Genomic DNA, 57,671 nt, shown 5'->3' with positions numbered 1-57,671 from the left:
GGCGCTGGCCGGCAGCTATGCCAGCGGCACCGTCGAGCTGGGGACCGCCCCGGCGCTGACCCTGCCGCAATCGGCGGTCGTGCTGCGCGACGGGCGGTCGCTGGTCTTCACCATCGGCGACGACGACCGGGTGACCCGGCGCATCGTCGCCACCGGCCGGCGCCGGGACGACCGGGTGGAGATCCTGTCCGGCCTGTCCGCCGACGCGCGGGTGGTGGAGACCGGCGGCGCCTTCCTGTCCGACGGCGCGACGGTGACGGTGGCGCCGGTCGCCGGCGTGCTGCGCGGCGCGACGGATGTGGCCAGCCTGCCTCCGGCCAGGACCCCGGCGAAGAGCAGGGAGCGCTGACGATGAACCTGTCCACCTGGTCGATCCGCAACCCGGTCCCCTCGCTGCTGCTGTTCATCCTGCTGACCATGCTGGGGCTGATCGGCTTCGAGCGGCTGGGCATCCAGCAGTTCCCCGACATGGACCTGCCCACCGTCACCGTCAGCGCCTCGCTGGAGGGCGCCGCCCCGGCCCAGTTGGAGACCGAGGTTGCCCGCAAGATCGAGGACAAGCTGGCCTCGCTGGGCCGGGTCGAGCACATCACCACCACCATCACCGACGGCTCCGTCGCCATCACCATCACCTTCGACATCGACAAGGACGGCGAGGAGGCGCTGAACGAGGTGCGCAACGCGGTCGACGGCGCCAAGGCCGACCTGCCGGCCAGCATGACCTCGCCCAGCGTGTCGAAGGTGACGGCGGAGACCCGCGCGCTGCTGACCTACAGCGTCCGCTCCGACCGGCTCGACGAGGCTGACCTGTCCTGGTTCATCGACAACGACGTGACCAAGGCGGTGCTGGCGGCCAAGGGGGTGGCCGGGGTGACGCGGGTCGGCGGCATCGACCGCGAGGTCCATGTAGACCTCGATCCCGCGCTGATGGCCGGGCTGGGGGTGACGCCGTCCGCCGTGTCGACCGCGCTGAAATCGGTGCAGAGCGACAATTCCGGCGGCCAGGGCGAGATCGGCGGCAAGCGCCAGTCGCTGCGCACGCTGGGCGCCGTCGGCACGGTGGAGGAGGTGGCCGCCATCACCCTGCCGCTGGCCGACGGGCGGCACATCCGGCTCGATCAGGTGGCGCGGGTGGGCGACGCCCATGCCGACCGCAGCACCCGCGCCTTCGTCGACGGACAGCCGGTGATCGCCTTCCAGATCACCCGCAGCAAGGGATTTTCCGATGCCGGCGTGGCGGAGGGCGCGCGCAGGACGGTGGCGGCCTTCGCCGCCGCCCATCCGGAGGTGACGATCACCGAGGCCAGCACCACGGTCACGCCGATCCTGGAGAACTACAAGGGGTCGATGCATCTGCTGCTGGAAGGGGCGGCGCTGGCGGTCGTGGTGGTCTGGTGGTTCCTGCGCGACCTGCGGGCGACGCTGATCTCGGCGGTGGCGCTGCCGTTGTCGATCCTGCCGGCCTTCGCCGCCATGTATATGCTGGGCTTCAGCCTGAACACCGTCTCGCTGCTGGCGCTGGCGCTGGTGGTCGGCATCCTGGTCGACGACGCCATCGTCGAGGTGGAGAACATCGCCCGCCACATGCGCCAGGGCAAATCGGCCCGCGTCTCGGCGATGGAGGCGGCGGACGAGATCGGGATGGCGGTGATCGCCACCACCTTCACCCTTGTCGCGGTGTTCCTGCCCACCGCCTTCATGGGCGGGATTCCCGGCCGGATCTTCCGCCAGTTCGGCGTGACGGCGGCGGTGGCGGTGCTGGCCTCGCTGCTGGTAGCGCGGCTGCTGACCCCGATGATGGCGGCGCAGTTCATGACGGCGCAGCCGGCGGAGGAGCGCGACGGACGGCTGATGCTGACCTATCTCGCCGGGGTGCGCGCCTGCCTGCGCCATCCCTGGCGCACGGCGCTGGCCGCCGCCGCCTTCCTTGGCCTGTCGCTGACGATGATCCCGCTGCTGCCCACCGGATTCATGCCGGCGCAGGACGACGCGCAGAGCCAGGTGACGCTGACCCTGCCGCCCGACGCCGCGCTGGAGGACACCACCGCCCTCGCCCTGCAAGCCGATGCGCTGCTGCGCCGGGTGCCGGAGGTGCGGGGGGTGTTCACCGCGGTCGGCACGGCGACGATGGGCGGCGGCATGGATGCCACCACCACGACCAGCCCACGCACCGCCGCGCTGACGGTGGAGCTGGTGCCGCGGTCGGACCGCCACCGCTCCCAGGCGGCGGTCGAGGCCGAGATGCGCACGCTGCTGCGGCGGATTCCCGGCGCGCGGGTCGAGGTCGGGCGCGGCAACAACGGCGAGCAGCTGCAGATCACGCTGGCCGGCGACGACCCGACCGCGCTGCAGCAGGCGGCCGACGCGGTGGAGGCCGACCTGCGCACGCTGGGCGGCATCGGCAACGTCACCTCCGGCGCCGCGCTGCAACGGCCGGAGATCCAGATCCGGCCCGACTTCGCCCGCGCGGCGGCGCTGGGCGTCACCTCGCAGGATCTGGCCGACGCGGTGCGGATGGCGACCTATGGCGACTATTCGTCGGCGATCCCCAAGCTGAACCTGCCGCAGCGCCAGATCGCCGTCCGCGTCCGGCTCGACCCGGCGGTGCGGACCGATCTGGCGGCGCTCGGGCAGTTGCGGGTGACCGGCGGCGGCGGGACGGTCGCGCTGGCGTCGGTGGCGGAGATCGGCTTCGGCAGCGGGCCGTCGCAGATCGACCGCATCGACCGCTCGCGCAACGTCACCCTGTCGGTGGAGCTGGCCGGCCGGGCATTGGGCGAGGTGATGGGCGAGGCAAAGGCACTGCCATCGATGCGCTCGCTGCCGGGCTCGGTCCATCTGGTCGAGCAGGGCGAGCTGGAGCGGATGAGCGAGCTGTTCGGCAGCTTCGGCACCGCCATGGGCATCGGCGTCTTCTGCATCTATGCGGTGCTGGTGCTGCTGTTCCACGAGTTCCTGCAGCCGGCCACCATCCTGGCGGCGCTGCCGCTGTCGGTCGGCGGCGCGCTGTTCGCCATCCTGGCGGCGGGGATGAGCTTCTCGATGCCGACGGTGATCGGGCTGCTGATGCTGATGGGCATCGTCACCAAGAATTCGATCCTGCTGGTCGAATATGCGGTGATGGCGCGGCGGGACCATGGGCTGGGCCGGGTGAACGCGCTGATCGACGCCTGCCACAAGCGCGCCCGCCCGATCCTGATGACCACCATCGCCATGGGCGCCGGCATGATGCCGATCGCGCTGGGGCTGGGCGCCGACCCCAGCTTCCGCCAGCCGATGGCGGTGGTGGTGATCGGCGGGCTGCTGACCTCGACCGTGCTCAGCCTGCTGGTGATCCCGGCGCTGTTCCTGCTGGTCGACGACCTGTCGCGCTGGCTGGCGGGCTGGTTCGCGCCCCGACAGGAGGGGGGCCGGGAGGAGGCGCGGGAGGCGGCCGGAGGGATGGCGGACCTCTGACCTGTCTTAACTTTCGGGGTCCCTACCGTTCCGTGTCATGGGCGTCGACGGCGCGGTCGTGGCGTTTCAGCCGCTCCTGCAAGGTGTCGCCCATGCGCAGGGCCACCGCGATGGAGAGGATGTCGCCCAGCACCAGATGGGCGATGCGGACGGTCATCGGCGAGTGGATGTCGAAATCGGCGGCGACGTCGGCCACCAGGCTGACGGTGGCCATGTCGGCGAGCGGCGAGCCGGAACGGGTCAGCGCCACCACGTCGGCCCCCGCCTTGCGGGCGTTCTGCACGGCGTCGAGGATGTCGCGGGTGCGGCCGGTGCTGGACACCGCGACCACCGCATCCCCCTTCGCCAGCGTCAGGGCGGAGGCGAAATAGACGTGGCTGTCGCAATAGGCCACCGTCGGCATGCCCAGCCGGAAGAACTTGCGCTGGATGTCCTGCGCCACCGTGCCGGAATTGCCCGACCCGTAGAACTCGATCCGGCGCGATGCGGCGAGGATGTCGGCGGCGCGGTCCACCGCCTCGGCCGGCAGGTTGTTGCGCACCTGCATCAGCGTGGCGATGGTGCGGTCGAACAGCTTGCCGGCCAGAACCGCCCCCGGCACCCCGCCCTCGCCGTCGGTCTCGCCGGCCGACGACAGATCCTGGTGCAGGAAGGGCATGCCGCCGGCGATGTCCTGCGCCAGCTTGATCTTGAATTCGCGGAAGCCGCGGCAGCCGAGCGCCGAGCAGAAGCGCGCCACCGTCGGTTCGCTCACCCCCGTCCGCTCCGCCAGCTCGGCCATGGACAGGTTGATGACGTCGCCCGGATGGGCCATCGCATAGTCGGCCAGCTTGCGCTCTGAGGGGCGGATCTGGTCGCGGACGGCGGCGATTCTCGCCAGCATCTTGGGGGCTCTCCCTTCTGATTGTGCGCCAGCCTAGCACATGTAGCAAAGCTACATATACAGCGCTGCGAACGACCGATTCCGTCGCCGGCCGGACACCCTCTTTCCAAGGATTTCCAACCCGCCCAGCGCCCCCCTGCGACAAAATGTCGGGCGGCTTCGCCTTGTCCGGAAGGCCGTCGAGGAGTATGTAGTAAAACTACAGAGCGGGCGCAAACCCCGGCATCGACCGCGCCGCACCCGGCCTGAAAATATGACGTGTGTCAACGAAAACGGCGCCCGTCGCGCCTAGAATTCCAACCGCTCCGCTCGCACGCGGGGCACCACTCAGCGCCGACACGGCCTTCGACCCGCGCCGACGTCTTTATCTCTGAGGAGACATCATGGACACCCTGCTGATGGACGGACTTGCCCTGGCCCCGGAGCAGCAGTCCGCCGCCGACCCCTGGCGCGGTTTCGCCCCGGGCGTCTGGCGCCGCTCGGTCGACGTCCGCGATTTCATCCAGCGCAACCTGTGCCCTTATGAGGGGGATGCGGGCTTCGTCGCCGGTCCCACCGCCCGCACCACCGCGCTGTTCGCCAAGGTCACCGACCTTCTGAAGCAGGAACGCGCCGCCAAGGGCGGGGTTCTCGACGCCGACACGGAAATCTTCGCCTCGATCACCTCGCACGGCGCCGGCTACATCGACCGCGAGCTGGAGGTCATCGTCGGCCTGCAGACCGACAAGCCGCTGAAGCGCGCGATCATGCCGTTCGGCGGCTGGCGCATGGTCAAGACCGGCCTGGAGGCCTACGGCTACACCCCGTCGCCCAAGCTGGAGGAGGTGTTCCCGGGCCTGCGCAAGACGCACAATGACGGCGTGTTCGATGTCTACACGCCCGAGATGCTGCGCTGCCGCAAGTCCGGCGTCATCACCGGCCTGCCCGACGCCTACGGCCGCGGCCGCATCATCGGCGACTATCGCCGGCTGGCGCTGTACGGCGCCGATTTCCTGATCAAGGACAAGAAGGCCCAGCTGGCCTCGCTGGAGGTCAGCCGCATCGACGAGGACGTGCTGCGCCTGCGCGAGGAGATCTCCGAGCAGATCAGGGCGCTGCAGGAGCTGGTCGCGATGGCCGCGACCTACGGCTTCGACGTCAAGCGCCCGGCGGCGACGGCGCGCGAGGCGGTGCAGTGGACCTATCTGGCCTATCTGGCGGCGGTGAAGGAGGCCAACGGCGCGGCGATGTCGCTGGGCCGCGTCTCCACCTTCCTCGACATCTACATCGACCGCGACCTGCGCGACGGCGTCATCACCGAGGCCGAGGCCCAGGAGATGATCGACCATTTCGTCATGAAGCTGCGCCTGGTCCGCTTCCTGCGCACGCCGGAATACGACCAGCTGTTCTCGGGCGACCCGACCTGGGTGACGGAATGCCTGGGCGGTATGGGGCTGGACGGCCGGACGTTGGTCAGCAAGACCAACTTCCGCATGCTGCAGACCCTGCACAACCTGGGCCCGGCGCCGGAACCGAACCTGACGGTCCTGTGGTCGGAGAAGCTGCCGGAAGGCTTCAAGCGCTTCTGCGCCGACACCTCGATCAAGACCTGCTCGGTCCAGTACGAGAGCGACGACCTGATGCGCGGCTATTGGGGCGACGATTACGGCATCGCCTGCTGCGTGTCGGCGATGCGCATCGGCAAGCAGATGCAGTTCTTCGGCGCCCGCGCCAACCTTGCCAAGACGCTGCTCTACGCAATCAACGGCGGCAAGGACGAGGTTTCGGGCGAGCAGGTCGGCCCGGCCTATGCGCCGATCACCGGCGACGTGCTGGACTATGACGAGGTCATGGCCCGCTTCGAGCCGATGATGGAGTGGCTGGCCAAGGTCTACATGAACGCGCTGAACGCCATCCACTACATGCACGACAAGTACATGTACGAGCGGCTGGAGATGGCGCTGCACGACCGCGACATCCTGCGCACCATGGCCTGCGGCATCGCCGGCCTGAGCGTGGTCGCCGACAGCCTGTCGGCCATCAAGTTCGCCAAGGTGAAGGTCGTCCGCGACGAAAGCGGCCTCGCCACCGACTTCGAGATCGAGGGCGACTATCCGGCCTTCGGCAACAACGACGCGCGGGTCGACGACATCGCCATCTGGGCGGTCGAGCGTTTCATGACGGCGCTGCGCAAGCAGAAGCCCTACCGCAACGCGATGGCGACCCAGTCGGTGCTGACGATCACCTCGAACGTGGTCTACGGCAAGAAGACCGGCAACACGCCGGACGGCCGCAAGGCCGGCCAGCCCTTCGCACCGGGCGCCAACCCGATGCACGGGCGCGACAAGAAGGGCGCCATCGCGTCGATGGCCAGCGTGGCCAAGCTGCCCTACGCCCATGCGCAGGACGGCATCAGCTACACCTTCACCATCGTCCCCGGCGCGCTCGGCCGGACCGAAGGCGAGCGGGTGGACAATCTGGTCGGCATGCTCGACGGCTATGCCGCCCAGGGCGGGCACCACATCAACGTCAACGTCTTCGACCGTGAGACGCTGCTGCATGCGATGGACCATCCGGAGCTGTATCCGCAGCTGACCATCCGGGTGTCGGGATATGCGGTGAACTTCATCAAGCTGACGCGCGAGCAGCAGCTCGACGTCATCAGCCGCACGTTCCACGACAAGCACTGAAGACCTTGAGGAAGGCGGCCCGCCGGGTCGGTTTTCCCGGCGGTGCCTGCCGGTTCGGGTCCTATGCCCCCTCCCTAACCCTCCCCCGCTGACGCGGGAGAGGGGACTGCCGCCGCTTTGGCGGAAGGCACCCTCTCCCTCGATCGGACGGACCCGGGGTCCGCCGAGAGAGGGGGAGGGTCGGGGTGGGGGCCGAGGACCTCCGGCAAAGCCGCTTTTCAACAAGAGCAAGCATTCCATGACACAGCCTCCCCCCGTCCCCCGCACCGGCTCCGTCTCCGGCTGGATCCATTCGGTCGAGACCGGCGGCACCGTCGACGGGCCGGGGATCCGCTATGTGCTGTTCATGTCGGGCTGCCCGCTGCGCTGCCTCTACTGCCACAATCCCGACACCCAGCACATGCATGACGGGACGCGGACAACCTCGACCGAAATCCTTGAAGACATCGCGCTCTATGCCGAATTCCTGAAACGGGCCCATGGCGGCCTGACGCTCAGCGGCGGCGAGCCGCTGGTGCAGCCGGAATTCACCGCCGCCATCCTGCGCGGGGCGAAATCGCTGGGCATGCACACCGCGCTCGACACCTCGGGCTTCCTCGGCAACCACGCCGACGACCATCTGCTGGAGGACGTCGACCTCGTCCTGCTCGACATCAAGGCCTTTTCCGAGAAGACCTACCGCCATCTGACCGGCGTGCCGCTGCGCCCCACCCTGGAATTCGCCGAGCGGCTGGCCGGGATGAACAAGCGCATCTGGCTGCGCTATGTGCTGGTCCCCGGCCTGACCGACGACGCCGCCGAGATCGACGGGCTGGCCGACTTCGTCGCCGGGCTGGGCGTGGTCGACCGGGTCGACGTGCTGCCCTTCCACAAGATGGGCGAGCACAAATGGAAGGCGCTGGGCCGCCGCTATATGCTGTCGGCCACCGAACCGCCGTCGCACGAGCTGGTCGAGCGGGTGCGCGGCCAGTTCCAGGCGCGGGGATTGCGGGCGGACTGAGCCCGGTCCCCGCTGTAGCCCCCGGTTCGGGCGGCTCATACGTCCATATGAAAACGCCCCTATAAAAACGTCATCGACACGTCACCGATGCGACACGACGCGGTCACGCACCCGCGCCTAATACCCCTCTTGAATTCGCTTGGGATTCGCTTGGGGGGTTCTTTTCAATGCACCAGACACACCGCGCCGGGCGGCTGCGGACGGCCCTGCTGTCCGCGACCGGTCTCGCCTCTCTCGTCCTGTCCACCTGCGGGGCCGCGATGGGGGTCGCCTCCGCCCAGACCGTGGACAGCGTGACGATCGGCGGCTCCAGCTTCGCCAACCAGGGTCTGGTCGGCGTCGGCCGGATCGCCTCCTCCACCCGCGACAAGTATGGCGAGACGCTGGGCTCGATGTCGGGGCTGACCTTCGACGCCGGCTCCTGGCGGCGCAACGGCGACAGCTACAGCGGCATCATGTTCGCCCTGCCCGACCGCGGCTACAACGTGGTCGGCACCACCGACTACCGGCCGCGGCTGAACACGCTGGCCCTGTCGCTGACCCCCTATTACGGCAGCGCCGCGCTGGCCGCCGGAAGCGGGCAGCAGTCGCAGATCGGGCTGAGCGTGCTCGACACCACCCTGCTGACGGAGACGAACGGCACCGTCACCACCGGCCTCGATCCGCAGCCGCGCACCGGCGTCCGCGCCGCGGCGAACGGCCTGCCGGCGCTGCCCCAGGCCTACAACGGCAAGATCAGCCTCGACACCGAGGGCATCGCCCGGCTGGCCGACGGCAGCTTCTACATCAGCGACGAATACGGCCCGTACATCTACCACTTCTCGGCCAGCGGCCGGATGATCTCGGCCGTGCAGCCGCCGGCGGCTCTGCTGCCGGTGCGCAACGGCGGGCTCGATTTCTCCTCCAACAACCCGGCCACCGGCCAGCCCGCCCCGTCCCCGGCCGACCCGACCCGCGGCCGACAGAACAACCAGGGGCTGGAAGGGCTGTCGCTGACTCCGGACAAGACCAAGCTGGCGGCGCTGCTGCAAAGCGCCACCCGCCAGGACGGCGGCACCGGCGGCAACAGCGCCACCCGGCGCAACACCCGCCTGGTGATCTACGACGTCTCCAGCAACCCGGACAGCCCGGCGCTGGTCGGCCACTATGTCGTGCCGCTGCCCACCTTCCGCTCGGGAAGCCGCACGCTGGTCGCGGCGCAGAGCGAGATGCTGGCGCTGAACGACAAGCAGTTCCTCGTCCTGTCGCGCGACAGCGGCAACGGCCAGGGGCTGAGCGGCACCGACTCGCTCTACCGCAGCATCGACATCGTCGACGTGTCGAACGCCACCAATCTGGTCGGCACCGCCTATGACGGCACCACCCCGGTCGCCCCCGGCGGCAATCTGGTGGCGGCGGTGACGCCGGTGTCCTACACGCAGTTCCTCAGCATCAACAACAACGGCCAGCTGGCGAAGTTCGGGCTGCACAATGGCGGCGCGCAGGATGCCAACCTGCTGTCGGAGAAGTGGGAGGCGATGGGGCTGCTGCCGGTGCTCGACGCCGCCAAGCCGGACGATTTCTTCCTGTTCGTCGGCAACGACAACGACTTCCTGACGCGCAACGGCTATCAGGTCGGCGCCGCCTATGACGCCGGGGCGAATGTCGACACGATGCTGCTGGTCTACCGGCTGACCCTGCCGACCTACGTCGATCCGCTGGCGATCGAATCGCTGCGCCAGACCGCGCTTCCGCTGGCGCGCGGCCTGGGCAACGCCTCGGTGGCGATGGCCGATTCGGCGTCGCGCTCGGTCCGCAGCCATCTGGCCGGCCTGCGCTTCCTGGGCGGCTCCAGCGAGGGCGGCGGCGGTCCGGCCACCAGTGGCCCGGTCATCAGCGGCTGGGTCGGCGGGCGGCTCGGCTTCGACCGTGCCGACGACACCGGCATGGCCGCCGGTGCCGACACCGACTCGCGCAACGGGCAGGTCGGCGCCGACATCCGGATCACCGACACGCTGGTCGCCGGCTTCGCGGTGGGCGGTGCCCGCAACAGCCTGTCCTTCGGCGAGACCGGCAGCGCCAAGGTGCGCTCCGCCGCGATCAGCCCCTATGTGGCCGGGAGCTACGGCAAGTTCTTCGGCAGCCTGTCGGGCACCTACTCGTTCGACACCTACGACAAGATCGCCCGCAACACCGGCGCCTACGGCCTGACCGCCCGCGGCGAGACCAAGGGGCGCAGCTGGTCGGTCGGCGTCGACGGCGGCTATGAGCTGGGCGAAGGGGCGTGGTCGTTCGGCCCGGTCGCGGCGGCGCGCTACACCCGCGCCACCATCGACGGCTATACGGAAACCGACGCGATCCACCTGAACGGCACCCTGCCGAGCCAGACCCAGCGCGGCTGGAGCTGGGAGTTCGGCGGGCAGGCGGCCCACCGCTTCGAGATGGACAGCGCGTCGGTCATCCCGCAGGCCCGCCTGAGCTATGAGTGGAACCGCGTGCGCGGGGGCGAGACGCTGGCCGCCACGCTCGCCAACCGCAGCACCAGCAGCCTGGGCACGGTGACGCGGACCTTCGGCACGCCCGAACGGGACGGGCTGCGCGCCGGGGCCGGCGTGACGGTGTTGAGCGGCGCCGTGGCGTGGCAGGTCGGCTATGACGGCAAGTTCGGCCGCGACAACCGCGACCACAGCGTCTTCACCTCGGTCGGTTACCGGTTCTGAGGACGGGCGTAACGGCGGGTGGGGTTCGCCCCGCCCGCCCTTCTCCCGGACCTCAGGCCGGGCGGATCGCCTGGGCGAAGGTGAAGAGCATCGCCGGGTCGACCGCCGCCTTGACCTGGGCCAGCCGGGCGAGATTCTCGCCGTAATAGGCACGCTGCCAGTCGGCCAGCGACGGGTCGGGGAAGTTCTGGAAGGCGCCGGCCGCCCCGGTGCGGCGGTTGACGTCGTCGTAGAAGCGCTGCTGCCACTCCAGCGCCCGCTCGATCAGCAGCACGGAATCGGTGGGGCGCCACCAGTTGGCCTCGATGGTGAACAGCCAGTCGTAGCCGCGATGGACATAGGCGGTCGCGGTGGGCTCCATGCGGTCGATGGCGCCGCCGACCTGGAAGAACTTGAAGGACACCGGCATCGAGGTGGCGGGCATCCGCGCCGCCCAGTCGAACATCGCGGCGATCGCCTCGTCGGTGATCCGCGCCGCCGTCATATAGCTCGACTTCTCCTGGTAATAATAGGGGAAGGTCGTCTCGGTCAGGAAATCCTGGCCCTGCCAATAGGGCACGTTCTCCTTCACCACCCTCTGGTCCGCCAGCTCCCAGGTGGAAGCGAAGATGTCCTTCAGCGTCGCCTTCGACGTGTGGAGCTGGCCGAGCACGGAGAGGGACAGCGGAACCTTGTCGCAGCGCTCCTGCCAGCTCGGGATGGTGACGCTGATCTTGCTGCCGAACTCGTCGGGCGCCGCCGCCAGCTCGGTCAGCAGCAGCTTCAGAACGCGGGGCAGATCCGTGGTCCAGGTCAGGTTGAAGACGGTCACCGGCTCCGCCGGGCGGGTCTCCAGCGTGAAGGAGGTGTTGATGCCGAAATTGCCGCCGCCGCCGCCGCGGCAGGCCCAGTAGAGCGCGCTGTCCCGGTCGGCGTCGGCATCGACAAGGCTGCCGTCGGCGGTCACCAGCTCGGTCGCGCGCAGCAGGTCGGAGGCCATGCCGAACTTGCGCATGTTGAAGCCGATGCCGCCGCCGAGCAGGAAGCCGGCCGCCCCCACCGTGTCGCAGCGCCCGTGGGTGATGGTGCGGCCGAGCCGTTCCATCTGCTTGTAGACCAGCGAATTGATCGTGCCGCCCAGCACCCGGACCAACCCGTCCTTGCCGGCGACCGGCTCGGCCCCCGCCATCTTCGACATGTCGATCAGCAGGCCGGGCGTGGTGGAGAAGCCGGCGTAATTGTGGCCGCCCGACCGCACCGCGAAGGGCATCGCCTGATCCTTCACCCAGCGGACGCAGCTCTGCACGTCGCTTGCGGTGACGCAGCGGGCGATGCCGGCCGGCAGGGTCGCGCCATAGCGCAGGTTGTTGGGCCGGCAGACATCGGCGAAGAAGGGATCCTCCGGCCGCAGCACGCCGCCGCTCACCCCCCTGGCCAGATCGGACCAGGCCGACGGCGGCGGACAGAGCGCCCCGCCCGTCCCGGCAGCCTCGGCGGCGATTGCCGAGCCCGGCAACAGCCGGACCACTTCCGCCGCCGCGGCGAACCGGCCCATCCCGACGAGAAAATTGCGGCGGGACGATTGCAATCCGAGCGCCATGAGCCGGCCCACCCTGTCAACGGTTGTGTTTATGAAAATTAATTATCCTAATGATAATAAATTGCCGTCAACCGCGCCGGGAGGGATGGTGCCGGCGCCTAATCAGCTTTCACCCGCCGGGTGCTGGCGCGGACCACCAGTTCGCAATCGAGATTGTGGTGCTGCGGCGCGGTGCGGGCGCCGTCCAGGGTCGCCAGGATCCGGCTGGCGCTGAGGCGGCCGATTTCCCGCTGGGGCGGGCGGACGGTGGTCAGTGGCGGCGGACAGGAACTGCTGAAGGGCAGATCGCCGAATCCCACCACCGCCAGATCCTCCGGCACCCGCAGGTCGCGGCGCGTCACCTCGAACAGCACGCCCAGCGCCAGCGCGTCGTTGGAGCAGACCACCCCGTCGATGTCGGGGTGGCGGGTCAGGATCTCGTCGATCAGCCAGCGGCCGACCTCGGTGGTGGCGGCGTCCGGAACGGTGAAGTCGATGGGATCGTGCAGGCCGCGCCGCATCACCTCCGCCTCATAGCCGTCGGTGCGGCTGCGCACCCGCAGATCCTGGTGGGCGGCGGCGCCGATATAGGCGACCTTGCGGCTGCCCTGGTCGTAGAGGTGGCTGGTCTGCATGCGGCCGACCTCGAAATGCGAGAAGCCGACGCTGATGCCGACCGCCTCGCCGGGATGGGACGGCATGTCCCACATCTCCACCACCGGCACGCCGCAGGAGGCCAGCATGGCACGGGTCCGGTCGGTGTGGTGGAATCCGGTCACCACCATCGCCGCCGGCGACCAGGCGAGGAAGGCGCGGATCAGGCTCTCCTCCTCCTCCGGGCTGAATTCGCTGACGCCCAGCAGGGTCTGGTAATGGGCGGCCTGGAACATGCCCTGGAGGGTGTTGTAGGTCTCGGCGAAGAAGGAATTGAGGATCGAGGGCAGGATGACGCCGACGGTGCGGCTGCGCGCCGCGGCGAGGCTGCCGGCCACCAGATTGGGCACATAGCCCATCTCGTCGATGACGCGGGCAATGCGTTCGGTGAGATGGTGCGACACGGATTCCGGACGGCGCAGATAGAGCGACACGGTGCTGGGCGACACGTCGGCGGCGGTGGCGACGTCGGTCATCGTCACCCGCTGGGTGCCGCGGCGCGTCCGCTTCCTCTGATCGATCGTCTGCATCGCGTCGCTTCTCCTTCTGCGGCGTTGGGCGGGAACGGCTACATCCCGGCCCCCTCCCCGTCAATGGCGGGTCGGCGGGTCGGCGAGTGTCAGGGCGGACAGGGAATGGATCGCCTCGTGGACCAGCTGATAGGCGGCCTCGATCCGGCCCAGCGCCCAGTCGCATTCGGCGGCGTCGCATTCGCCATCAGCGCCGGTCTCCTGCCGGACGGCGCGGAACAGGCTGAGCGCCTCGCGGCCGATCGCCTTGTGGCTCTTCCAGAGACCGCAATCCTCCTGCATCGCCAGCGGGATATGGAGAAAGCGGTGGCGCAGCACCGCGGCGTCGAGTTCCAGTTCGGCGATGCGCCTGGACAGGTTGGGGGTCATTTCTGCCATGCCTTGCGGGGCGTGTCCATGCGGGCACGCCCCGCCTCCGGGGTCATGATAAACGCAAAGCCGGATCAGCCGGCCACCAGATCGGCCACCAGATCGGCCATGGCCGCCTTCATGCCCTTGGCCTCGATGGCGGCGAGGCTGTCGGCGACGCGGGCGGCAAGGCCGGGGATGGCGGTCAGATCCTCCTTCCACAGGCGGGTGTCGGACAGCACCGCCGCGACCAGGGCCTTGGCGTCGCCGGCATGCGCCGCCCAGGCGGCGCTCATCGCAGCGATCACCTCGGCATTGTCGCTGATCGGGTAGGAACCGGCCTCGCGCGTCCCGGTATAGGCGCCGTCGGCAAGAGTGCCGCGGTAGAAGCGCAGCAGCGCCGCCAGCGAGAAGGACAGGCCGGCCGGGGCCCGGCCGTTGCGGACGACCGCATCCTTCAGGCTGGGCAGGACGCGCACCTGCCATTTCGACACCGAGTTGAGGGTGATCGAGATCAGCTCGTGCCGGATATAGGGATTGCCGAAGCGCTCCATGATGGTGCGGGCATAATCCTGGCGCTCCGCCTCGGGCAGCGGCACGTAGGGGACGATCTCCTCGAACATCACCTTGTTCAGGTAGGCCGAGACGGCGGGGTCGTCCATCATCGACTTGACGGTGTCGAGCCCGGCGCAATAGGCGGCCAGCGCGCTGGCGGTGTGGGCACCGTTCAGGATGCGCACCTTGCGGGTGCGGTAGGGCTGGAGGTCGTCGGTCCACACCACGTCGAGGCCGGCCTTGTGCAGCGGCAGCTCGTCGGCCAGATGGGCCGGACCCTCGATCACCCAGACATGGAACGGCTCGGCGGCGACCGCCAGCTTGTCCTCGTAGCCCCACTTGGCGGTCAGCGCCGCGGCCTCGTCGCGGGGATAGCCGGGGACGATGCGGTCGACCAGCGTGTTCAGGAAATGATTGTGCGTCTCGATCCAGTCGGCGAAGCCGGCCTCCAGGCCCCAGCGTTTGGCATGGGCCAGAACGATGCGCTTGAGGTTGCTGCCGTTGGCCTCGATCAGCTCGCAGGGCAGGAAGACGAGGCCGCTGTCGGCGGTGCCGCCCAGCGCCGTGTAGCGGGCGTGCAGCAGCGCCGCGACCTTGGCCGGGAAGCTGTCCTGGCAGGTGCCGGGGGTGTAGGGCTCCTCGCGGTCGGCGATGCCGGCCTCGGTGGTGTTGGAGATGAAGAATCGCAGCGCCGGGGACGAGGCCAGCTCGACCATTCGCGCCCAGTCGGCATAGGGGTTCAGCGCGTCGGCGACGCAGGAGACGACGCGGCGGGATTCGACCTCCCGCCCGTTCCCGATGCCACGCAGCAGCACGGTGTAGAGGTTGTCCTGCGCCTTCAGCAGGCCGGAGATGCCCTGGTCGAGCGGCTGGGCGATGGCGACGCCGGCGTTGGTCAGACCCTGGCCGTTGGCGACATCGACCATCCAGTCGACGAAGCCGCGCAGGAAATTGCCGTCGCCGACCTGGAGGATGGTCACGGGCGGAATCGGCGCACCGCCGGTGTGCGCGACGTCGAACGCGCCGCCGGCAAGCTGGTCACGGGTCAGGGAACGCATGACTGGGCATCCTTAACGGGAGCTGGAAATCCGGGGCCGGCGCCGCAGGACAGGGCGCGGGCGATGGGTTCAATATACTAATATATTAATGTGGGGTGCAAGGGGAAACGGGTGCGGCATTCGGGCTTGGGGGATGGAGGGTGGGTGGATTGGGGGGGTGTCGCGGTGCGCCCCCCTCCCTAACCCTCCCCCGCTGGGCGGGGGAGGGGATTGGGTGCTGATGCGGGAAAGCGGCGGCAGTCCCTCCCCCGCCCAGCGGGGGAGGTTAGGTGGGGGGCTGACCCTCTCCTACTCCTTGAAACCCGCCATATGCTCGAACAGGTGGCGCTTGCGGCGGATCTCCGCTTCCGCCTCGCCGAGCAGGGCCTGGTAGCGGCCGGGGTTGCCGCGCTCGACCGCGCTGAAACGCGCCTCGCCGGCCATGAAGGCGGCCAGACCGGCGGACGGGGCGCCGCTGTCCAGCTGCAGCGCGGTCCCGCCATCGGCAAGGCGGCGCGGGTCGCGGCGGTAGAGCGACCAGTGGCCGCTCTCCACCGCCATCTTCTGATGCTCCAGGCCGTGCGACAGCTCGTAGCCGTGGGCGACGCAGTGGCTGTAGCCGAGCACCAGCGACGGGCCGTGGTAGCTCTCCGCCTCCATCAGCGCGTTCAGCGTGTGGCTGTCACGGGCGCCGAAGGCGGTGCGGGCGACATAGACATGGTCGTAGGCCATCGCCATCAGCCCAAGATCCTTCTTGGCCGCCGACCGGCCGGCGGTGGCGAACTTGGCCGAGGCGCCGATCGGCGTCGCCTTGGACTGCTGGCCGCCGGTGTTGGAATAGACCTCGGTGTCCATCACCAGGATGTTGACGTCGCGGCCCGACGCCAGCGCATGGTCGAGACCGCCATAGCCGATGTCGTAGGCCCAGCCGTCGCCGCCGACGATCCAGACGCTCTTGCGGACCAGATAGTCGGACAGCTGCTCCAGCCGGCGGGCCAGGGGATCGGGCAGCGCGGCGAGCTGCCCGATCAGCGCGGCGACGCGGCTGCGCTGGGCGACGATGCCGGCGGAGCCGGACTGGTCGGCCTGGAGAAGCTCCGTCACCAGACCGGGTTCGAGCCGGCCCGACAGCTGGGCCAGGAGGTCGCGCGCCTGCTCCGACATCTGGTCGATGGCGACGCGCAGGCCGAGGCCAAACTCGGCATTGTCCTCGAACAGGGAATTCGCCCAGGCCGGGCCGTGGCCGGTGGCGTCGGTGGTGTAGGGCGTGGTCGGCAGGTTGCCGCCGAAGATCGACGAGCAGCCGGTCGCGTTCGCCATCACCATGCGGTCGCCGAACAGCTGGGTCAGCATCTTGATATAGGGCGTCTCGCCGCAGCCGGCGCAGGCGCCGGAGAACTCGAACAGCGGCTCCAGCAGCTGGGTGTGCCTGACGGTGGTGGGAACCGCCTCGCGCGGGATGGCCGGCAGGGTACGGAAGAAGTCGAACGCTTCCTGCTGGCCGGCCAGCGCATCGATGGGCCGCATCTCCAGCGCCCGGCGGCCGGAACCGCCCTTGTCATGGGCCGGACAGGCGGCGACGCACAGGGTGCAGCCGGTGCAGTCGGCCGGCGAGGCCTGCAGGCGGTAGCGGCCGCCGGGGAACTCGCGGCCCTTGTAGGGGATGGTCTCGAAACCGGCCGGGGCGCCGGCCAGCGCCGATTCCGGCACCACTGTGGCGCGGATGGCGGCATGCGGGCAGACCAGCACGCACTTGTTGCACTCGATGCAGAGGTCGGCGTTCCAGCCCGGCGCCTCCGCCGCGATGCTGCGGCGCTCATATTTGGAGGTGCCGGTCGGCCAGGTGCCGTCGACCGGGAAGGCCGAGACCGGCAGCAGGTCGCCATGGCCGGCGATCATCATGCCGGTGACGCGCTTGACGAAATCGGGCGCGGTCTCCGGCACCGGCGCGGCGCGCATATGGTCGGCGGTGACGCGGTCGGGCACCGGAACCCGGTGCAGATGGGCCAGCGCCTGATCGACGGCGGCGATGTTGCGGCCGATCACCTGCTCGCCGCGGCGGGCGTAGGTCTTGGCGATGGCCGACTTGATGTCGGCGATGGCGTCGGCCACCGGCATCACGTCGGACAGGGCGAAGAAGCAGGTCTGCATGATGGTGTTGACGCGGCGGCCGAGCCCGACCTCGCGCGCGACCGCGCCGGCATCGATGGCGTGCAGCGAAAGCCTGCGTTCGATGCAGATGCGCTGCACCTCGGCCGGCAGGGAATCCCACACCTGCTGCGGCGTGCCGGGGGCGTTCAGCAGCACGGTGGCGCCGGGGGCGGCCATCTCCACCACCTCCACCCGCTCCATCAGCGGCAGATGGTGGCAGGCGACGAACTGGGCCTGCCCGATCAGGTAGGGCGCGCGGATCGGATCCGTGGCGAAGCGCAGGTGGGAGACGGTGGTCGAGCCTGACTTGCGGCTGTCATAGACGAAATAGGCCTGGGCGTGGCCCCCGGTGCGGCCCTGGATGATCTTGATCGAGTTCTTGTTGGCCCCGACCGTGCCGTCGGCCCCCAGCCCGAAGAAGACGGCGCGCGAGACGCCCGGCTCCTCGACGCCCCACGCCGCATCCCAGGGGATCGAACGGTGGGTGACGTCGTCGGTGATGCCGACGGTGAAGCGGCGCTTCGGGCGCTCGCGCTTCAGCTCGTCGAACACCGCCTTGGCCATGGCCGGGGTGAATTCCTTCGACGACAGGCCGTAGCGGCCGCCGATGACCATGGGATCGATGGCTGCCGGGTCGGCGGCGCGGGCTTCGGCCAAGGCCGCCACGACGTCGAGATGGAGCGGGTCGGCGACGGCCCCCGGCTCCTTGGTGCGGTCGAGCACGGCGATGCGCCGGACGCCGGCCGGCAGGGCGGAAACGAAATCGGCGATGGCGAAGGGGCGGAACAGCCGCACCGTCAGGCAGCCGACCCGCTCGCCATCGGCCACCAGCCGCTCGACGGCTCCGGCACAGGTCTCGGCGCCCGAGCCCATCACCACCACCACCCGCTCGGCCTGGGGATGGCCGGTGTAGTCGAACAGGCGGTAGGCGCGGCCGGTGCGGGCGGCGAGCGCGTCCATCATGTCCTGCACGATGGCCGGGCAGGCGTCGTAATAGGGGTTGGCGGCCTCGCGGGCCTGGAAGAAGACGTCGGGATTCTGCGCCGTGCCGCGGATCACCGGATGGTCGGGCGACAGGCCGCGCCGCCGGTGGGCGTCGACGCACGCATCGTCGATCAGGGCGCGCACATCCTCGTCGGCCAGGGTATGGACGCAGTTGAACTCGTGCGAGGTGCGGAAGCCGTCGAAGAAATGCAGGAAGGGCACCCGCGCCTTCAGGGTCGCGGCGTGGGCGACCAGCGCCAGGTCGTGCGCCTCCTGGACATTGGCCGAGGCCAGCATGGCGAAGCCGGTCTGGCGGCAGGCCATCACGTCGGAATGGTCGCCGAAGATCGACAGCGCATGCGTCGCCAGGGTGCGGGCCGCCACATGCATGCAGAAGGGCGTCAGCTCTCCGGCGATCTTGTACATGTTGGGGATCATCAGCAGCAGGCCCTGCGACGCGGTGAAGGTCGTCGCCAGCGCGCCTGCCTGCAACGCGCCATGGACGGCGCCGGCCGCCCCGCCCTCCGACTGCATCTCCACCACGTCGGGGACGCTGCCCCACAGGTTGGGACGGCGCGCCGCCGCCCATTCGTCGGCGAACTCGCCCATCGGCGAGGACGGCGTGATGGGATAGATCGCGATGACGTCGCTGGCGCGGTAGGCCACCGACGCTGCTGCCTCGTTGCCGTCCATGATGCGGGCCGCGTTGCGGGAGGCGGTTGCGGGGACGGCGGTGGTGGCGGTCGGTTCAGGGCTGTTGGTCATGCCGGAAATGTCCTCGATGGTGGCGACAGTCGTCTCCGTGGAGCGTCTTCGATGGAAAGGCCGGAAAGGCCGGATGGCGGCGGCAAGGCGGCGCGGGAAGGAATTGGGAAAAAAGCAACGGAAAACGGCGGCCGACCCCTTGGATGGTCGTTCGACAGGGGCCCGGCGGCAATGACGCGCGTCAGTCCGAAGCCGATTTTTCAGCGGTCGTCGCCCTGCACTGCACCACGGTCTGATATATCAATTTAGCAAGGAAGCCCCCATTTTGTCGCACCGCAACATGGGCGTGGGTGTTGTCGCCGCAACGTCATGGCCCCCGACACGGCAGGCGGCGGCAGCGATCGGCCGGGCGGACTGATCGGTCAGGCAACTGCAGGTCCCAGCAGGCCATTGATCCAGATCATTTATCCGGAATGGTGGCCATGGCCTCCTACCGGCGGATGCGGTGGCCCGAGCGGCATGACCCTCCGACACGTCGCAATAGAACAAACTCTCAACCCGGAATTTTGCTGCATTGCAGCAGTAACGGCGCTTCCGACCAAGGCGTCATTCATGCTGCACTTGCGAAGACATTTGGCGCCGCAACAATGGACTGCGACATTTTCGCTGGTCCGGAAAGCGGCACCGGAAAGCCACTTGATCACCATACTGATATATTAATATAACTCTGCCGGCGATGCTCCCGCCCTCTTGAAACGGCGCGGAAGCGCCCCCGTCGCCCGGCACCGAACCCCCGCCGCGAAGCGTCCTGTTTCACGGACCGCCGCCTTGGGCCCCTACGTGCGCATCGGCGCCTGCCGCAGCAGGCATGTGAGGAAAACATGAAGAAGATCCGTGGTTTGCGGTGGCAAATCCTTGCCCTGATGATGCTCGGCACCGTGGTCAACTACATCGACCGCAACACGCTGGGCATCCTGGCGCCGACGCTCAAGGAACAGCTCCATTTCACGACCGAGCAGTATTCCTTCATCGTCAGCGCCTTCCAGCTCTGCTACAGCCTGATGCAGCCGGTCGCCGGCTACATCACCGACCTGATCGGGCTGAAGTTCGGCTACGCCATGTTCGCCTTCGTCTGGGGCACCGCCGCCGCCCTGCACGCGCTGGCCGGCGGCTGGCAGTCGATGGCCTTCTTCCGCGGCCTGCTGGGCATCAGCGAGGCGGCCGCCATGCCGTCGGGCGTGAAGACCTCCACCCTGTGGTTCCCGGCCAGGGAACGCTCGATCGCCACCGGCTGGTTCAATACCGGCAGCTCGATCGGCGCCATGGTCGCCCCGCCCTTCGTGATCTGGCTGTCGCTGACCTATGGCTGGCAGGAGGCCTTCCTGGTCACCGGCGCCCTCGGCATCGGCATGTCGGTCCTGTGGTTCATGCTGTACCGCAACCCGGAGAACCATCCGCGCCTGACCAGGGAGGAGCATGCCTACATCCTGGATGGCCAGGAGCATGCCGAGCTGCCGAAGCCGTCGATGAAGCGCGTGCTGGTCAAGGGCAAGTTCTGGGGCATCGCCGCCGCCCGTTTCCTGACCGAGCCGGCGTGGCAGACCTTCAGCTTCTGGATCCCGCTGTACATGGTCTCGACCCGCGGCATGGACATCAAGCAGTTCGCCCTGTTCGCCTGGCTGCCCTTCCTGGCCGGTGACATCGGCTGCGTCCTCAGCGGCTACCTGTCTCCCTTCTTCGTCAAGCGCTTCAACATGTCGCTGGTCAACTCCCGCATCGCCGGCGTCGGAATCGGCGCGGTGTGCATGGTCGGCCCGGCCCTGATCAGCTTCACCGTCAGCCCGATCGCCGCCATCTTCCTGTTCTCGCTGGGAGCCTTCGCCCACCAGATGCTGTCGAGCCTGCTCTACGCCCTGGTCACCGACACCTTCGAGAAGCAGGACGTCGCCACGGCGACCGGCTTCGGCGGCATGGCCGGCTACATGGGCGGCATGATCTTCTCGCTGATCATCGGCCAGCTCGCCACCACCATCGGATACGAGCCGCTGTTCGCCTGCCTGACCGTGTTCGATCTGGCCGCCTTCGCGATCATCGCCCTGGTGCTGGGCCAGCGCGGCGGCAAGGCCCCTGCCCCGGCCGCCAACCCGGCCACCGGCACGGCGGATTGATGGCATCGAGGATGGGATCCCGCGATCCAGACGCCCCCCGGCTTCACCGCCGGGGGGCGTTTTCGCATTCCGGCCGGGCAGGTCGGACAAAAAGCCGCCCGGATGGCGGAAGCCGCTTGCCAAGGGCATGAGATATTAGTATATTAGTGGCTGTACCGCTGGATGCGCCGTGGTCGATCACGGCACAACTTGTTGGACGTTCCTCTCGGACTTCAGAGCCGCCGGTGCTTCCGGCGGCTCTTTCTTTGTCCGGAGGGTGCGGCGAAGGGCGCCCCGGCCACCGCCTCCGGCGGCCCCGATTCCGCCGAATGTCAGCGGCGCCCGCCGACCTCGTCGAGATGCCTGAGCATGTCGGCCGGATCCTCGTAGACCCTGAGCGCGCCCGCGCGTTCAAGCTCCTCCTGTCCATAGCCGCCGGACAGCAGGCCGATGCCGAGCGCACGGGCGCGCTGGGCGGCGATCATGTCCCAGATGCTGTCGCCGACGACGAAGGCGTTGCCGATCTCGACCCCGATCCGCGCCGCGGCGGCCAGGAACAGGTCGGGATCGGGCTTGGCGTAGCGCACCTGATCGCGGGTGACCACCGGCGCCCGGTCGGGATCGATCCCCAGCTTCTCCAGGGCCGGCCGCGCCGTCTCCATCCGGCCGCTGGTGCCGATGGCCCAGGGGATGCCCATGTCGGTCAGCGCCTGCAACAGCTCCCGCGCACCGGGGAGCGGGACGACTCCGGCGGCCAGCCGCCCATAGGCCTCGGCATGGCGGCGGCGCAGCCGGTCGAGCAGATCCTGGTCGATGGCCAGCCCGGTCTCGCGCAGCAGCATGTTGGTGAACAGGCCGCCGCTCATGCCGATCTTGCGATGGATGCGCCAGACCGACAGGGCGATCCCCTCGCCGTCGAGCGCCTCCTTCCAGGCCAGCACATGCTGGTAGACCGTGTCGGTGAGCGTGCCGTCCAGATCGAACAGGAAGGCGTTGGTGACATGGGGGAAATCGGTCATGGTCCGCAGTCCCTTCGGTGAGGGGCCGTCGCGCCGCGTCGCGTCGGCGGCCGGTCTTGCGGAACCAGAGGTGGGCGCGGCCGGGGCGTTTCGCCAAAGGATTTGCGAAGTCGGCCTTGCGGCGGCGCCGGAACGGGTTTTTCCTAAGGGTTTTCCTCAGTGATAATCCACGCGAAGTCCGCGGCGGTTCGACCACGCATGCGCGAACACACCCGCTTCCGCTGACGTGTCGACTTCGATACAGTCCGCGGCTCGGGGTGTTTGCCGGGCCGGCCGGCAGGGTTCGGGGGGGAGATGCGCGTGTTGCAGACGCCGGAGGCGGGCGATGGGTGGATGGCGAACGACGATCCGGTCACCCTGCTGGATCAGGTCAGCCGGCTCGTCTACGGGATCGGCTTCGCCGAGGGGCTGTTTCCGGCGCAATGGGTGGCCCTGCGCTATTTCCACGATGCGCCGGAACCGGCACGCACCCTGACCGCGCTGGCCCGGTTCCAGAAGATCCATCTGGCCCCCGTCTCGCGCACCGTCTCCACCCTGGTGGACAAGGGCCTGCTCACCCGCCGGCAGCATCCGGGTTTCAAGCGCGGCTGGCTGTTCGACCTGACGGACGACGCGCGGGCGCTGCTGGGCCGCGATCCGCTGCGCCAGTCGCTGGGGCCCCCCGTCGCCGCCATGGCCGAGGACGAGCGGGCGATTCTGTGCCACCTGATGAAGCGCATCATCGCCCACATGCAGGCCGGCAGCCCGGCGGCAGACGGTACGGACGGCCCGCAGGCCGCCTGAGGCCCGCCCGCCCTACCCCGTCCCGCCCTGCCCCGCTGCTGTCGTCCCATCGCCGCCCCGCTTCCTTTCCATCAGAAGGTCAGCCGCTCGACATTCTGCAGGACCAGTTCGTGGCCGTTCTGGTCGTGCAGCGTGACCGACGTCTCGGTGTGGAAGGTCAGGCCGTGGCCCGACTGGTCGAGCGTGTAGCTGGACTGGTCGAGCTGGTCGATCCAGTTGCCGACGCCACCGGCGAAGCTGCCCATCTGCACCACGTCGGTCCAGCCGGCGCCGCCGTCGATGGTCAGGTTGCCGTCGCGCGGCGCGAAGATGAACAGGTCGTCCCCCGCCCCGCCCGCCATGCTGGTGGTGCCGCTGCCGGCATAGAGGGTGTCGGTCCCCGCCGTGCCGGTCAGCGTCGCATTGCCCGAGACCTCGACCTGCACCGCCAGCGGGTCGCTGGCCGTCCCCTGCTGGTCGGTGACCGTCACCTCCAGCGTCCGGGCGCCGGTGCCGGCCGGGGTCAGGGCCAGATGCCGGAGGATGTCGGTGTAGGTCGCGGTCGACGCCTCGCCGGACAGCGACAGCTGGTGTGAGCCGTCGTCCCAGCTGACCTCGATGCCGGTCCCGGCCACCGTCCTGACGCCGGTGCCGGGGTCGGTGGCGATGGTCAGGCCGTCGAGGTTCAGCGTGTCGCCCGCCTGCGACCCGGTGGCGATGCGGACCGACATGCCGGACATGACGCTGCTGTCGATGTCGGTGATCGTCGCGTCGGCGGCGACCGCCGGATGGCCGGCTGCGTCGGCGGCGATGATGGTGGTGCCATCGGCGGCGGCCAGCACCGGCTTGTCGTTCACCGGATCGACCGTCACCGTCAGGGACTGGGTCGTGGTGGCGCTGTCGGCCCCGTCCCTTGCCGTGACCGCGACCGACAGGGTGACGGTGCCGTTGGCGTCGGCCGGCGGGGTGTAGGTCAGGCCGGTCAGCTGGTTGGCGGTGAGGCTCCAGCTGCCGTCGGCATTGTGGGTGCCGTGGTTCAGGCTGGCGCCGTCGGGAACGCCGGTGATGAGCACCGAAAGCGTCTCCGACCCGTCGGTGTCGGTGGAGGCGGCGGCGATCGACAGGGCGATGGCCGTGTCCTCCGACCCGTGGGCAGCGGCGACGGTCAGGCTCGGCGTGTCGGCGACCGGGGTCACCGTCACCGCCAGCGTCGCGGTCGTGGTGGCCGCCGCCGCGGTGCCGTCCTTGGAGCTGGCAGTGACGGTCAGGGTGAAGTCGGCGTCGCTGTGGGCCGGCGGGGTGATCGACAGGCCGGCGAGCTGGCCGGGGGTCAGGGTGATGGAGCCGCCGCCGACGGTCAACGTGTCGCCGGCCGTATTGGTCAGGCTGGCGCCGGCCGGGATGCCGGACAGGGTGATACTGAGGGTTTCCGAGGCATCGGTCAGCGCCGGGCTGATCGACAGGGCGATGGCGCTGTCCTCCGCCCCGCTGGCGGGCTGGACGGTCAGGGTCGGGGCGTCGGAGACCGGATTGACCGTGACCGCCAGCGTCGCGGTCGTGGTGGCCGCCGCGGCGGTGCCGTCCTTGGAGCTGGCGGTGACGGTCAGGGTGAAGTCGGCGTCACTGTCGTGCGGCGGCGTGATCGACAGCCCGGCCAGCTGGGCCGCCGTCAGGGTGATGGAGCCGCCGGCGATGGTCAGCGTGTCGCCCGCGGTGTTGGTCAGACTGGCGCCTGCCGGGATGCCGGACAGGGTGATGGCAAGGGTTTCCGAGGCGTCGGTCAGCGCGGCGCCGATGGTCAGAGGGATCGCCGCGTCCTCGTCGCCGCTGGCGGGCTGGACGGTCAGGGTCGGGGTGTCGGAGACCGGATTGACCGTCACCGCCAGCGTCTGGACGGTGGTGGCCGCGGCGGCGCTGCCGTCCTGCGAGCTGGCGGTGACGGTCAGGGTGAAGTCGGCGTCGCTGTCGTGCGGCGGCGTGATCGACAGCCCGGCCAGTTGGGCCGCCGTCAGGGTGACGGAGCCGTTGCCGATGGTCAGCGTGTCGCCCGCGGTGTTGGTCAGGCTGGCGCCTGCCGGGATGCCGGACAGGGTGATGGCAAGGGTTTCCGAGGCGTCGGTCAGCGACACGCCGATGGTCAGCGGGATCGCCGCGTCCTCGTTGCCGCTGGCGGGCTGGACGGTCAGGGTCGGGGTATCCGACACCGGGTCGACGGTGACGGCAAGAGTGCCGACCACCGACACCGGGCTGGCGCTGCCGTCCTTGGCGGTGGCGGTGACGGTCAGGGTGAAGTCGGCGTCGCTGTTGGCCGGCGGGGTGATCGCGAGGCCGGCGAGCTGGCCGGGGGCCAGGGTGATGGAGCCGTTGCCGATGGTCAGCGTGTCGCCCGCGGCATTGGTCAGGCTGGATCCTGCCGGGATGCCGGCGATGGTGACGGTCAGCGTCTCCGACCCGTCGGTGTCGCCCAGCAGCGGGGTGATGGTCAGGGCGATCGGGGTGTCCTCGTCGCCGGTGGCGGGCTGGACGGTCAGGGTCGGCGTGTCTGTCACCGGGGCGACCGTCACCGACAGGGTGGCGCCAGTGGTGGCCGCCGCGGCGGTGCCGTCCTTGGCGACGGCGGTGACGGTCAGGGTGAAGTCGGCGTCGCTGTTGGCCGGCGGGGTGATGGTCAGGCCGGCAAGCTGGGCCGGGGTCAGAGTCCAGGTCGTGCTGCCGTCGGGCTGGGTGACGGAGGTGCCGGCGCTGAGGCTGGCACCGGCGGGAACACCGGCGATGGTGACGGTCAGCGTCTCGGAACCGTCGGTGTCGGTCAGCGCCGGGTTGATGGTCAGCGGGATGGCGCTGTCCTCGTTGCCGGTCGCGGCGGAGACGGACAGGGTCGGCGTGTCCGACACCGCGGTCATGGCGATCGGCAGCGTCACCACCGTCGTCGCGGTGGTGCCGTTGGACTCGATGCTGACGGCGGTGATCGTCAGGCTGATGGCGGCGTCGCTGTCGGCCGGCGGGGTCAGGGTCAGGCCGGCGATCTGGTCGGGGGTCAGGGTCCAGCTGCCGTCGGCATTGCGGGTGCCGGCCGACAGCAGCGCGCCGGTGGGCACACCGGTGATGGTCAGCAGGCCGAGCCGCTCTGACCCGTCGGTGTCGGCCAGGGCGACCGACAGGTTGAGCGGGATGACGGTGTCCTCGGTGCCGGTCAGCGGCGTCCAGGTGATGATGGGCTGGTCGGCGACCGGATCGACGCTGACGCGGAAGAGCTGGCTGGTGGTGGCGGTGGCGCCGGTCGACTGCTCGGTCGTCGTCGCCGTCAGGGTCAGGGAGAAGTCGGTGCCGCTGTTGGCCGGCGGCAGCAGCTTCAGCCCGGCGAGCTGGGCGGCGGTCAGCGCGACCGAGCCGGCGGTCGGCGTCAGGATGGTGCCGGACGCATCGACCAGCACGGCGCCGGCCGGCAGGCCGGACAGCACGATGCCCATCGTCTCCGACCCGTCGGTGTCGACCAGGGCAGCCGAGAGGTTGAGCGCGATCAGCGAATCCTCGCTGCCCGAAGCGTTGGCGACGATGACGGTCGGGGCGTCGGTCACCGCGGTGACGGTGACGTGGATGGTGGCGGTGGTGCTGGCGGTGTCCTTGTTCGAGCTTTCCAGGCTGGTGGCGGTCAGCGTCAGGTCCATGCCGCCGGAATAGTTGCGCGGCGGCGTGACGGTCAGCCCGGCCAGCTCCGACGGCTTCAGCGTCCAGGAGCCGTCGCCGTTGTTGGAGCCGTGGTTCAGCACCGCACCCTCCGGCAGGCCGGACAGGATGACCGCCATCGTCTCCGACCCGTCGGTGTCGGCGAGCGCGGCCGAGACGTTGAGCGCGATGGCGGTGTCCTCCGCCCCGGTCGCCGCGGCGACGGTCACGACGGGGGCGTCGGCCGCCGCGGTGTAGGTGACGGTGAAGCTCCTGGACGACCAGGCCGGTGTTGCCGTGCCGTCCTGGGCCGCCGCGTCGACGGTCAGGGTGACGGTGCCGGCATAGTCGGCCGGCGGCGTCAGGGTCAGGGCCGCCTTCTCGGTCGCTGTCAGGGTCGTCAGGTCGTAGACGCCGTTGCCGAGCGCGGTGCCGGCCGACAGGGTGAAGCCGGCCGGCACGGTGACGCGCAGCGCGGTGATCACCTCGGCTGTGCCGACCAGATCGGTGACGGTCGCGGCGATGGACAGGCTGGCCGCCTGGTCCTCCTGCACCGTGGCGCCGCTGGCGGCGATGGCCGGGGCGTCGCTGACCGGCGCGACCGTCACCATCAGCGTCTCCGTCGTCGTCGCGCGGTCGGCGTTGCTGCTCTCGCGCGCAACCGCGGTGACGCTGAGCTGGAAGGTGCCGCTGGCGTCGGCCGGCGGGGTGAATTTCAGCCCGGCGAGCTGGGCGGGGGTCAGCACCCAGCGGCCGGGGTGGGTGGAGTCCTCGAACCCGGCGGACAGCGAGGCGCCGGCCGGCACCCCGTCGATGACGATGCTGGCCAGCGTCTCCGACCCGTCGGTGTCGGTCAGCGCGGCCGAGATGCTCAGCCCGATCGACGTGTCCTCGTCGCCCGAGACCGCCTGGACCGCCAGCGCGGGGGCGTCGGCGACCGCGGTGACCGTCACCGACTGCGACAGCGTGGTCTGGGCGCCGGAAGTGCCGGAGGTCACGACGACGCCGAGCGTGAAGTCGGCGTCGCTGTTGTGCGGCGGCGTGATCGTCAGGCCGGCGAGCTGGGCGGGGGTCAGGGTGATGGAACCGCCGCTGACGGTCAGCGTGTCGCCGGCCGCGTTGGTGAGGCTGGAACCTGCCGGGATGCCGCTGAGGGTGACGGCGGTCACGTTCTGCCAGTCGGCCAGGCCGGTGTCGAGATGCAGGGCGACCGCGCTGTCCTCGGCGGTGGTGACCGCTGCCGGCCGATCGGAGCCGACGCTGGGATCGACGGGAGGCGGCGGCGGCGGCGGGGGAGGAGGCGGGGGAGGAGGCGGAGGGGGCGGGCTGGTCGGGTCGCCGGTGCCGCCACCCGGGTCGCCGCCGGTGCCGCCGCCGTTCGATCCTTGGGCGACGGTCCAGCTCAGCACGAAGCTGTCGGACACGCTGGTGTTGCGGTCACCCTCGCTCTCGATGCTGAAGGGCCGGACGGTCAGGGTCATGCTGCCCTGGTCGTAGGTCTGGCCGTTGCTGGTCACGCTGGTGTGGGTGATGCCGGCGGCGGTGGCGTTCAGCACGGTCAGCTTGAGGCCACCTTCGGCCAGCGCCGCCGCATAGTCGGCCGGGGTCAGCGTCCAGGTGCCGTCACCGTTGTCGAGGCCGCGCGACAGCACCGTGCCCTTCGGCACGCCGTCGATGATCACCGCCAGCGATTCCGAGCCGTCGGTGTCCTGGAGGACAGCGTTCAGGTTCAGCACCATGCCGGTGGGCACACCGGCCGTCGACTGGTCGTCGACATGGTAGGCCTCCAGCGTGCCGTCGGCGGCCCTGGACATCGGCGCGTCGGCCACGGCGGCGATCGCCACGGTCGGGGTGTAGGTCTTGGTCAGGCTGTCGCCGCCGTCGGTCGCCGTCACCTTGACCGTGATCTGGAAATCGTCGGCGTTGTTGGCCGGGACATGCAGGCGCAGGCCGCCGAGCCTGGCCGGATCGACCGTCCAGCTGCCGTCGCCGTTGTCGTTCAGGGCGCCGGCGATGGTGCTGGTCAGCGTCACCCCGGCCGGCAGGCCGGAGATGACGATGGCGGAGATGTGCTCCGACCCGTCGCTGTCGCCGGTCACCGCTGAGATGGTCAGCGGGATGCCGCCGGGATTGTCCTCCGGCGCGCTGGCGCTGATCGAGACCGACGGCTCGTCCGCCTTGGGATCGATGGTGACGGTCAGGTCGCGGGTCTGCTTCAGCGTCCCGCCCGAGGTCACGCCGTTCTCCGTGATGATCGGGGCGCCGTTGCTGTCGGTGGTGATGACATCCACCTTCAGCGTGAGCGTGCCGGCGAAGTCCTTCTTGGTCGTCAGGGTCAGCTCGTTGCGGTACTCGACATCCACCGACCAGCGGCCGTTGCCGAGATAGACCAACCCGCTCTCGTGCCCGGCGGCCAGCGACAGGCTGGAGCCGTCCGGCAGGTTGCTGATGACCAGCGACAGCCGCTCCGACCCGTCGGTGTCGGTCAGCTGCAGGTTGCCGAGCTGGAGGTTGACCGCGCTGTCCTCGCTGCCGGAGGCGCTGAGGGCACCGGTCGGCGTCGCCACGTCGGCCACGCCCTGCACCTCGACATGGACGGTCACCGCCGCAGCGTCGGCGGTGGAGCCGTTGGAGGCTTCCGTCGCCCGCGCGGTGAAGGTCAGGTCGAAGCCGCTGTTGGAGTTGGCCGGCGGGGTGATGGTCAGGCCGCTGAGGTCCGCGACCGTCAGCACCCATTTGCCGAGGCCGGCGTCATAGGTGCCGTGGTTCAGCGTGGCGCCGGCCGGTACGCCGCCGACCAGGATGGTGAGGCTTTCCGAGCCGTCGCGGTCGGTCAGGGCGGCGACCACCGACAGCGGGATGGCGGTATCCTCGCGTCCGACCGCCGGGCTGGCCGACAGGACCGGCGTGTCGGCCACGGCGTTGACCGTGACCGCGAAGGACTGCGCCGCCGAGGTGGCGGTGGTGGCGCCCTCGACCGAGGTGGCGGTGACGGTCAGCGTCACCGTGCCGGCATAGTTGGCCGGCGGGGTGAAGGTGAGGCCGGCGAGCTGGGCCGGAGTCAGGGTCCAGCTGCCGTCGGCATTGTGGATGCCGGCCGACAGGCTCGCCCCCTCCAGCACGCCGGTGATGGTGATGTGGTCCAGCGTCTCGCCGGTGGTGTCGGACAGCCGGGCGTCGATCGACAGCGCGATGGCGGTGTCCTCGTTGCCGGCGGCCGGCGGCAGGGTGACAAGGGGGGCGTCGGCCACGCCGGTCACGGTGACCGACAGGGTCGCCGGGCTGGAGGTGGCGGTCGGGCCGTTCTCCCGCTCCGCCGAGGTCGTGGTGACGGAGAGCGTGATGGTGCCGGAGAAATCGTGCGGCGGGGTCAGCGTCAACCCGGCGAGCTGGGCCGGGGTCAGCGTCCAGACGGTGGTGCCGTCCGGCTGGGTGACGGAGGTGCCGGCGCTGAGGCTGGCACCGGCCGGGACGCCGCTGATGGTGATGGTGGCGATGCTCTCCGACCCGTCGGTGTCGGTCAGGGCCGGGGTGATCGACAGCACGACCGCGGTGTCCTCGGCGGTCGTCGCGGCGGCGGCGGTCACGGTCGGCGTGTCGGCCACCGCATCGACGGTGATGGTGCCGGTCGCGGTCTGTACCCGGTGCGAGGCGCCGGAGCCGCTGCCGTCGATTGTCCCGACCGTCAGGGTATAGCCGAGATCGGCGTCGGAGTTGTGCAGGGTGGTGACGGTCAGGCCCTGCACCGTCCAGGCGCCGGCGGTGCCGCCGACCGCGGCCAGGGCCGAGGTCGGGATCGTCCAGCTGTAGTTGCCCGACGCGTCGGGACCGCTGCGGGTCAGCTCGACGCCATTCAGGAAGAGCTTGGCGCCGCTCGCATCCTGCTGGGCGGCGGAGATCGACAGCGTGACGCTCTCCACCGCTTCCGGGCTGGCGGCGTCGGTGTCGCTGAGGGTGATGGTCGGGGCGAGCGCGATGCCGCCCGCCGCGTCCTCGTTGCCGCGGCCGTCCAGCGTGGTGATCTGGAAGGCGTCGGCGACCGGGGCGACAGTGATGGTCTGCACGGCGGTGGAGGTGCCGCCATAGGCGTCGGTCACCGTGAAGGTGAAGGTCTCGGTGCCGCTGAAGTCGGCGTCGGGGGTATAGGTGAAGCTGCCGTCGGCGTTCACCACCAGCGTGCCATGGCTGAGCCGGACCGGCTGGCCGTTGTCACCCGGTCCCTTGAAGGTCAGGCTGTCGTCGGTGCGCCCGTTGAGCGTGTCCTGGTCGGTGGCGACGAGGCGGCTGGTGACCGCATTGTCCTCGCTGGTGGCGGTGGTGGCCGCGGTCGCGGTGGCGGTCGGGGTGTAGTTCAGCGTCTCGCGCACATCGACCGGCTGGCCGTCGACATAGAGCTCCAGTTTCTCGAAATCGACGATCTTCAGGCCGAGCGCCGCCAGGGTGGTGGCGCCGGAGGTCGAGGTATCGGCGGTCGCGGCGTTCGGCTTGGCCGCCGCCGCCTCGATCAGGTCGCGCAGGGTGCGCAGGTCGGCCAGGATCGCCGGGTTGGACAGCTGGGCCGAAGTCAGCATGACGCGGAAGGTGTCGATGCCGGTGTCGCCGTCCTGCAGTTCGGGACTGGTGGAGGTGCCGCCGTCGGTGCCGACGGTGAAGATCGACAAATCGTCGCCCGCCCCGCCGGAGACGGTGTCGCGGCCACCGCCACCGGTGATGATGTCGTTGCCGGCGCCGCCGATCAGGGTGTTCCCGCCGCCGTTGCCGGTGATGACGTCGTCGAAGGCCGAGCCGGTGACGTTCTCCAGGTTGCGCAGGGTGTCGTTGCCCTCGCCGGTGCCGATGCCGGTCGCGAGGTTGGCGTTCACAGCGGTCGCGGAGTCGGCATAGGTCACCGTGTCGGTGCCGTCGCCGCCGTCGATGGTGTCGTCGCCGAGGCCGCCGGCCAGCAGGTCGGTGCCGGTGCCGCCGTCCAGGCTGTCGTCGCCGGCACCGCCGCGCAGGGTGTCGTTGCCGGCGCCGCCATAGATGGTGTCGTTGCCGTCGCCACCCTCCAGGCTGTCGTTGCCCTGCGGCGTGTTGGTGAAGGTGATGGTCAGCGTCTTGGGCGTGCTGGTGGCGGTGCTGGCGTTCTCCTGCTCGACCGTCGTGGCGGTGACGGAGAGGTTGATCGTGCCGTTGGTGGCGCCTTCCCTGGCGGTCAGCGTCAGGCCGGCCAGCTGGGCAGTGGTGAGGGTCCAGGTGGTGGTGCCGTCGGGCTGGGTGACCGACGTGCCGGCGCTGAGCGTCGCCCCGGCGGGCACACCGGAGATCGTCACCGCGGAAATCGTCTCCGACCCGTCGATGTCGGACAGGGCGGCGGCGATGGTCAGCGCCCGGGTGAAGGTACCGGTTCCGTCGCCATAGATCACGTCGTCGCCGGCACCGCCGAAGATGGTGTCTTTGCCGGCGCCGCCCGACAGCGTGTCGTTGCCGGACGTGCCGGTCAGCGTGTCGTTCTGCCCGACCTTCAGGTCGTAGGTGATCGGCGTAACGGTGACGGCCGGCGCATCTGCCACCGCGACGACGGTGACGGCGAGCGTCTGGCTGACCGGGACCGCGCTGGCGACCCCATCCTTGGCGGTGGCGGTGACGGTCAGGGTGAAGTCGACGTCGCTGTCATGCTTCGGCGTGATGGTCAGGCCGGTCAGTTGGGCCTTGGTCAGCGTCCAGGTGGTGGTGCCGTCGGGCTGGGTGACCGAGGTGCCGGCGCTGAGCGTCGCACCGGCCGGGACGCCGGCGATGGTGATGGTCAGCGTCTCCGAGCCGTCGGTGTCGGTCAGGGCCGGGCTGATCGTCAGCGGGATCGCCGTGTCCTCGTTGCCGGTGACGGCCGAGACGGACAGGGTGGGCGTGTCGGTGACGGGGTTGACCGTCACCAGCAGCGGCGCGCTGGTGGTCGCCTCCACCGCGGTTCCGTCCTTGGCGACGGCGGTGACGGTCAGGGTGAAGTCGACGTCGCTGTTGGCCGGCGGCGTGATCGTCAGGCCGGCAAGCTGCGCCGGGGTCAGGGTGATCGACCCGTTGGTGACGGTCAGCGTGCCGTCGAGGCTGTTGGCGAGGATCGCGCCGGCCGGAATGCCGGAGATGCGGATGGACAGGGCTTCCGAGCCGTCGGTGTCGGTCAGGGCCGGGCTGATCGCCAGCGGAATCGCGGTGTCTTCGTTGCCGGTCGCGGCCTGCACGCTGAGGGTGGGCGCATCCGACACCGGGTTGACGGTGACGGCGAGGGTCTGGCTGACCGGGACCGCGGAAGCGACGCCGTCCTTGGCGGTCGCGGTGACGGTCAGGGTGAAGTCGGCGTCGCTGTCGTGCTTCGGCGTGATGGTCAGGCCGGTCAGCTGCGCCTTGGTCAGCGTCCAGGTGGTGCTGCCGTCGGGCTGGGTGACGGAGGTGCCGGCGCTGAGCGTCGCACCGGCCGGGACGCCGGCAATGGTGATGCTCAGTGTCTCGGAGCCGTCGAGGTCGGTCAGCGCCGAGGAGATGGTCAGCGGGATCGCGCTGTCCTCGTTGCCGGTCGCGGCCGAGACGGACAACGTCGGCGTGTCGGTGACGGGATTGACGGTGACGAGCAGCGGCGCGCTGGTGGTCGCCGCGGTGGCAGTGCCGTCCTTGGCGACGGCGGTGACGGTCAGGGTGAAGTCGACGTCGCTGTTCGACGGCGGGGTGATGGTCAGTCCGGCAAGCTGGGCCGGGGTCAGGGTCCAGGTCGTGCTTCCGTCGGGCTGGGTGACCGAGGTGCCGGCGCTGAGCGTCGCACCGGCCGGAACACCGGCGATGGTGATGCTCAGCGTCTCGGACCCGTCGGTGTCGGTCAGCGCCGGGCTGATCGCCAGCGGGATCGCGCTGTCCTCGTTGCCGGTCGCGGCGGAGACGGACAGCGTCGGCGTGTCCGATACCGGGTTGACGGTAACGGCCAGCGTCTGGCTGACCGACACCGGAGCGGCGACGCCGTCCTTGGCGGTGGCGGTGACGGTCAGGCTGAAATCGACGTCGCTGTTGGCCGGCGGGGTGATCGTCAGGCCGGCAAGCTGCGCCGGAGTCAGCGTCCAGGTCGTGCTGCCGTCGGGCTGGGTGACGGACGTGCCGGCGCTGAGGCTGGCACCGGCGGGAACACCGGCGATGGTGACGGTCAGCGTCTCCGAGCCGTCGAGGTCGGTCAGCGCCGAGGAGATGGTCAGCGGGATCGCGCTGTCCTCGTTGCCGGTCGCGGCGGAGACGGACAGCGTCGGCGTGTCGGCGACCGGGTTGACGGTGACGGTCAGCGTCTGGCTGACCGTCACCGGAGCGGCGACGCCGTCCTTGGCGGTGGCGGTGACGGTCAGGCTGAAATCGGCGTCGCTGTTGGCCGGCGGGGTAATGGTCAGGCCGGCAAGCTGGGCCGGGGCCAGGGTCCAGGTGGTGCTGCCGTCGGGTTGCGTGACCGAGGTACCGGCGCTGAGCGTCGCACCGGCGGGAACACCGGCGATGGTGATGGTCAGAGTCTCCGAGCCGTCGAGGTCGGTCAGCGCCGGGCTGATCGTCAGCGGGATCGCGCTGTCCTCGTTGCCGGTCGCGGCCGAGACGGTCAGGGTGGGCGTGTCGGTCACAGGGTTGACCGTCACCAGCAGCGGCGCGCTGGTGGTCGCCGCGGTGGCAGTTCCGTCCTTGGCGATGGCGGTGACGGTCAGGGTAAAGTCGACGTCGCTGTTGGCCGGCGGGGTGATGGTCAGGCCGGCAAGCTGGGCCGGGGTCAGCGTCCAGGTCGTGCTGCCGTCGGGCTGGGTGACCGAGGTGCCGGCGCTGAGGCTGGCACCGGCGGGAACACCGGCGATGGTGATGGTCAGAGTCTCGGAGCCGTCGGTGTCGGTCAGCGCCGGGCTGATGGTCAGCGGGATCGCCGTGTCCTCGTTGCCGGTCGCGGCGGAGACGGACAGGGTCGGCGTGTCGGTGACCGGGTTGACGGTGACGGCCAGCGTCTGGCTGACCGACACCGGAGCGGCAACACCGTCCTTGGCGGTGGCGGTGACGGTCAGGGTGAAATCGGCGTCGCTGTTGGCCGACGGCGTGATCGTCAGGCCGGCAAGCTGCGCCGGAGTCAGCGTCCAGGTCGTGCTGCCGTCGGGCTGGGTGACCGAGGTGCCGGCGCTGAGTGTCGCACCGGCGGGAACACCGGCGATGGTGATGCTCAGCGTCTCCGAGCCGTCGGTGTCGGTCAGCGCCGGGCTGATCGCCAGCGGGATCGCGCTGTCCTCGTTGCCGGTCGCGGCGGAGACGGACAGCGTCGGCGTGTCGGTCACCGGGTTGACCGTCACCAGCAGCGGCGCGCTGGTGGTCGCCGCGGTGGCAGTTCCGTCCTTGGCGATGGCGGTGACGGTCAGGGTGAAATCGACGTCGCTGTTCGACGGCGGGGTGATGGTCAGGCCGGCAAGCTGGCCCGGGGTCAGCGTCCAGGTCGTGCTGCCGTCGGGTTGCGTGACCGAGGTACCGGCGCTGAGCGTCGCACCGGCGGGAACACCGGCGATGGTGACGGTCAGCGTCTCGGAGCCGTCGGTGTCGGTCAGCGCCGGGCTGATCGTCAGCGGGATCGCGCTGTCCTCGTTGCCGGTCGCGGCCGAGACGGTCAGGGTGGGCGTGTCCGACACCGGGTTGACGGTGACGGCCAGCGTCTGGCTGACCGACACCGGAGCGGCGACGCCGTCCTTGGCGGTGGCGGTGACCGTCAGGGTGAAATCAACGTCGCTGTTGGCCGGCGGGGTGACGGTCAGCCCGGCAAGCTGCGCCGGAGTCAGGGTCCAGGTGGTGCTGCCGTCGGGCTGGGTCACCGAGGTGCCGGCGCTCAACGTCGCACCGGCGGGAACACCGGCGATGATGATGCTCAGCGTCTCCGAGCCGTCGAGGTCGGTCAGCGCCGGGCTGATCGTCAGCGGGATCGCGCTGTCCTCGCTGCCGGTGGCGGCGGAGACGGACAGCGTCGGCGTGTCGGTCACCGGGTTGACCGTCACCAGCAGCGGCGCGCTGGTGGTCGCCGCGGTGGCGCTGCCGTCCTTGGCAATGGCGGTGACGGTCAGGGTGAAGTCGACGTCGCTGTTGGCCGGCGGGGTGATCGTCAGGCCGGCAAGCTGGGCCGGGGTCAGCGTCCAGGTCGTGCTGCCGTCGGGCTGGGTGACCGAGGTGCCGGCGCTCAGGGCCGCCCCGGCGGGGACACCGGCGATGGTGACGGTCAGCGTCTCGGAGCCGTCGAGGTCGGTCAGCGCCGGGTCGATGGTCAGCGGGATCGCGCTGTCCTCGTTGCCGGTCGCGGCGGAGACGGACAGGGTCGGCGTGTCCGATACCGGGTTGACCGTCACCAGCAGCGGCGCGCTGGTGGTCGCCGCGGTCGCAGTGCCGTCCTTGGCGATGGCGGTCACGGTCAGGGTGAAATCGACGTCGCTGTTGGCCGGCGGCGTCACGGTCAGCCCGGCAAGCTGCGCCGGGGTCAGCGTCCAGGTGGTGCTGCCGTCGGGTTGCGTGACGGAGGTGCCGGCGCTGAGAACCGCCCCGGCAGGAACCCCGGCGATGGTGACGGTCAGCGTCTCCGACCCGTCGGTATCGGTCAGCGCCGGGTCGATGGTCAGCGGGATCGCCGTGTCCTCGTTGCCGGTGACGGCCGAGACGGACAGCGTCGGCGTGTCGGTGACAGGGTTGACCGTCACCAGCAGCGGCGCGCTGGTGGTCGCCGCGGTGGCAGTGCCGTCCTTGGCGGTCGCGGTGACGGTCAGGGTGAAGTCGGCGTCGCTGTTGGCCGGTGGGGTGATGGTCAGACCGGCAAGCTGCGCCGGGGTCAGCGTCCAGGTCGTGCTGCCGTCGGACTGGGTGACGGACGTGCCGGCGCTGAGGCTGGCCCCGGCCGGAACCCCGGCGATGGTGACGGTCAGCGTCTCCGAGCCGTCGGTGTCGGTCAGCGCCGGGCTGATGGTCAGCGGGATCGCCGTGTCCTCGTTGCCGGTCGCGGCGGAGACGGACAGGGTCGGCGTGTCGGTGACCGGGTTGACGGTGACGGCCAGCGTCTGGCTGACCGACACCGGAGCGGCAACACCGTCCTTGGCGGTGGCGGTGACGGTCAGGGTGAAATCGGCGTCGCTGTTGGCCGACGGCGTGATCGTCAGGCCGGCAAGCTGCGCCGGAGTCAGCGTCCAGGTCGTGCTGCCGTCGGGCTGGGTGACCGAGGTGCCGGCGCTGAGTGTCGCACCGGCGGGAACACCGGCGATGGTGATGCTCAGCGTCTCCGAGCCGTCGGTGTCGGTCAGCGCCGGGCTGATCGCCAGCGGGATCGCGCTGTCCTCGTTGCCGGTCGCGGCGGAGACGGACAGCGTCGGCGTGTCGGTCACCGGGTTGACCGTCACCAGCAGCGGCGCGCTGGTGGTCGCCGCGGTGGCAGTTCCGTCCTTGGCGATGGCGGTGACGGTCAGGGTGAAATCGACGTCGCTGTTCGACGGCGGGGTGATGGTCAGGCCGGCAAGCTGGCCCGGGGTCAGCGTCCAGGTCGTGCTGCCGTCGGGTTGCGTGACCGAGGTACCGGCGCTGAGCGTCGCACCGGCGGGAACACCGGCGATGGTGACGGTCAGCGTCTCGGAGCCGTCGGTGTCGGTCAGCGCCGGGCTGATCGTCAGCGGGATCGCGCTGTCCTCGTTGCCGGTCGCGGCCGAGACGGTCAGGGTGGGCGTGTCCGACACCGGGTTGACGGTGACGGCCAGCGTCTGGCTGACCGACACCGGAGCGGCGACGCCGTCCTTGGCGGTGGCGGTGACCGTCAGGGTGAAATCAACGTCGCTGTTGGCCGGCGGGGTGACGGTCAGCCCGGCAAGCTGCGCCGGAGTCAGGGTCCAGGTGGTGCTGCCGTCGGGCTGGGTCACCGAGGTGCCGGCGCTCAACGTCGCACCGGCGGGAACACCGGCGATGATGATGCTCAGCGTCTCCGAGCCGTCGAGGTCGGTCAGCGCCGGGCTGATCGTCAGCGGGATCGCGCTGTCCTCGCTGCCGGTGGCGGCGGAGACGGACAGCGTCGGCGTGTCGGTCACCGGGTTGACCGTCACCAGCAGCGGCGCGCTGGTGGTCGCCGCGGTGGCGCTGCCGTCCTTGGCAATGGCGGTGACGGTCAGGGTGAAGTCGACGTCGCTGTTGGCCGGCGGGGTGATCGTCAGGCCGGCAAGCTGGGCCGGGGTCAGCGTCCAGGTCGTGCTGCCGTCGGGCTGGGTGACCGAGGTGCCGGCGCTCAGGGCCGCCCCGGCGGGGACACCGGCGATGGTGACGGTCAGCGTCTCGGAGCCGTCGAGGTCGGTCAGCGCCGGGTCGATGGTCAGCGGGATCGCGCTGTCCTCGTTGCCGGTCGCGGCGGAGACGGACAGGGTCGGCGTGTCCGATACCGGGTTGACCGTCACCAGCAGCGGCGCGCTGGTGGTCGCCGCGGTCGCAGTGCCGTCCTTGGCGATGGCGGTCACGGTCAGGGTGAAATCGACGTCGCTGTTGGCCGGCGGCGTCACGGTCAGCCCGGCAAGCTGCGCCGGGGTCAGCGTCCAGGTGGTGCTGCCGTCGGGTTGCGTGACGGAGGTGCCGGCGCTGAGAACCGCCCCGGCAGGAACCCCGGCGATGGTGACGGTCAGCGTCTCCGACCCGTCGGTATCGGTCAGCGCCGGGTCGATGGTCAGCGGGATCGCCGTGTCCTCGTTGCCGGTGACGGCCGAGACGGACAGGGTGGGCGTGTCCGACACCGGGTTGACCGTCACCGCCAGCGTCTCGCTGACCGACACCGGGGCGGCTTGGCCGTCGCGGGCGGTGGCGGTGACGGTCAGGGTGAAGTCGGCGTCGCTGTCGGCCGGCGGGGTGATCGCCAGACCGGCGAGCTGCCCCGGCGTAAGGGTGATGGTGCCGCCGGCAATCGTCAGCGTGTCGCCGGCGGTATTGCTCAGGGTGGATCCTGCCGGAATGCCGCTGAGGGTGACGGTCAGCGTCTCCGACCCGTCGAGGTCGGTCAGCGCCGGGCTGATGGACAGCGGAATCGCCGTGTCCTCGCTGCCGGCGGCGGCGGCAACGGTCAGGGTGGGCGTGTCGGTGACAGGGGTGACGGTGACCAGCAGCGGGGCGGCGGTTTCGGCGACCGCGGCGACGCCGTCCTTGGAGGTCGCGGTGACGGTCAGGGTGAAATCGTCGTCACTGTTCCAGGGCGGGGTGATGGTCAGGCCCGCCAGCTGATCCGGCGACAGGGTGATGGCTCCGTCGACGATGGTCAGCGTGTCGCCGGCCGCGTTGCCCAGGCTTGCGCCGGCGGGAATGCCGGCAATGGTGACGGTCAGCGTCTCCGACCCGTCGATGTCGGTCAGCGCCGGGTCGATGGTCAGCGGAATCGCCGCGTTCTGCACGCCGGTCGCATCCTGCACGCCGAGCGTCGGCGCGTCCGACACCGGGTTGACGGTGACAAGCAGCGGCGCGCTGGTGCTGACCGGGTCGGCGCCGCCGTCGCGCGCGGTCGCCGTCACCGTCAGGGTGAAGTCGGCGTCGCTGTCATGCGGCGGGGTGATCGCCAGCCCGGCCAACTGCCCGGGCGCCAGCGTGATCGAACCGTTGCTGACGGCCAGCGTCTCGCCCGCGCCGTTGCGCAGGGTGGCGCCTGCCGGGATCCCGGCGATGGTGATGGTGAGGGATTCCGAGCCGTCGAGATCGGTCAGCGCCGGGTCGATGGTCAGCGGGATCGCCGTGTCCTCGTTGCCGGCTGCGGAAGAGACCGACAGCGTCGGCGTGTCGGTGACCGGATTGACGGTGACGAGGAGCGGCGCGCTGGTGCTGGCGGGAGACGCGCTGCCGTCGGTGGATGTGGCGGTGACGGTCAGGGTGAAGTCGGCGTCGCTGTTGGCCGGCGGGGTGATGGTCAGCCCGGCGAGTTGGTCCGGCGTCAGGGTCGCGCTGCCGTCGGCCACGGCCAGCACGCCGCCGGCATTGCGCAGAACCGCACCGGTCGGGATGCCGGACAGGGTGATGGTGAGGGATTCCGAGCCGTCGGTGTCGGTCAGCGCCGGATCGATGGTCAGCGGGATCGCCGTGTCCTCGCTGCCGGCCGCGGCCTGGACGGCCAGCGTCGGCATGTCGGAAACCGGGTTGACCGTCACCAGCAGCGGCGCGCCGGTGCTGGCCGGGGCGGCGCTGCCGTCGGTGCTGGTCGCGGTGACGGTGAGGGTGAAGTCGACGTCGCTGTTCAATGGCGGGGTGATCGCCAGCCCGGCGAGCTGACCCGGCGTCAGGGTGACGGAGCCGCCGACGATGGTCAGCGCATCGCCGGCCGCGTTGGTCAGGACCGCGCCGGGCGGAATGCCGGCGATGGTGACACTCAGCGTCTCCGACCCGTCGGTGTCGGTCATGGCCGGGCTGATCGTCAGCGGAATCGCCGTGTCCTCGCTGCCGGTGGTGGCCGCGACCGACAGGGTGGGCGTGTCCGACACCGGGTTGACGGTGATCGGCAGGGTGGCGGTGACGCTGGCCGGGGCGGCGCTGCCGTCGGTGCTGGTCGCCGTCACCGTCAGGGCGAAGCTGTCGCCGCTGTCGGGCGGCGGGGTCAGCGTCAGGCCGGCGATCTGCGAGGCGGTCAGTACGATGGCGCCGTCGACCACGGACAGCACCGCGCCGGTGCCGTCGCGCAGCACCGCGCCCTCCGGGATGCCGGAGAGGGTAACGGTCAGCAGCTCGGAACTGTCGGTCAGGGCGGCGGCGATGTTCAGGGCGATGGCGCTGTCTTCGTCGCCGGACACGCCGCTTACCACGAGGCTCGGCGTGTTGGACACCGGCGCCGCTGTGGCGGTGGCGGTGGCAACCCCATCCGAGAGAATGGTCGCGGCGTCGATGGCCGGGACCGTGCCGCTGCCGTTCGCCTGCTCGGGCGTCTCCGGCGTCACGATGGCGGAGGCGGCGGCGGCCAGCGGCGTGAAGGTCGAGGTCGTGCGCGGATTGGACAGCAGCTCCGCCCCTTCGGTGGAGGCGGTGCCGGTCTCGCCGCCCTCCCCGTCGGTCAGGCCGGAGCCGTCGGGACCGGCCGGCCCGGAGCCCCGCGTCCCCTGGGTGCGCAGCACGTCGCCGGTCAGCAGCTGCGCGGTCGCCGCCTGGTCGGCCGCCACCGCGACGCCCTCGCCGACGACGCTGCCGATCTGCACGGCACCGCCGACCATCAGATCCTCGGCGCCGCGATAGTCGGTCTGCACATAGCCCAGCGTGTCGTCGGGCCGTTGCAGCTCGACATTGCTGGCCTCGTGGATCACGCCGCCCAGGCGGGTGCCGTCCACCTCCTGCAGGAGGGTCAGATCGTCAAGGATCTGACGGTCGTCGACAGCCGCGCTGGTGCCCTGAACCGCTTCCTCAGCCATCGGACCACTCCCCCCCTGGTCTGGCGCGGCTACAGGCCACGCCAATTGTCACGGCCCTAGGTTCTAGCGCTCCTAATTGCTTGTGATAAGAGATATCCTGTGATGATTTTCAACAGGTTGGGTCGCGGAACAATTCACGGGCTAAGGGTCGGCATTGCCGGCCGAGCGACCGAAAAGCATTGGAAACGCTTGTTTAATTACCCACTGCGCGCCAGATCGAAAGGGGTCGCCGCTCCGTTTTCGCCATTCGGTCGCCATTTGTTGCTATTCGTCGGTTTACCTATCACTAGCAATTGTGGTGTTGATTGGGAGCCCGGTTAACCCTGTGCACAGGTTGGTCGTTTTGCAGTCCGTTCCTCAGTCCGCCTCCCGTACCGTACCGCCCGCCGGCGCTGCCGCACTGGCCGCGTCCGACCGCGACCGGGCCGCAGAGACCGCCGCACGCCGGCTGCTGTCCGGCATGCTGGGGCCACGCCGCGACCGCTCGATGCTGATCCTGGCATCCTTCGCGCTGAACGTCTTCGGGCTGGCGCTGCCGGTGACGCTGCTGCATGTCTATGACCGCATCCTGCCCAACGAGTCCTACGGCACCATGCTGCTGCTCGGCATCGGCTGCGGCGCAGCGGCGGTGATGGAGGCGGTGCTGCGGGTGGCACGCTCGGCGCTGACCACCTGGATGGGGGCGCGGATCGAGCACCAGTCGAGCGCGGCGCTGATCGACCGGCTGATGCACATGCCGCTGAACGCCTTTTCCCAGCAGGGCATCGGCACGCATTTCGAGGTCTACCGCGCCATCAAGACGGTGCGCGAGTTCTATGCCGGCCAGGCCCTGCAATCGGCGATCGACATCCCCTTCGCGGCGCTCTACCTCGGGCTGATCGCGCTGCTGGCCGGCTGGCTGGCGGTGATCCCGCTGGCGGTGCTGGGGCTGTTCCTGGTGGTCGGCACCGTGCTGGGCCGGAAGATGCGCCGGGCGCTGGAAAGCCGCCACACGCTGGAAGAGCGCCGGCTGAACTTCATCAGCGAGGTGCTGGGCGGCGTCCACACGGTGAAGGGGCTGGGGGCGGAGGCAGGCCTGCTGCGCCGCCACGAGCGGTTGCAACAGGGATGCAGCGAGGAGGATTTCGCCGTCGCCCGGCTGAGCGGCTCCGCCTCGGTCGTCGCCACCACGCTGGCGCAGGCGACCATGATGCTGGTGGTCATCCTCGGCAGCGTGTCGGTGATCGACGGGGCGATGACGACCGGCGTGCTGACCGCCTGCTCGATGCTGGCCGGACGCTGCGTCCAGCCGGTGCAGGCGCTGTTCGACCGCTGGGTGCGCTACCAGTCGGTGTCGCTCGCCCTGCGCCGCATCGGCCATGTCCTGCTGGAGGTCGGGTCGGACGGTGCGGGCGCGACTGCCGGCACTATGGCGGCTGCCTCCGGTGGCGAGGTCGCGGCGGCGCTGGCCGGCGGCTCCATCGAGATGGACAAGGTCGCCTTCGCCTATGGCCGCGGGCCGGAAATCCTGAGCGACCTGTCGCTCAGCGTCGGACCCGGCGAGTTCCTCGGCGTGGTCGCCACCAACTCGACCGGCAAGACCACGCTGCTGCGGCTGATCCTGGGCGTGCTGCGCCCGACCGCGGGCGAGGTGCGGGTGGGGGTGCGCGCCAACGCGGGCGGCGACGCCATGGCCGGCATCGGCGGCGTCGTCTATGTCGGCGAGCATCCCGAGCTGTTCAAAGGCACCATCCTGCAGAACCTGACCCTGTTCGACCCGAGCCGGGCCGATCTGGCGATGGAGGTGTGCCGCCGCTTCGGGCTGGACCGCCGCATCGCCAGCCTGCCGCAGGGCTATGAGACCATCGTCGGCGATGCCTCGCAGGAGGCGCTGCCGCGCGGCGCCCGGCAGATGATCTGTCTCGCCCGCGCGCTGGTCCGCGAGCCGGCGGTGCTGCTGCTGGACGAGCCGAACTCCTCGCTCGACACCGAATCCGACAAGGTGTTCCGCCGCGCGCTGGAGGAGATGCGCGGCAGCGTCACCATCCTGCTGGTGAGCAGCCGCCCGTCGCTGCTGACGCTGGCCGACCGGGTGGTGCAGATCGTCGACGGCCGCGCGGTCAGCCGGCCCCAGCAGGGCGCGGACGGCGCCGTGGGGGTTGGGGCGCAGCCGGTGCTGGTCGCGAGCGGCGGCGGCGCGGCGGATCCTGCTCCCAAGCCCGGTGCCGAGCCCGGTGCCGAGCCGATCCGGGCGGCGCATGACGACGGTGATGCCCTGCGTCGGCGGCTGTCGCAGGCCTCGGCGGTCGGCGCCTGCATGATCCCGCTGCTGGACGCGCTGGGCTGGCGCGGCGCCCCGCAGACCCTGGCCGAGGCCCTGCCCCACTTCTCCGAGGTGCAGTCGGTCGAGGAGCTGTGCGACGTCCTCCAGCGCCTGCATTTCGACGGGCGCAGCGTCCGCGTCGACCTCGCCCGCCTCGACGCCTCGCTGCTGCCCTGTCTGTTCCGCGGCCGCGACGGCACGGTCCTGACGCTGCTGTCCGCCGAGGCCGGCGGCGTCACCGCCTTCGACGGCCGGTCGCACAGCACGGTCACGCTCTATACCGGCAAGGGCACCGCCTATGTCTTCACCCCGCTGGAGACGGCGGCCGGCGCCGGGACGCAGAACTGGGTCGGCACGGTCGTCCAGGGCTTCCTGCCGCTGCTGTGGGCGGTGCTGGGCCTGAGCGCCGTCATCAACCTGCTGTCGATCGCCGCGCCGCTCTTCACCATGGCGATCTACGACAAGGTGATCGCCACCGGGTCGTTCGACACACTGGCGACCATCGCGGTCGGGGCGGCGCTGGTGGTGGCGGGCGATTTCGCCCTGCGCCAGATCCGCGGCCGGGCGCTGGCCCATGCCGGCTCGCGCATCGCCCGGACGATCAGCAACGCCACCATCGACCGCATCCTGATGCTGCCGGTCGGCATGAGCGAGCGCGCCGCCATCGGCACCCAGATCGCCCGGGTCAAGGATCTGGAATCGATCCGCGACTTCATCAGCCAGGGACAGGTCGCGGCGCTGTTCGACGTGCCCTTCGCCCTGTTCTACCTGGGGGTGATGGCGGTGCTGGGCGGGCCTCTGGCGCTGGTGCCGCTGGCCGCCGTGCTGCTGACCGCCGGCATCGGCGCCGCCGTCCATCCGCTGGTGCGCGCCCGCACCGGCACGACCGCGCGGGCCGACACCGAGCGCCAGGAATTCTTCGTCGAGATGGTCGCCAAGATGCCGGCGCTGCGCGCCATCGGCGGGCTGGCCCATTGGCGCGACCGCTACGACCGGCTGTCGGCCCGCACCGCGCGGTCGGGCCATGCCGCGGCCAACCTGTCGGCGACCCATGCCTCGCTGGCCGGGCTGGTGGTGCCGGTCGCGGGTCTCGCCACCGTCGGCGTCGGCGCGCTCCAGGTCTTCGCCGGGACGATGACGCCGGGCGCCCTGATGGCGTCGATGATGCTGCTGTGGCGGGTGATGGTGCCGTTGCAGACCGCGGTGTCGATGCTGCCGCGCATCGAGCAGCTGCGCGCCAACGCCCGCCAGATCAACAGCCTGATGAGCATCCGGCCGGAACGCGAGCCGCGCTGCGCCACCCTGCAACCGCGCAAGGTGAAGGGCGAGGTCAGCCTCTCCCGCGTGTCGCTGCGCTACCGCAACGACGCCGACCCGGCGCTGGTCGGCGTGTCCTTCTCGGTCAGGCCGGGGCAGATCGTCGCCATCGTCGGGCCGGACGGCGCCGGCAAATCGTCGCTGCTGAAGGTCATGCTGGGGCTCTATGCCCCGCAGGCCGGCAATGTGCGGATCGACGGCGTCGACATCCGCCAGATGGACCCGATCGACCTGCGCAAGTCGATCGGCTATGTCCCGCAGGCCAGCACGCTGTTCTACGGCACCGTGGCGCAGAACCTGCGCTTCGCCGACCAGACCGCCGACGATGCCGAGCTGCGCTGGGCGCTGTCGCTGGCCGGGGCGCTGGACGAGGTGGAGGCGCTGCCGCGCGGGCTCGACACCCGCATCGGCGACAACCAGTCGCTGCGCCTGTCGCCCAGCCTGACGCAGAAGATCTGCCTCGCCCGCGCCTATATCCGCCGGCCGCGCATCCTGCTGCTCGACGAGCCGGCCAGCCGGCTGGATTTCGAGGGCGACAAGGCGCTTCAGGCGGCGCTGGCCGCACTGCGCGGCCACAGCACCATCTTCCTGGTCACCCACCGGCCGAGCCACCTGACGCTGGCCGACACGGTGCTGACCATGGATGCAGGCATGATCGCCCCAGCCGCCCCGGCCGGCGGCCTGCCCGGCCCGCGTCCCGGCGGTCCAGGGGGCGGCCCAGGGAGCGGTCCGGGAGGCGGGAACAGCGTCGCCAACGGCATCGCCGGGGCGTTGCTGGGCGGGGCGGCGCTCCAGCGCCCGTCCGGCATCGCCGCCACGCCGCCGCGCTGATTTGCACAGCCTTCCGCCTTCCCTCCCCCGCATTCCCCCCGTGTGAACCGCATCATGGCCGCTTCCGACCTCGCCCGCCCCACCGGCAAATCGCTCAGCGCCGACGATGCGACGCTGTCGCTGGTCCGCGCCACCATCATCGTGCTGGTCCTGCTGCTGGCGGCCCTGCTGGCCTGGGCCACGCTGATGCCGGTCAAGGAGGCGGTCGTCACCGCCGGGCAGGTGGTGCCGTCCGGCAACGCCCAGGTCGTCCAGCATCTGGAGGGCGGCATCGTCGCGTCGATCCTGGTCAAGGACAGCGATCTGGTGGAGGCCGGCCAACCGCTGGTCATCTTCGACCCCAAGCAGGTCCAGGCCGAGCGCGACCAGATGAACGCCCGGCTGCTGACGCTCGACCTGCGGGCGGAGCGGCTGCGCGCCTTCGCCGCCGGGCGCGAGCCGGACTTCGCCCATGCCGCCGCGGCCGACGCCATCCAGATGGCGCCCCCCACGGCGCCCCCCATGGCGGCGCAGGCGGAGGCGCAGGTCGCCGACCAGCAGCTGATCTACGACACCCAGCGCCAGGCGCGTGACACCGCCATCGCCGTGCTGCGCTCCCAGGTATCGCAGCGCGAGGCCGAGCTGGCGCTGTACGAGGGCCAGCTCGCCAGCATCAAGGATCAGATCACGCTGATCACCGGCTCGGTCGACATCCGCAACAAGCTGGAATCGATGGGCCTGTCGTCCAAGCTGCAATCGCTGGAGACCCAGCGCGAGCAGTCGCGCCTGATGGGCGAGCAGCGGCGGATCGAGGGCCAGATCATCGCCACCCAGCAGGCGATCACCGAGGCCGGAAACCGCATCCTCGACCAATCGGCCAAGCTGTCGCAGGACGCCGTGACCGAGATGGGCACCGTCACCGCCGAGATCGCGCAGCTGCGCGAGGCCCGCGCCAAGCTGGACGACCGCGCCCAGCGGCTGACCGTGCTGTCGCCGGTGCGCGGGCTGGTGCAGGACCTGCGCGTCAACACCGTCGGCGCCGTGGTGCCGGAAGGCGGCGTGCTGATGCAGGTCGTGCCGGTCGACCATGAGATGACGGTGGAGGCCCATGTCACCCCGCGCGACGTCGGCCAGCTCCATGTCGGGCTGGAGGCGACGGTGAAGGTCCTGACCTATGATTTCGCCCGCTACGGCGCCATTCCCGGCACGCTGCTGCGCATCTCCGCCTCGACCTTCCTCGACGAGCAGCACCGCCCCTACTACAAGGCGATCATCGGGCTGAGCCGCAACCATGTCGGCCGCGACGACGTCCACCATCCGGTGCTGCCCGGCATGACCACCCAGGTCGAGATGACCACCGGCGAGCGGTCGCTGCTGGAATATCTGCTGAAGCCGATCTACTTCGCGCTGTCGGACAGCTTCAACGAACGGTGACGGGAGCCTTCTTCACGGGGGAGGCGGAGGCCTGCACCGGAACGCAAAAGGCCGCCGGTCCGGGGAGGGACGGGCGGCCAGCGGAAAAGCCGGTCGGGACGGTCGTGCGTTCAGAAGGCGCCGAGCGACCGGGCGAGGCCGGAGAACTCCTCGGCCAGCCAGCCTTCGCGGTGGATCAGATGATCCATCAGCCGCTTGAGCGCCGCTTCATAGGCCCGGGCGCGTTCGTCATCCGGCAGGCCGGCAGCGGCCAGACGGGCGACGAACTCATCCATAGCCCGTTCGGCCTTGCACGATCCGGTTTCGGTCATGGCGGGAAACAACCTGGGTGCGGTGGCGGCGAGTTGCTGGGAGAACATGAAGGCGCCTCGGATGCTGACGCGTTGCTTATACGGATAATGGGGCGGCGGCCTGTGGATGTGAAGATACGATTTAGCGTTTAAATGAGTTAAATTTAGTCGGTATTCGACATACCCTTGAAGTCCACACTCCCGGGACGGGGGTGAAACCGCATCGAAAGTTATTATCCGGAGCGTTGGGGCGACCGAATCTTACGGTCGGGCGGTAGCCCTTGATTCAGCTCGACAGAATCCGTCACCACATGCCAGTAGCAATAATGAGTGCCAGTCCGTAAAATCGCCGCTGATCCAGCAGCGCCCGTGAACGCCCCGTGAACGCCATGGCCGGCCGCCCCAACCGCAGCGCCTCCATACAGGGCACCTCGATACAGGGCGCCGCCTTGCAGACCGGCGCGCCCGATCCGGCCGCCGACAGCCTCGACAAGGTCAAGGCGATCCTGGCCCCGCTGGACCGGGCGCAGAAATCCAAGCTGTTCGAGCTGGTGCAGGCCGGCCATCTGGAAGACGACCAGATGACCATCGAGGTCGGGCGGCTGATCGTCGCCATGCTGAACGGCCCGCGCAGCGAACATGCCCGCCGCATCTGGACCGGCTGGTTCGACCCGGTGATGCTGCGCACCGACGCGCTGATGCTGGCCGAGGCGCGGCCACCCGGCTGCATGCATGTGGTCGATGCCGGCGCCTGGTGGTTCGCCCTGCTGCCGCACCTGCGCGAGCTGGCCGGGCGCGTCCAGGCCGACATCGCCGCGCGGGCAAGCGAACATCCGCTGGACGCCGTGCTCGCCTCCCCCGCCGCGGCGGACTGGGCGGAGGAGCTGCGCGCCGGCTCGCTGGCGGTCCTGCGCCGGCGCGGCGCGGCCGGCCCGCTGCTGGCGACCGCCAACGCCGAGCGGGCGACGCTGCTGCGCAAGCGCGGGCTGGGCAACGGGAGGATGGGCGGGGTGGCGCCGCTGTCGATGGGCGACCTGGCGATGCTGGACGCGATGCTGGAGCATGCCGCCCTGTGGAGGGGCACGGTGCGCCCGCGCGACACCATCGGCATCCTGCACAGCGTCTCCGGGATGATCGGCAGCGGCGGCGAAGCGGACGGCGCCCAGCTCTACGCCCTGTCGCTGGTCAACGCGTCGCGCGATCCCGACCAGGCGCTGGCGCTCTACGGGCTGTTCCCCAACTCGTCGCTGGTCGAGGCGGCGGTCGGCCATGCGCAGTTCGCCTGGCAGGGCCTGCGCCAGAAGCTGGAGGATCTGCATCTCGGCCGCCCCGCCCCGCCGCAGCTGACCGCCGGCGAGACGGCCGAGCGGCTGGCGGAGCGCGCCTTCCGCTGGTACGACGCGCTGCAGGGCTTCGGCATCGAACGCGGCGGCCGCAACTGGGCGGCGGTATCCACCGCGGTCGGGCGCACCACCGGGCTGGTGGAGGGCGAGGTGGTGCCGGTGCTGAGCCACCGGCTGCTGACGCTGAACGCCACCGCCTCGGCCCAGCCGCTGATCGAGCCGGTGCGCTTCATCAACAGCTTCAACCACCGCCTGCGCCGCCGCGGCATCGCCGCGTCCTCCAACCCGTGGCTGCCGGCCATCGGCGAGCATCTGGCCGCGCTGTTCCGCCAGATCGGCGTCTATGGCCGGGACGACGCGCTGCCGGCGATGGCGCGGCTGTGCGAGCTGGCGGAGGAGACCGGCTATCCCATTGAGGTGACGGCCATCGACAAGACCCTGCTGGCCATCGTCGAGAGCGCGCTGCGCGACGGGCGCGAACTGACCGGCGGGGAGAACCGGCTGATCGAGCGCGTGGTCACGGTCGCGACCGAGGAACGGCGCAAATGCCGCTGGTGGGTGTCGGGGGAGCTGGTCAGCCTGCTCGACGCCGCCCAGCAGCGCGGCATCGGCCCGACACCGGCCTGAGGGCGCCGGCCTGAGCGCCTTATAAGCGGCCGGTCAGTGGCCCGGCAGTGCGGCCCCGGCCGGGGAGCGCCGCTCCAGCGCGGCGAACACCATCGCGGCGGAGGCGGCCGACGCGCGGGCGGCCATGCGCTCCAGCGGCAACGGCGCGATCCGCTCCGCCTGCCCGGCCGAGCCGAACGCCTCGAAGCGCTCGCGGCAGAGGGCGCGGGCCGCCGCGGTCGCCTCGGCCAGGAACTTGCGCGGGTCGAACTCCTCGGCCCGCGTCATCATCGCGCGGCGCAGGCTGCCGCTCATGGCGAGGCGGATGTCGGTGTCGATGTTGACCTTGCGCACGCCGTTGCGGATGCCCTCGCGGATCTCCTCGACCGGGACGCCGTAGGTCTCGCGGATGCTGCCGCCATGGGCGCGGATGATCTCCAGCCACTCCTGCGGCACCGAGGACGAGCCGTGCATCACCAGATGGGTGTCGGGGATGCGGGCATGGATGGCGCGGATGCGGTCGATGGCCAGCACCTCGCCGGTCGGGCGGCGGCTGAACTTGTAGGCGCCGTGGCTGGTGCCGATGGCGATGGCGAGCGCGTCGACGCCGGTCCGCCCTACGAAATCGGCCGCCTGCTCCGGGTCGGTCAGCAGCTGTTCGCGCGACAGCGTGCCGGCGGCGCCGGAGCCGTCCTCCTCCCCTGCCCGCCCGGTCTCCAGCGAGCCGAGGCAGCCGAGCTCCCCCTCAACCGACACGCCGACGGCGTGGGCCTGCTCGACCACCTGGCGGGTGACGCGGATGTTGTAGTCATAGCCGGCCGGCGTCTTCATGTCCTCCAGCAGCGAGCCGTCCATCATCACGCTGGTGAAGCCGGAACGGATCGCCTGTTGGCAGACTGCCGGGCTGGCGCCATGGTCCTGGTGCAGGCAGACCGGGATGTGCGGCCACATCTCCACCGCCGCCTGGACCATGTGGCGCAGGAAGGGCTCACCGGCATATTTGCGCGCCCCGGCGGAAGCCTGGAGGATCACCGGGCTGGCGCAGTCGTCCGCCGCCTGCATGATCGCCTGGATCTGTTCCATGTTGTTGATGTTGAAGGCCGGCACGCCGTAGCCATGCCCGGCGGCATGGTCGAGGAGCTGTCGCAGGGAGATGAGGGCCATCGCGGGGGACTCCGGGTTCGGGGAGCGGGAGGGGTCAGGTCGGGGAGCTGTGCGCGGGATGGAGCCGCCGGGCGCGCTCCGCCACGGCTTCGGCAGTGATGCCGAAATGGCGGTAGAGGTCGCCGGCCGGGGCGGACTCGCCGAAGCGGTCGAGCCCGACCACGTCGCCCTCCAGCCCGACATACGTGCGCCACAGGCCGGTCGCCCCGGCCTCCACCGCCAGCCGGGGAACGCCGTCGGGCAGCACGGCGCAGCGCCAGTCCGCATCCTGGCGCGCGAAGACCTCGCAGCAGGGCATGGAGACGACCCGCGCGGCGATGCCGCGGCCGGCGAGCAGGCGCCGGGCCTCCATGGCGATCTGCACCTCCGACCCGGTGGCGATCAGCACAAGACGGGGATCGCCGTCATCGGCCAGCACATAGCCGCCGCGGGCCGCATCGCGGGCGCGGGTCGCACCGGACTGCGCCGGCAGGCCCTGGCGCGACAGCAGCAGGGCGGAGGGGCCGCCGGTCCGCTCCACCGCGGCACGCCACGCGACGGCGGTTTCCAGCGCGTCGCAGGGGCGCCAGACATCGAGGTTGGGGATCAGCCGCAGGCTGGCCGCCTGCTCGACCGGCTGATGGGTCGGCCCGTCCTCGCCCAGCCCGATGCCGTCATGGGTGAAGACATGGATCACCCGCAGCCCCATCAGCGCCGACAGCCGCAGGCCGTTGCGGGCATAGTCGGAGAAGACCAGGAAGGTGCCGCCGAAGGGAATGAGGCCGCCATGCAGCGCCATGCCGTTCATGATCGCCGCCATGGCGAATTCCCGCACCCCGTAATGGAGATGGCGCCCGCCGCTTCCCGGCCAGTCGGTGAGGGTGGAGCCGGTCAGGTCGGCCGAGCCGCCGAGCAGCTCCGGCAGCAGGCCGGCCAGCACGCCGATCGCCTGCTGCGACGCCTTGCGCGTCGCCATCGGCTCCGCCCGGTCGGCGACGGCTGCGATCCAGGCATCGGCGGCTGCGGCGAAGCCGTCCGGCAGGTCGCCGCGCAGGCGGCGCAGGAACTCGGCCGCAAGCTGCGGATGGGTGGCGGCATAGGCGTCGAAGCCGGCCTGCCACTCGGCCTCGGCGGCGGCCCCGCGCCCGCGGGCGTCCCAGGCGGCGCGCACCTCCGGCGGCATGTCGAAGGGCGCCGCCGTCCAGCCGAGCGCGGCCCTGGTCGCCGCCACCTCGGCGGCGCCGAGCGGGGCGCCGTGCGCCTCGGGCGTCCCGGCCATGGCGGGGGAGCCGTGGCCGATCTCCGTCCGGCAACAGACCAGGGTCGGCCGGCCGCAAGGCTCCAGCGCCCCGGCGATGGCGCCGTCCAGGGCGTGGGTGTCGTGGCCGTCGACGCCGCGGATCACCCGCCAGCCATAGGCCTCGAACCGCCGCGGCGTGTCGTCGGCGAACCAGCCGGAGACGGCGCCGTCGATGGAGATGCCGTTGTCGTCGTAGAACAGCACCAGCTTTTCCAGCCCGAGCGTGCCGGCCAGCGAACAGGCCTCGTGGCTGATCCCCTCCATCAGGCAGCCGTCGCCGACGAAGCAGAAGGTCCGGTGATCGACGATCCTGTGCCCCGGCCGGTTGAACTCCGCCCCCAGCAGCCGCTCGGCCAGCGCCATGCCGACGGCATTGGCGATCCCCTGCCCCAGCGGCCCGGTGGTCGTCTCCACCCCCGGCGTCAGCCCATGTTCGGGATGGCCGGGCGTGCGCGAGCCCAGCTGGCGGAAGCGGCGCAGCTCGTCCATCGGCAGGTCGTAGCCGGTGAGGTGCAGCAGGCCGTAGAGCAGCATGGAGCCGTGGCCGTTCGACAGCACGAAGCGGTCGCGGCCGGGCCAGTCCGGGTTGGCCGGATTGTGGCGCAGATGGCGCCGCCACAGCGCCTCGGCGATGTCGGCCATGCCCATCGGCATGCCGGGATGGCCGGACTTCGCCGCCTCCACCGCGTCGACGGCGAGCATGCGCAGCGCGTCGGCCAGCAGGCGGCGTCCGATGGGGCGGTTGGAGTCGGGGGTGGGGAGAGTGGCCAGCGGCGCGGCCGTGGTGACGGAGGCATCCATGGTCGGTGTCCTTCCCGGTGGGTGTTTTTCCGGCGGCACGCGAGGGTTGGGGTGCGGCCGTTTTTTGAAGAGGAGGGAATCCTCCCTCTCCCCCCGGGGAGAGGGTCGGGGTGAGGGGGATGCATGGGAGGATTCTTGGAGGAGGGCCGCAGCGCGTCCCCCTCACCCTAACCCTCTCCCCGGGGGGGAGAGGGGATTCGGGGGTGGTATGGCGCGCCTTCAGAACGCCTTCTTCTTGCGGTCGGCCAGTTGCCAGATCATCGGGGTGAAGATCAGCTGCATCGCCAGCGCCATCTTGTCGCCGGGACAGACGATGGTGTTGGGCCGGGTCATGAAGCTCTCCTTCAGCATCGACAGCAGATAGGGGAAGTCGATGCCCTTGGGCCGGGCGAAGCGGATGACCAGCATGCTCTCGTCCGAGGTCGGGATGTCGCGGGCGATGAAGGGGTTGCTGGTGTCCACCGTCGGCACCCGCTGGAAATTGACGTCGGTGCTGCTGAACTGCGGGCAGATGTATTTCACATAGTCGGGCATGCGCCGCAGGATGGTGTCGACGATCGCCTCCTCCGAATAGCCGCGCATGTTGCGGTCGCGGTGGATCTTCTGGATCCATTCGAGGTTGACGATGGGGACGACGCCGATCTTCAGGTCGGCATGGCGGGACAGGTCGACGCGCTCGGTGCGCACGCAGCCGTGCAGCCCCTCGTAGAACAGCAGGTCGGTGCCGGGCTCGATCTCCTCCCAGGGGGTGAAGGTGCCGGGTTCCTGGCCGTAGGGCTCGGCCTCCTTGACGTCGTGCAGGTATTTGCGGGTCCGGCCGCCGCCGGTCTCGCCATAGCTGCGGAACAGGTCGTCCAGCTCCTCGAACAGATTGGCGTCGGGGCCGAAATGGCTGAAGCTGGACTGGGGATCCGCCTGGGCCTCGGCGACCCTGGCGCGCATCTCCCGGCGGTCGTAGCGGTGGAAGCTGTCGCCTTCGACGATGGCGGCGGCGACGCCCTCGCGCCGGAAGATCTGCTGGAAGGTGCGGGTGACGGTGGTCGTCCCTGCCCCGGAGGAGCCGGTGACGACGATGATCGGATGACGGGCCGACATGGGGGCGGTCTCCTCAGCCGAGCGGGGCGGTTTCGGGCGCCAGGAACAGCGACCGGGTGCCGAACAGCGGCGATTTGAAGCTCAGATCCTCGCCGCGGTCGTAGGCGGCGTGGTAGGCGACCAGCCGCTCCACCTCGGCTTTCGATCCCAGGATCACCGGCACCCGCTGGTGCAGGGCCAGCGGCTGGATGTCGAGGATGCGCTGCCGGCCGGTGCTGGCCGCGCCGCCCGCCTGCTCCACCAGCATGGCGATGGGGTTGGCCTCGTAGAGCAGGCGCAGGCGGCCCGGCTTGTGGGTCGGGCGGGCGTCGCGCGGATAGAGGAAAACGCCGCCGCGGATCAGGATGCGGTAGACCTCCGCCACCAGCGAGGCGATCCAGCGCATGTTGAAGTCGGCCTCGCGCGGGCCGGAGCTGCCCTTGACGCACTCCTCGACATAGAAGCGCACCGGCGGTTCCCAGAAGCGGGCGTTGGAGCTGTTAATGGCGAACTCGCAGACATGGTCGGGGATGCGCATGTCGGGATTGGTCAGGGTGTAGGCGCCGATCTCGCGGTCGAGCGTGAAGCCGTGGACGCCGTCGCCGAGCGTGACGATGATCATGTCGGCCGGGCCGTAGAGGGCGAATCCGGCCGCCACCTGCTGGGTGCCGGGCTGGAGGAAATGCTCCACCTCCGGCTCCTCGATGCCATCGGGAGCCCGCAGGATCGAGAAGATGGTGCCGACCGTCAGGTTGACGTCGACGTTCGACGAACCGTCCAGCGGGTCGAAGGCCAGCAGATAGCGGCCGCGCGGGTATTCGCGCGGGATGCGGTAGGGCTCGTCCATCTCCTCCGACGCCATGCCGCAGAGCTTGCCGCCATATTCGCAGGTGCGCAGCATGATCTCGTTGGCGATCAGGTCGAGCGGCTTCTGCGTCTCGCCATGGACATTGACGCCCGGTTCGGGAACCGGGGCGGCGGGCTGGCCGGCCGGCGGCTTCAGCGAGCCGCGCGCGGCGGCGCTGGCGATGAACTTGCAGGCGGTCTGCACGTCGTTGAGCAGGGCCGTCAGGTCGGTGTCCGGGCCGCCGCGGCGGCGCTGATCCTCGATGATGAATTTGCTGAAGGTCGTTCGGCGGTGCGGCATCGGTTCCCCCTCTCTCGTCGTTTTGTGCGGCCGGATTCATGCCGGCCTATTGCGTGAAGACGCGGCTCTTGCGGATGTCCTCCTCGGCGATGGTCTGAAGATCGGCGGCGGCGATGGCGGCCCCGCGCGCCTCGAACAGGCGGTTGGCCTGGCGCAGCCGGGCACGGTCGAGCGCGTTGCGGATCGAGCGGGCGTTGGCGAAGCGCGGCTGGGCCATGCGGCGGACGATGTAGTCGGACATCGCCCGCTCGGCCTCCGGCGCCATGCGGTACTGCATGCCGGCTGCCATCAGCCGGGCGATCTCCAGCAGCTCCGACGCCTCGTAGTCGGGGAAGTCGACATGGTGGGCGATGCGCGACGCCATGCCGGGGTTGGAGCGGAAGAACACCTCCATGCGGTCGCGGTAGCCGGCGAGGATCACCACGAGGTCGTCGCGGTTGTCCTCCATCACCTGGAGCAGGATTTCGATGGCCTCCTGGCCGTAGTCGCGCTCGTTCTCCGGCCGGTAGAGGTAATAGGCCTCGTCGATGAACAGCACGCCGCCCATGGCGCGTTTCAGCACCTCCTTGGTCTTGGGCGCGGTGTGGCCGATATACTGGCCGACCAGATCGTCCCGGGTGACGCCGACCACATGATTGCGGCGGATGTAGCCGAGCCCGTGCAGCAGCCCGGCCATCCGGCGGGCGACGCTGGTCTTGCCGGTGCCGGGATTGCCGGTGAAGCACATGTGCAGCGACGGGGGCTCCGCCCTGAGGCCGATGCTGCGGCGGGCGCGCTCGACCAGCAGCAGGGCGGCGATCTCGCGGATGCGGGTCTTCACCGGGACCAGCCCGACCAGCTCGCGGTCCATCCCGGCCAGCAGGTCACCGATGCCGGACTGGCGGTAGAGCGCGTCGAGGTCGATGGAGGGTTCGGCGGCCGGGGAGGAGGCGGCCAGGGGTTCGGCGGTGTCAGGGGTGCGTTCGAGGAGGGCGGCAGGTCCGGGCTCAGCCGCCATGACCGGTCCCCGTACCATAGCGCTCCCCCGCCGGGCGGCCGGTGGCGTAGCTGCGCACCGTGTAGCCGATGCGCCGGCCCGGCCCCTCGGCGCGCAGCAGCTCGAAACCGGGCTCGACCGCCGGGCGGTTGACCAGGAAGGACATGCGCACCGTCTCGAACCCCTCCGAGCCGTCGAAGGCCAGCACCTTGACGTAGTGGTCGGGATGGGCGGTGCGGCAGGCGTCGATCTCCATCGTCACGCCCTTGGCGTCGCGCAGGTCAAACATCGGGTTGCCCCACATCGTCCAATAGCTGTTGCGCGGGTGCGGGTCGTCGGTGAACTCCACCGCCACCGCCCAGCCCTGGTCGAGGGCATATTGGACCTGCGCGGTGATCTCGCCCACCGTCAGGTCGGGCAGGAAGGAGAACTGGCCCTGGGTAAGCCGCATGGGTGTCGATCGCATCGGGCTTGCTCCTTCACATCGCCGCGGTTGGGGTGGGGACGTAATCGACGCTGTCGGTCGAGGCATAGTCGAAGGTGACGTCCTTCCAGGTGTCGAGCGCGGCGCGCAGCGGGGCACACCAGCGGGCGGCGTCGCGCAGGATCTCCGGCCCCTCGTTCCAGATGTCGCGGCCCTCGTTGCGGGCCTTGACCATCACCTCCAGCGCGACGCGGTTGGCGACCGCCCCGGCCTGGATGCCGTCGGGATGGCCGATGGTGCCGCCGCCGAACTGGAGGACGACATCCTCGCCCAGATAGGTCAGCAGCTGGTGCATCTGCCCGGCATGGATGCCGCCGGACGCCACCGGCATCATCCGCTTCAGCCCGGCCCAAGGCTGGTCGAAGAAGATTCCGTGCTGGAGATTCTGCGGGACATGGGTCTCGCGGCAGGTGTCGTAGATGCCGCGGATGACGTTGGGGTCGCCCTCCAGCTTGCCGACGACGGTGCCGGCATGGATGTGGTCGACGCCGGCCATGCGCATCCATTTGGCGATGACGCGGAAGGAGACGCCGTGGCTCTTCTGCCTCGTGTAGGTGGAATGGCCGGCGCGGTGCAGGTGCAGGATCATGTCGTTGCGCCGCGCCCATTTCGCCATCGACTGGATGGCGGTGTAGCCGATCACCAGATCGATCATGATGATGACGCTGCCGAGGTCGCGGGCGAACTCGGCGCGCTCGTACATGTCCTCCATGGTGGCGGCGGTGACGTTGAGGTAGGTGCCCTTGATCTCGCCGGTCTCGGCAATCGCGCGGTTCACGCCCTCCATGCAGTAGAGGAAGCGGTCGCGCCAATGCATGAAGGGCTGGGAATTGATGTTCTCGTCGTCCTTGGTGAAGTCGAGCCCGCCCTTCAGCGCCTCGTACACCACCCGGCCGTAGTTGCGGCCGGACAGCCCCAGCTTGGGCTTCATGGTGGCGCCGAGCAGCGGCCGGCCGAAGCTGTTCAGCCGCTCGCGCTCGACCACGATGCCGGTGGCCGGTCCCTGGAAGGTCTTCAGATAGGCGACCGGGATGCGCATGTCCTCCAGCCGCAGCCCCTTCAGCGGCTTGAAGCCGAAGACGTTGCCGATGATCGACGCGGTGAGGTTGGCGATCGAGCCCTCCTCGAACAGGTCGAGCTCGTAGGCGATGGAAGCGAAATACTGGCCGGGGGCGCCGGGCACCGGATCGACGCGGTAGGCCTTGGCGCGGTAGCGCTCGCAGTCGGTCAGCCGGTCGGTCCAGACCACGGTCCAGGTGGCGGTCGAGCTTTCGCCGGCGACCGCCGCCGCCGCCTCCTCCGGATCGACGCCGTCCTGCGGCGTGATGCGGAACAGGGCCAGGATGTCGGTGTCCTTGGGTTCGTAGTCGGGCTGCCAATAGCCCATCTGGCGGTATTTCAGCACGCCGGGCCGGTAGCGGG

At 70.2% G+C, this 57,671-nt stretch carries 26 protein-coding genes (2 of these 26 only partly in view); 10 read left to right on the top strand and 16 right to left on the bottom strand.

The window, feature by feature from the left end:
- Positions 1–349: the 3' end of an efflux RND transporter periplasmic adaptor subunit gene (locus AL072_RS16695; RefSeq protein WP_063840356.1), read on the top strand. It extends 872 nt beyond the left edge of the window; 349 of the gene's 1,221 nt are visible here — the last part of the coding sequence; the start codon falls outside the window, past its left edge; its stop codon occupies positions 347–349.
- Between the two features lie 2 nt (positions 350–351).
- Positions 352–3,456, top strand: coding sequence for an efflux RND transporter permease subunit (locus tag AL072_RS16690; RefSeq protein ID WP_045583116.1), 3,105 nt, complete (start codon positions 352–354; stop codon positions 3,454–3,456).
- 22 nt (positions 3,457–3,478) lie between these two features.
- On the opposite strand, the gene AL072_RS16685 is transcribed toward AL072_RS16690, so the two are convergent.
- Positions 3,479–4,339 (bottom strand): MurR/RpiR family transcriptional regulator, encoded by an 861-nt coding sequence (locus tag AL072_RS16685; RefSeq protein ID WP_052710114.1) that lies wholly within the window; start codon positions 4,337–4,339, stop codon positions 3,479–3,481.
- Between the two features lie 383 nt (positions 4,340–4,722).
- Here AL072_RS16685 and pflB point away from each other — a divergent pair, with 383 nt between their 5' ends.
- The 3 genes from pflB to AL072_RS33535 all read left to right on the top strand — a co-directional run bounded on the left by pflB (position 4,723) and on the right by AL072_RS33535 (position 10,707).
- Entirely contained in the window at positions 4,723–7,008 is a 2,286-nt protein-coding gene (gene pflB / locus AL072_RS16680) for a formate C-acetyltransferase (protein WP_045583117.1), read from the top strand.
- A gap of 238 nt (positions 7,009–7,246) precedes the next feature.
- Positions 7,247–8,008, top strand: coding sequence for a pyruvate formate-lyase-activating protein (gene pflA / locus AL072_RS16675; RefSeq protein ID WP_045583118.1), 762 nt, complete (start codon positions 7,247–7,249; stop codon positions 8,006–8,008).
- A 167-nt stretch (positions 8,009–8,175) separates the two neighbouring features.
- Complete coding sequence (locus AL072_RS33535) at positions 8,176–10,707, top strand: esterase-like activity of phytase family protein (protein WP_082109045.1); 2,532 nt, start codon at positions 8,176–8,178, stop codon at positions 10,705–10,707.
- Positions 10,708–10,759: 52 nt separating this feature from the next.
- Here AL072_RS33535 and AL072_RS16665 read toward each other — a convergent pair whose 3' ends face one another.
- From AL072_RS16665 to nifJ, 5 genes are all read right to left on the bottom strand, one after another.
- On the bottom strand, positions 10,760–12,286 hold the full coding sequence (locus AL072_RS16665) for an FAD-binding oxidoreductase (RefSeq protein WP_045583399.1): 1,527 nt from the start codon (positions 12,284–12,286) through the stop codon (positions 10,760–10,762).
- A gap of 98 nt (positions 12,287–12,384) precedes the next feature.
- Positions 12,385–13,449 carry a LacI family DNA-binding transcriptional regulator gene (locus tag AL072_RS16660; protein WP_045583119.1) on the bottom strand — a complete coding sequence of 355 codons (1,065 nt, stop codon included), beginning with the start codon at positions 13,447–13,449 and terminating at the stop codon, positions 12,385–12,387.
- Positions 13,450–13,509: 60 nt separating this feature from the next.
- Positions 13,510–13,827 (bottom strand): hypothetical protein, encoded by a 318-nt coding sequence (locus tag AL072_RS16655; RefSeq protein ID WP_245636899.1) that lies wholly within the window; start codon positions 13,825–13,827, stop codon positions 13,510–13,512.
- A 65-nt stretch (positions 13,828–13,892) separates the two neighbouring features.
- Positions 13,893–15,410 (bottom strand): tagaturonate reductase, encoded by a 1,518-nt coding sequence (locus AL072_RS16650; RefSeq protein WP_045583121.1) that lies wholly within the window; start codon positions 15,408–15,410, stop codon positions 13,893–13,895.
- A 288-nt stretch (positions 15,411–15,698) separates the two neighbouring features.
- Positions 15,699–19,217, bottom strand: coding sequence for a pyruvate:ferredoxin (flavodoxin) oxidoreductase (gene nifJ, locus AL072_RS16645; RefSeq protein WP_045583400.1), 3,519 nt, complete (start codon positions 19,215–19,217; stop codon positions 15,699–15,701).
- Between the two features lie 893 nt (positions 19,218–20,110).
- Here nifJ and AL072_RS16640 point away from each other — a divergent pair.
- The gene (locus tag AL072_RS16640) at positions 20,111–21,397 is read left to right on the top strand and encodes an MFS transporter (RefSeq protein WP_045583122.1); all 1,287 of its coding nucleotides are present in this window, start codon (positions 20,111–20,113) and stop codon (positions 21,395–21,397) included.
- Between the two features lie 311 nt (positions 21,398–21,708).
- On the opposite strand, the gene AL072_RS16635 is transcribed toward AL072_RS16640, so the two are convergent.
- Positions 21,709–22,395, bottom strand: a complete 687-nt coding sequence (locus AL072_RS16635; protein ID WP_045583123.1) for an HAD family hydrolase — start codon at positions 22,393–22,395, stop codon at positions 21,709–21,711.
- 300 nt (positions 22,396–22,695) lie between these two features.
- Between AL072_RS16635 and AL072_RS16630 the strand changes: the two genes are divergently transcribed.
- Positions 22,696–23,178, top strand: a complete 483-nt coding sequence (locus tag AL072_RS16630; RefSeq protein WP_045583401.1) for a MarR family transcriptional regulator — start codon at positions 22,696–22,698, stop codon at positions 23,176–23,178.
- 71 nt (positions 23,179–23,249) lie between these two features.
- Here the strand turns inward: AL072_RS16630 and AL072_RS16625 are convergent, their stop codons facing one another.
- Positions 23,250–41,222, bottom strand: coding sequence for a beta strand repeat-containing protein (locus tag AL072_RS16625; RefSeq protein WP_063840357.1), 17,973 nt, complete (start codon positions 41,220–41,222; stop codon positions 23,250–23,252).
- A 343-nt stretch (positions 41,223–41,565) separates the two neighbouring features.
- On the opposite strand from AL072_RS16625, the gene AL072_RS16620 reads away from it, so the two are divergent.
- The gene (locus AL072_RS16620) at positions 41,566–45,672 is read left to right on the top strand and encodes a peptidase domain-containing ABC transporter (protein ID WP_245636898.1); all 4,107 of its coding nucleotides are present in this window, start codon (positions 41,566–41,568) and stop codon (positions 45,670–45,672) included.
- Positions 45,673–45,726: 54 nt separating this feature from the next.
- Positions 45,727–47,085, top strand: coding sequence for an HlyD family type I secretion periplasmic adaptor subunit (locus tag AL072_RS16615; protein WP_045583404.1), 1,359 nt, complete (start codon positions 45,727–45,729; stop codon positions 47,083–47,085).
- 110 nt (positions 47,086–47,195) lie between these two features.
- On the opposite strand, the gene AL072_RS33530 is transcribed toward AL072_RS16615, so the two are convergent.
- Positions 47,196–47,444, bottom strand: a complete 249-nt coding sequence (locus tag AL072_RS33530; protein ID WP_245636897.1) for a hypothetical protein — start codon at positions 47,442–47,444, stop codon at positions 47,196–47,198.
- A 320-nt stretch (positions 47,445–47,764) separates the two neighbouring features.
- Here AL072_RS33530 and AL072_RS16610 point away from each other — a divergent pair, with 320 nt between their 5' ends.
- Positions 47,765–49,345 carry a hypothetical protein gene (locus AL072_RS16610; protein WP_045583405.1) on the top strand — a complete coding sequence of 527 codons (1,581 nt, stop codon included), beginning with the start codon at positions 47,765–47,767 and terminating at the stop codon, positions 49,343–49,345.
- 33 nt (positions 49,346–49,378) lie between these two features.
- On the opposite strand, the gene fba is transcribed toward AL072_RS16610, so the two are convergent.
- The 7 genes from fba to AL072_RS16575 form a co-directional block, all read right to left on the bottom strand.
- Positions 49,379–50,488, bottom strand: coding sequence for a class II fructose-bisphosphate aldolase (gene fba, locus AL072_RS16605; RefSeq protein WP_045583124.1), 1,110 nt, complete (start codon positions 50,486–50,488; stop codon positions 49,379–49,381).
- Positions 50,489–50,522: 34 nt separating this feature from the next.
- A complete protein-coding gene (gene tkt / locus AL072_RS16600; protein WP_082109046.1) occupies positions 50,523–52,568 on the bottom strand; it encodes a transketolase in 2,046 nt (681 codons plus the stop codon).
- A 219-nt stretch (positions 52,569–52,787) separates the two neighbouring features.
- Positions 52,788–53,663 carry a phosphoribulokinase gene (locus AL072_RS16595; protein ID WP_045583125.1) on the bottom strand — a complete coding sequence of 292 codons (876 nt, stop codon included), beginning with the start codon at positions 53,661–53,663 and terminating at the stop codon, positions 52,788–52,790.
- 13 nt (positions 53,664–53,676) lie between these two features.
- Positions 53,677–54,789 (bottom strand): class 1 fructose-bisphosphatase, encoded by a 1,113-nt coding sequence (locus AL072_RS16590; protein ID WP_045583126.1) that lies wholly within the window; start codon positions 54,787–54,789, stop codon positions 53,677–53,679.
- Between the two features lie 46 nt (positions 54,790–54,835).
- Positions 54,836–55,786, bottom strand: coding sequence for a CbbX protein (gene cbbX / locus AL072_RS16585; RefSeq protein WP_245636896.1), 951 nt, complete (start codon positions 55,784–55,786; stop codon positions 54,836–54,838).
- Positions 55,776–56,231, bottom strand: coding sequence for a ribulose bisphosphate carboxylase small subunit (locus tag AL072_RS16580; protein WP_245636895.1), 456 nt, complete (start codon positions 56,229–56,231; stop codon positions 55,776–55,778). The genes cbbX and AL072_RS16580 overlap by 11 nt, the downstream gene beginning before the upstream one ends.
- A gap of 13 nt (positions 56,232–56,244) precedes the next feature.
- Positions 56,245–57,671 carry the 3' portion of a form I ribulose bisphosphate carboxylase large subunit gene (locus tag AL072_RS16575; RefSeq protein WP_045583128.1) on the bottom strand. The gene runs 55 nt beyond the window's last position, so 1,427 of the gene's 1,482 nt are visible here — the last part of the coding sequence; the start codon falls outside the window, past its right edge; the stop codon is at positions 56,245–56,247.

It is taken from the genome of Azospirillum thiophilum (assembly GCF_001305595.1).
Taxonomy (GTDB): domain Bacteria; phylum Pseudomonadota; class Alphaproteobacteria; order Azospirillales; family Azospirillaceae; genus Azospirillum; species Azospirillum thiophilum.
The sequence above is the reverse complement of the archived record's forward strand: the minus strand, read 5'-3'. Positions and strand labels throughout refer to the sequence as shown.

Excerpts from the sequence above, each read along its gene's own strand:
- AL072_RS16690 (WP_045583116.1), top strand. The coding sequence starts at position 352 with ATGAACCTGTCCACCTGGTCGATCCGCAACCCGGTCCCCTCGCTGCTG.
- AL072_RS16685 (WP_052710114.1), bottom strand. The coding sequence starts at position 4,339 with ATGCTGGCGAGAATCGCCGCCGTCCGCGACCAGATCCGCCCCTCAGAG.
- pflB (WP_045583117.1), top strand. The coding sequence starts at position 4,723 with ATGGACACCCTGCTGATGGACGGACTTGCCCTGGCCCCGGAGCAGCAG.
- pflA (WP_045583118.1), top strand. The coding sequence starts at position 7,247 with ATGACACAGCCTCCCCCCGTCCCCCGCACCGGCTCCGTCTCCGGCTGG.
- AL072_RS33535 (WP_082109045.1), top strand. The coding sequence starts at position 8,176 with ATGCACCAGACACACCGCGCCGGGCGGCTGCGGACGGCCCTGCTGTCC.
- AL072_RS16665 (WP_045583399.1), bottom strand. The coding sequence starts at position 12,286 with ATGGCGCTCGGATTGCAATCGTCCCGCCGCAATTTTCTCGTCGGGATG.
- AL072_RS16660 (WP_045583119.1), bottom strand. The coding sequence starts at position 13,449 with ATGCAGACGATCGATCAGAGGAAGCGGACGCGCCGCGGCACCCAGCGG.
- AL072_RS16655 (WP_245636899.1), bottom strand. The coding sequence starts at position 13,827 with ATGGCAGAAATGACCCCCAACCTGTCCAGGCGCATCGCCGAACTGGAA.
- AL072_RS16650 (WP_045583121.1), bottom strand. The coding sequence starts at position 15,410 with ATGCGTTCCCTGACCCGTGACCAGCTTGCCGGCGGCGCGTTCGACGTC.
- nifJ (WP_045583400.1), bottom strand. The coding sequence starts at position 19,217 with ATGGACGGCAACGAGGCAGCAGCGTCGGTGGCCTACCGCGCCAGCGAC.
- AL072_RS16640 (WP_045583122.1), top strand. The coding sequence starts at position 20,111 with ATGAAGAAGATCCGTGGTTTGCGGTGGCAAATCCTTGCCCTGATGATG.
- AL072_RS16635 (WP_045583123.1), bottom strand. The coding sequence starts at position 22,395 with ATGACCGATTTCCCCCATGTCACCAACGCCTTCCTGTTCGATCTGGAC.
- AL072_RS16625 (WP_063840357.1), bottom strand. The coding sequence starts at position 41,222 with ATGGCTGAGGAAGCGGTTCAGGGCACCAGCGCGGCTGTCGACGACCGT.
- AL072_RS16615 (WP_045583404.1), top strand. The coding sequence starts at position 45,727 with ATGGCCGCTTCCGACCTCGCCCGCCCCACCGGCAAATCGCTCAGCGCC.
- AL072_RS33530 (WP_245636897.1), bottom strand. The coding sequence starts at position 47,444 with ATGTTCTCCCAGCAACTCGCCGCCACCGCACCCAGGTTGTTTCCCGCC.
- AL072_RS16610 (WP_045583405.1), top strand. The coding sequence starts at position 47,765 with ATGGCCGGCCGCCCCAACCGCAGCGCCTCCATACAGGGCACCTCGATA.
- fba (WP_045583124.1), bottom strand. The coding sequence starts at position 50,488 with ATGGCCCTCATCTCCCTGCGACAGCTCCTCGACCATGCCGCCGGGCAT.
- tkt (WP_082109046.1), bottom strand. The coding sequence starts at position 52,568 with ATGGATGCCTCCGTCACCACGGCCGCGCCGCTGGCCACTCTCCCCACC.
- AL072_RS16595 (WP_045583125.1), bottom strand. The coding sequence starts at position 53,663 with ATGTCGGCCCGTCATCCGATCATCGTCGTCACCGGCTCCTCCGGGGCA.
- AL072_RS16590 (WP_045583126.1), bottom strand. The coding sequence starts at position 54,789 with ATGCCGCACCGCCGAACGACCTTCAGCAAATTCATCATCGAGGATCAG.
- cbbX (WP_245636896.1), bottom strand. The coding sequence starts at position 55,786 with ATGGCGGCTGAGCCCGGACCTGCCGCCCTCCTCGAACGCACCCCTGAC.
- AL072_RS16580 (WP_245636895.1), bottom strand. The coding sequence starts at position 56,231 with ATGCGATCGACACCCATGCGGCTTACCCAGGGCCAGTTCTCCTTCCTG.